Source organism: Bacillus cereus group sp. MG4 (assembly GCF_040460055.1).
Classification (GTDB): Bacteria; Bacillota; Bacilli; order Bacillales; family Bacillaceae_G; genus Bacillus_A; species Bacillus_A wiedmannii.
The window spans coordinates 1,381,836-1,439,506 of record NZ_JARVGZ010000001.1 but is presented as its reverse complement, the minus strand read 5'-3'; the positions used below and the strand labels follow the sequence as shown (position 1 = coordinate 1,439,506).

Sequence of the window (57,671 nt, the reverse complement as noted above, 5' to 3'; positions counted from 1 at the left end):
TATTCCTGCTGAAGAAGGAGATGTACTTGCACACGCAGACGGAATGGTTAAATTTATTGATGAACATACGATGTTTATTAGTGATTTTTTAGGGGATCATGAATTTAGATATCATGTTCAAGAGATTATTCAAGGTCAAATGCCAGAAGCTAAATTTATAGTTGTTCCATCGTCATATACAGAAAAGGGACAATATGATCAAGAAATAGCATCGGCAAAAGGTTTGTATATAAATATGTTAGAAACATGTGAAACGATTTACGTTCCTAAGTTTGGATTAGCTAAGGATAGGGAAGTTTTACGATATATTCAACAACATACGGAGAAACAAGCTATTCAAATTCATGTAGGAGAAATATCAACAATGGGAGGCGCAATAAATTGTTTAACGTGGTACTGTCCTCATCATTTGCTACCTTCAAAAATAAAGAGCTTGAAAAATCAGAATGGAGATTTTTCAGTAAGGAAGATTTTTGATTGGTTTTAAAATAAGCGTATAAGAAAATGTATTCAAGGGGTAAGTATATGTATACAATTACTGAGTTTTCACGGATTTGTAAAATGAGTACACGGATGTTAAGACATTATGATAAAGAGGAAATATTGAAACCGGCATATGTAAATCCAGTGAATGGATATAGGTATTATGAGCAAGGGCAGCTAGAGATAGCCTTGAAAATAAAAAAGCTGAGGGAGTACAAGTTTCCTTTGCCGAAAATTAAAGTAATTCTGCAGTCATCAGATCAAGATTCATTTATTCACTATATGCAAGCACAAATTATCGAGTTGTCTCATGAGGTGAAACAAAATTTACAGGTTATTTCTGAAATCAATGAAATGGTCAACATGAATCATGCTTTAAATATTGCTCGCCATAGAAATTACGATATATTAAATGGAACGAGAAATGAAATAACCGTAATTGCTCAAAGGTTACCAATAGATATAGATCATATGGATGATTATTTTTATGATTTATATGAAGAAGTACAAAAAAATAGTTTGCAAATAGTAGGTTCTCCTTATACCGTTTTTTATGATGAAGAATTTATGCCGGATCACAGCGATATTGAATTAAGAATTCCGATTATGGATGAGGACGGTACAGATGGATTACAAGGATGCGAGATAAAAAAGATACATCAACATCAAATTGTTACTACTATACATTATGGTAGCTATGACTATATAGGTTATGCTTATATGGCATTAGAAGAGTGGGTGGACAAGAACGGTTATATAATAGATGGTCATCCATATGAAGTTTATATAAAGGGACCTGAATGTGATTCTTTAATAGAAGAGTATGTGACACAAATTTGTTTTGTAGTTGTGAGAATAGAATGAGGATAAAGTAATTCAAATGATAAAAGCATGCAGAGTATATACTCTGCATGCTTTTTATAATGCTGAAAACTCTTCAACAAGTGAGCTGAAACGATTTAGTGCACTTTCAATCGGTTCTGGCGTAGTTAAATCAACACCAGCTTTTTTCAGTAGATTTAATGGATAGTCAGAACTTCCACCTTTAAGGAATTCAATATAATGTTTTTGAGTATTTGGATCGCCACTCAATAACTTATCGGCAATTTGGATTGCAGAAGCGAATCCAGTTGCATATTTGTACACATAAAATGGACGATAGAAATGCGGTATTCTAGCCCAGCCGTATTTTACTTCTTCGTCAAATACGAGGGAGTCGCCATTATACTCTCTAAACAAGTTTTCATAAACTTCGCTAAAGACTTGAGCATTTAATGGTTTACCTTGCTGAGCCATTTCATGAGTGATTTTTTCAAACTCAGCGAACATAATTTGTGTAAAGAAAGTGCCTTTAAATTTGTCGATGAAATGGTTTACTAAATGGTTACGTACATTAGCATCTTTTGCTTCTTTTAATAAATGATGAATTAGTAGCACTTCATTTACTGTAGAAGCGACTTCTGCAACAAAAATAGTATAGTGTGCAGAAATTCTTGGTTGGTATCCGTGTGAGTAGTGCGTATGCATACCGTGTCCACATTCATGAGTAAGAGTGAAAAGGCTATTTAAATCATCGTGATGATTTAAAAGAATGAAAGGATGAACACCGTATACACCAAAGTTATAAGCGCCGGAACGTTTTCCTGGCGTTTCTCTCACGTCGATATAACGTTTATCTTTAAAGCTTTTTAATGTTTCAATATATTCTTCACCTAATGGAGCTAGTGATTCGATCATGATGTCAAACGCTTTGTCATATGGAATGTCTTGTTTTACACCCGCTACTAAGTCAACGCCCAAGTCGTATTGACGTAGTTCATCTACATTTAATTTTTCTTTTCGAAGTTCATTATAAGTATGTAGTGATTGAATATTTTTTTTCGTCGTCTCAATTAAATTTTCATAAACTTCTTTCGGAACCATGTCGCCAAATAATGACTTTTCTAAAGCTGATGGATAGTTTCTTAGCTTTGAAACAGTAACATTATTTTTAATAGCAGCAGATAAAGTAGACGCAATAGAATTTTTTAATTGTACGTATGGTTTGTAATAAGCTTTATAGGCTTCCTTACGTTTTTCGCGATCCTCATCTTCTATTAACTTTGCATACATGCCGCGCGTTAAAGTAACTTTTTCTCCATCATCAGTCTTCACTTCACCAAATAGTATATCTGCATTATTTAACATGCCATATGTATGTTGCGGGGAGGAAAGTGCTTCACCCATTTGTGATAAAATCTCTTCTTGGTCTTTATTTAATACGTGTTTTTTATAACGGTATAATTCAAATAAGTCTTCTTTATAATATTGTAAGCCTTCTGCTTCTTCTATGTAAGAATGTAATGTGTTTTCATCTACGCTAAGTAAGAATGGAGAAAAGAAAGATTTAGCCGCACTTACTTTTACGTGTAATTGTGACACTTTATCGACAAGAGATTGGGCATCAGTATCACGCGTATCAAGATCAGATTGTAATCGTGCATAAGCGAACATTAAAGATATTATGCTAGAAATTTCTTCACTCTTTGTTAAATAGGCTAATAAGCTATTGCCATCGTAAATATTTCCATTAAACTCGTGTAATTCTTTCGTTAATACTTCAATTTTATGAAAATCACTTTCCCAATCTTCAATGCTATGGTATATATCCGTTAAATCCCATTTCTCCTTATCATCTACTTGTAGTCGATCTTTAAGTTCTGTCATAATCATTTCCTTTCTAAATATGTAGTTATATTCCTATATAACTATGAAATACAACAAATTGCAAAAAATCCCTGCTGAAAATTGAAAAGCCTTGCTAAAATAGTAATGCTTAAAAAATTATAATGTATTTCCGAATTTTGAATGTAAAAGATTTTTATATTGTACATCTGTAACATTTTCTTTCGTTTTTTTATCGTTTTTCGCTATTGTCAGACTATCCTTTGTTAAAGATGCATGCCCATCTTCAGTTAGTTTTACAATAAGAGGTACTTTGTTAAATGGTGAGCCTTCATGTTCAACGATAATTTTTTGTGCTGCATTTGCTTTTTCTTCATTCACTTCTTCTATATAAAATGCATAGCCTAACGTCCAATCATCAGCAGAAGATTGGTCCAAAAACTCATTATTTTTACGCATCTCTAACATGTAGTTTCCCTTTTCGGTCATTTCTTTACGAATACGATAATCTCCTGTAGCGGAGTGAATGATTTCACCTGAGAAAGGGACAGGTGAAAGAGGTAAGTATGATCCGAATCCTACTTCAATTAAATAAAGTTCATTATGGTGTGTTAAAACGGTTGCGATATGGCCAGAATCAACAGCCCATATAGAATTTGCAGCATTGTACACTGTTCCTGAAACGAGATGAACATCAAATCCAGCGTCTTTAAGGAAGTAGTACATAGTAGGATTAAGTTCATAACAAAGACCGCCACGGTTGTTTATTAAAATTTTTTCTTTTAGATTTTCTTTTGATATTTTTGTAAAGTTGTTTTCGAGAATATTTAAGTTTTCAAAAGGGACAGTTTGTGCCATTGCGTACATAATGTTAGGTAAATCTTCAAATGAAACTTTGTGTTGTTCTTCTATATGTAATCTTGAAAAAAATTGTTTTTGAAAGTCGGTCATAGAAATCCCTCCGTTATGCTTTTATAGATAAATTGTAAACAATCTTGAATAAGATGTGAAATGAAAACTACGTGGAAGTATTTGTTGAATATTTGAAGTTAGACTAAAAAATAATGTGGGAGAATGAGAGATTGCTACTTTACTAATCTTAGAACGAATATTATAATAATTCCGATAAACTATGCAAACGTTTTCTTGGGAGGGATGTTGTAAATATGTTAAAAAAAATAACAGTAGTCGGCTTGTCGGTTGTTTTGTTTTTACCTAGTGTATATGAGGGGAGTAAAGCGTATGCAGAGACGGTTAACAATGGAACATTAATGCAGTATTTTGAGTGGTATGCTCCGAATGATGGGAATCTTTGGAACCGCTTGCATTCGGATGCTGGAAATTTAGCTCAAAAAGGAATTACATCTGTTTGGATACCGCCTGCATATAAAGGAACTACGCAAAATGACGTAGGATATGGAGCGTATGATCTATATGATTTAGGGGAATTCAATCAAAAAGGAACGGTGCGGACAAAATATGGGACGAAAGTACAATTGAAATCTGCAATTGAAGCTTTACATAAGCAAAACATCGATGTATACGGCGATGTAGTTATGAACCATAAAGGTGGAGCGGATTATACTGAAAATGTAACAGCTGTTGAGGTGGACCGTAACAATCGAAATATTGAGGTATCAGGTGATTATGAAATTAATGCATGGACAGGATTTAACTTTCCTGGGCGCGGAGATACTTATTCTAATTTTAAATGGAAATGGTATCATTTTGACGGAACGGATTGGGATGAAGGGAGGAAATTAAATCGAATTTATAAATTTAGGGGGATAGGTAAAGCATGGGACTGGGAAGTGTCTAGCGAGAATGGAAATTATGATTATTTGATGTATGCAGATCTTGATTTTGATCATCCAGATGTTGCGAATGAGATGAAAAATTGGGGGACGTGGTATGCGAATGAATTAAATTTAGATGGATTTCGTTTAGATGCTGTTAAACATATTGATCATGAATATTTACGCGATTGGGTAAATCATGTCAGACAGCAAACAGGGAAAGAAATGTTTACGGTGGCTGAATATTGGCAAAATGATATCCAAACTTTAAATAATTATTTAGCAAAAGTCAATTATAATCAATCTGTATTTGATGCACCACTGCATTACAATTTTCATTATGCTTCAAAAGGAAATGGGAATTATGATATGAGAAATATTTTAAATGGAACAGTAATGCAAAATCACCCTGCACTTGCAGTTACTCTCGTTGAGAATCATGATTCTCAGCCTGGACAGTCATTGGAATCTGTAGTAAGTCCGTGGTTTAAACCGTTGGCATATGCATTTATTTTAACTCGTGCAGAGGGTTATCCTTCAGTTTTCTATGGTGATTACTATGGGACAAACGGAAATAGTAGTTATGAAATTCCAGCGTTGAAAGATAAAATTGATCCGATTTTGAAGGCACGAAAAAACTTTGCATATGGTAAGCAGCGTGATTATTTAGACCATCCAGATGTAATTGGCTGGACAAGAGAAGGTGATGGTATACATGCGGATTCTGGTCTAGCGACATTAATCTCAGATGGGCCAGGAGGATCAAAGTGGATGGAAGTTGGAAAGGATAACGCAGGGGAAGTATGGTATGATATGACGGGTAATCAAAAAAATACTGTAACAATTAATAAGGACGGATGGGGGCAGTTCCATGTAAGTGGAGGATCAGTTTCCATATATGTTCAGCAGTGAATTGGTGATAAAAAGAAGAGGAAGACTGAAATATAAGTCTTCCTCTTCTTTTTATATTGTTATCATTCTTAAATTTTTATTTTCATAAATGAACTAGTCGACTTTTAAAACAACGAGAGATGCGTTGGAATAAATAATGTCACCCGTGGCTTCTCTTATTCGTACTCGAAGAACATCCCCTTGGTTTAAAGGGAATAAATCAGTTCTGGCGGATGTAGCTCTTACCCCAGAACCACCACCAACTCGTGTTTCAATTGCGAATTGAATAGAATCGTTTATTGTAAGATTTAATATATTAGATGAGATAGCTTGTATCGCAAATACGATTGAAAAGGATACAGCGTATACACCAGTGGTATTAATTGTAATGGAGTTGTCTACTGGGTTTAGAGTAGTTCCACTAACAGGTCCTGGAACGGTAAAATTAACATTTGTATTAACTACTGCTGAAAAACCGATACCTATTTCAGAAGTTATTGTTCCAAATACGGGGAGAATCCCTAAACCGGTTGCACCAGTAGGGCCAGTTATTCCAATTCCGGTAGGCCCTGTAACTCCAGTAGGGCCAGTTATTCCAATTCCGGTAGGCCCTGTAACTCCAGTAGGACCAGTTATTCCAATTCCGGTAGGCCCTGTAACTCCAGTAGGACCAGTTATTCCAATTCCGGTAGGTCCTGTCATTCCAGTAGGTCCGGTCGGAAATGTAAATGGTGGAATTGGTGGTAGTGTGGGGCCAATTAAATTTGGTTCAAGAGCAGGCCCATGTAAAATGATGTATTGTTCGCTCATATAGTAACCTCCTATGATTGCTTGTCATAATTATTAAATGTATTAGGGAAAGTAAATGACATTCGCAATAGCGGAGGCGCTTATTTAATTTTTTCGCAGCGAAATTAAAGTTATTACTTTAAAGTTCGATACAATAAAAAACTGTATTGTGATTGCTATAGAACTAAATATTAGTATGTTTTTAACGTGATTTAAATAGATATTATATTTGCTTTACACTATAAGTGTAAAGCGATAATAAATGGGTATTTTTACACTTGTGGTTATGAGAAGAAATTCTTTATATAAATCGTAATTTAAAATCCATAAGGACATTTCTATATAGGCAGTAGTAGCAAAAGGAGAGGCAATATGAAAAGAATAATAATGAAATATAGCATAATGTTTAGTTTATTACTATTAACATCATGTGATATATCGGATAAAGAAATTGAACAAAAAGCACAAAGTTATACAAAATCGGAGCATGGTATTTCTGTAAAACTAGATCGAATTGAAATAGCCGACCAAGGTAAGGATTTTTTAGGTCCAAACACACGAACAGCTTATGTACAGCAAGTAGATGAACCATATTTACAATTTCAAATAGGGTTCGATGGACGAACCTCTCCAAAGGTAGAGAACGATAACTATAAAATAAAAAGAGGAGCGAACGATTTAAGAGAAAGGTTCAATACATATTATGAAGAAAAAGGGACTAATACTATACTTACTTTCGAGAAAATGCAAACAGGGGACGCTGTTTTCGGTAAGAATGAAGAGAAAAAAGTAGCGAAGCAACATCCGAAGCATTATGTTACTGCAGTTTTCAAAAGTAATATCTTTTTAGATGTAAACAACCGTGCACATATGGAGACATTAGCGGAGGTTGCGAGAAGTATTCAGGAATTTAATAAAACGATTGAAGATAGTAAAAGTAGTGTGGATGATATAACAATTCAGTTGCCAAATGATAATAAGGATGTATTACTACATATTGCGATAGATTATATAGTAACGGCTGAAGATGCAAAAAAGGCCCTTGAGAAAAAGGTTGATTATATGAAAGCTTTACAATCTGCAGGGGAATAGTCTGACACCTTTACTTCTCACAAAACATATAGTATGATGATTTCAGTAAATTAGATTTCAATGACTAAAATATAAATTAATGAGAGGTGCTTTTTGTGAGTGCGGTAGGTACTAAATAGGAAAAATTTAATGAAATAAATCGGATAAGACCAGGGGATTTTTATGTATATCATACCCCTAATTTTGTCATGGATTTATTTCGAAACCTATGAAGATACCTACAATACTTTATAAAGCGTGTAATAAGGGGATTGCCATCCGTTTTTATGGCTTATTTCCTCATATGTTATTACACATGCCTTGTAAATGTAAAAGCTGCGGTATCCCCGCAGCTTTTTTGTATATGTTTTTTAATGTATAAAAATGGTAATTGAATAATGTAGAACTCATTGGAATCTAATGAGTAGGTATCTTCATTTATGATATAAATCAATCATAGTGAGGAGAAACAAAATGAATACGATGACTTTTGAAAAGTTACAATATAACGAATTAATGGAGATAGTGAAATCTTATTGTGTAAGTGGGTTAGGTAAGGAGTTATTAAATAAATTAGAACCGAGTACGAGTATAAAAGTAGTGAGGAATCGCTTGAATGAAACGACGGAAGCACGAGCTATAGTAGATGCAGAAGGGCATGTTCCTTTCTTCGGTATTTCAAATATTGCTAGTACAATTCAAAAATTAGAAAAAGGGATGATTTTAGATCCTGAAGAGTTAGTAAGTGTTTCAGACTTTTTACGCGGCTGTAGAAAGATTAAAAAGTTTATGCTAGATAAAGAATTTTTTGCGCCAGTATTAGCTTCTTATGCAAATTCAATGACTGAATTTAAAAGTATTGAAGAGGAAATTAACTTTTCGAGGGTGTTGCAAAACTCATAAATATTCAAAAATAAATGCATAAAAAAATCCGTTTTCCTGGAAGAATGATAGTACCCTAAACTATCTCCAGAAAGGACGGATTTACTAGTATGATAACCAATTTTGATCACAATCAATCCATTTTACACATTTTATTTGCCTACGTAGACAGTTTAACCATTGGAGGCGTTCCGCCTATTACAGGCCGCCCACCTATCTGTAGAAAAGCTTTACTCAAATGTTTTTTTGTGAAAACGGTATTCCAAATCAATTCATTACGTAAGTTAACTCGCTTTTTGCATCAATATCCTTCATTTCGTGTATCTTGTGGTCTTTCCTTTGTTCCTCATATATCCACTTTCTCACGTGTAGGAACTTGGTTTCGCAATGAAGGTATTCCGTTGATTCATAAACAAACTCTTGAAGAAATGAATTTAGGATTAATTCCGTGTGTTTTAATTGATAGCACTGCCTTACGGAGTAGTTTATATGATTCCCAAGCAAAATGGGGGAAATCTACTCGTTATGGTTGGTATAAGGGATATAAAGCTCATGTCTGTTCTACACCAGAAGGTGTTGTATTGTCGTATGCATTTACAACAGCGAACGTACATGATAGCAAAATGGCTCCTGTATTGCTTCAAGATATACAAAATCAAAATGTGTTATTTTCCATTGCAGATGCTGCTTATGATAGTCAGCGCATTTATGAAATTGCAAAAACATGTGATATTTTTGCGGTGAATCCAATTAACCCACGTAATGGCGAACAAAGCAAAAGTACACATCGCCGTGTATTATCTCATTTTGCACAAACCATCTTTGGCAAACAGTTGATGAAAGAGCGTGGGAAAATTGAACAACAGTTTGGTCATCTCAAAGATAAAGGGCTGGAACAGCCACGTTGGTATGGTCAAAATCGCTATTTATTACATGTTCAGCTAGTTTTTCTGATTCATAACATTGCATATTTATTTTAGTTTTGCAACACCCTCTAACTTTTCGATTAAAGGAAATAGCATTGATGCAGCGGCTAGTAAAGAGTTAAAACGAATTCGAAATAACATCGATTCTGTAGATGGAAAAATAAAAGAACGTTTAACGAAGTTTTTAAATAGTAGTGCAAATAAGAAGTATATTCAGGAATTCTTTATTAGTAAAAAAGATGATCGCTATACGATCCCAATTAAATCTTCCTATAAAAATCAAGTTGCGGGAAGTATAGTTGAAGCGTCCGCTAAAGGCTCTACTGTATTTATAGAACCACATACAGTTACAAAGTTAAATGCGGAACTCGCAAGTTTGAAAGCTGAAGAAGCGATGGAAGTGTATCAAATTTTAGCGACTTTATCAGGAATAGTATTAGAAAATATTTATCATATAAAAATTAATATGGAGCTGATTAGTCAATATGATATGGTATTTGCGAAAGCGAAGTTTAGTAAATCAATCGATGGAATAGAGCCGAAGTTAAATGATCACGGCTACATTCATTTAGTAAATTGTAAGCATCCGCTTTTAAGTGGGAAAGCAGTACCGTTACACTTTGAAATCGGTCAAAACTACCGTAGTTTAATTATTACCGGACCGAATGCGGGCGGGAAAACAATTGTATTAAAAACAATTGGACTACTAACATTAGCGACAATGTCAGGCCTGCATATTGCAGGAGATAAAGATACAGAAATCGCTATTTTTGAAAATGTATTTGTAGATATTGGTGATAATCAAAGTATCGAAAATGCACTAAGTACATTTTCATCTCATATGAAAAACCTTTCTGAGATTATGAGGATGTCAAATAATAATACGTTGCTATTATTTGATGAAATAGGAAGTGGGACTGAACCGAATGAAGGGGCAGCACTTGCAATTTCTATTTTAGAGGAGTTCTACCTTGCGGGATGTATTACAGTTGCAAGTACGCATTATGGTGAAATTAAACGCTTCTCAGAAATGCACGATGATTTTATGAATGCAGCAATGCAATTTAATAGTGAAACGTTAGAACCACTTTATAAATTAGTAATCGGTAAATCAGGTGAAAGTAATGCACTTTGGATTGCGAATAAAATGAACGTAAGAGAACATGTACTGAAAAGAGCGAAAGAGTATATGGGGAATAAAGAGTACGCCCTAGAAAAAGTGAATGAAAGTAAAATTAGAAAACCGAAATTCGTGCAAGAAAAAAGAGAAAAACATCACGAGTACAAAATCGGCGATCGTGTAAATGTATTAGATTATGATGATTTTGGTATTATCTATAAGGAAATAGATAATTTTTATAACGTCGTTGTATATTATAACGGTGAATTTGTTGAAGTAAATGTAAAACGTATTACGTTAGAAGTAGCAGCAAAAGAATTATACCCAGAGGGATACGATTTAAATACACTATTTGTCGATTATAAAGAAAGAAAAATGCAGCATGATATTGAGCGCGGGTCGAAAAAAGCGCTTCGTAAAATCCAAAAAGAAATAAAAAAGAATAGAGGATAAGTTACGATGGTAACGATTAGACAAGAGCAAAAAAATGATTATAGAAAAACAGAAGAAGTTGTACAACAAGCATTTTTACATGAAGAATTTAGTGATAAAAAGGAACATGAACTTGTTAGTCGCATTAGAAAATGTGACGCGTTTATTCCTGAGCTATCAATCGTCGCAGTAGATGAGGAAATAGTCGGTCACATTCTGTTATCTAAAATTACGATAGAACAAGATGGAACTTCTATAGAATCATTAGCACTTGCACCGGTTTCAGTTGCTAGGGGCCATCAGAAAAAAGGAATTGGTGCAAAGCTTATTGTAGCTGCGTTAGAAAAAGCGAAGGAACTTGGATACGGGTCAGTTGTAGTATTAGGACATCCAGAGTACTATCCGAAATTCGGATTTAAAAAAGCAAGTGAGTGGAATATAAAAGCACCATTTGAAGTGCCTGAAGAAGTGTTTATGGTAATGGAATTAACAGAAAATGCTCTTGAAGGTGTAGAAGGAATTGTACAATATTCGAGTGCTTTTGCTGAGTAGGAATATCAGTTAAGAAATGTAATCATAAAAGATGCTATCTTTTTGTAGAGATACACAGAAAGATAGCTTTTTTTATTAAGCGAATTCACTTACGTATATTTTGCTCAATGAATAATTAAGGTGGTAAAATTGATATAGAAATGTAAAGGGAGAGAATATGATGAAGAATCGAGAAACAGATAGCAATGAGAATGTAGTTACGTTATATGTTACAAGACATGGAAAAACAATATTAAATACGAACCATCGCGCGCAAGGTTGGGCAGACTCTCCGTTAGTAGAAAAAGGTGTGGAAGTTGCCTCTAATTTAGGAACGGGATTAAAAGATGTTCATTTTATGAGTGCATATAGTAGTGATAGCGGCCGAGCGATTGAAACTGCTAATTTAGTATTAAAATATAGTGAGCAATCAAAGTTAAAACTTGAGAAAAGAAAAAAATTACGAGAATTAAATTTTGGTATTTTTGAAGGTGAAAAACTTGAAAATATGTGGGATGTGGTTGGAAAAGCTGCAGGCGTTGCATCACCAGAAGAACTTATGAAGTTTTCTATTCAAGAAGTGATTAATCTTATTAGAGCAGCAGACCCTACGAAACAGGCGGAAGATTGGGAATTATTTTCTACGCGTATAAAAGAAGAGATTGATAAAATTAGTGAAGAATCTGCTGCAAATGGTGGCGGTAATGTTTTAGTTGTCGTTCATGGGCTCTTGATTACTACCTTAATCGAAATGTTAGACAGTAGCAAAACAAAACTTGGAGTAGAAAATGCTAGTGTGACGAAGATTGTATATCAAGATGGAACATATACAGTCGGGTCGGTTGGAGATATGAGCTATGTTGCAAAAGGGAAAGAAAGTGTGGAAATATAACAAATAGAAAAGGAAGGTAGAGAAATCTAGCTTCCTTTTCTATTTGTGAATTACGGGATTAATAAAATCTTCCCTGTACTTTTTCTGCTCTCTAATAATTTATGTGCAAGAGCACCATCTTGTAAGGTGAATGTAGTAGGACTCGCAATGTTTAATTTACCAGTAGCGATCCAATCAAATAATTGAGTAGATCGCTTTTTACGTTCTTCATACGTAGTAAGCACATTCCAAAGATCTCCGCCAGTTAAAGTTTTTGAAGTATCCATAAGCATACGCGGATCAACGGGCGCAGGATTACCGCCAGCCATTCCGTAAAATACGACAGTACCGCCAGTTTTAGTAGCGTTAAAACTTTCCTCTAACGTAGAACCTACTGATTCATATACAACATTTACTCCATCACCGTTTGTCATTTCAATTACTTTCGTATGCCATGCTTCCGTATATAAAAATACGTGATCAGCCCCAGCTAACGTGGCTATCTTTGCTTTTTCTTTTGATGACGTTAGGCCGATTACTTTTCCGCCTAGTAGTTTAATTATTTGAATAAGTATTTGCCCAACACCACCAGCTGCAGCGTGTACTAAAGCTATATCACCTTGTTTTATTTGATAGCTATCTTTCGTTAAATAATGTGCCGTTAGACCTTGCAATAAGACAGAAGCGGCTGTTTCAAAAGAGATAGAATCTGGAAGGTTAATTGCTTTCTCCGATGGAACGGCAACTAGCTCTGCATTTGCAAATGGAACGTCAGCAAATGCAATACGGTCTCCAGGATTAATATTCGTAACGTCAGCTCCTATTTTTTCAACAATACCAGCGCCTTCATAACCTAATATATAAGGCGGGTTGCCAGCGAGATGATAATCACCGCGGCGTCTATAAATATCAGCAAAGTTTAATCCGATTGCTTTCGTACGGACAAGAATTTCATTTGGATTTATGATTGGATCATGTATTTCTTTATATTGTAGTACATCCGGACTTCCAAACTGTTCGAAATAAAGTACTTTCATATGGAATACCTCCATTTTTATTGTTTGTCGATGCTCTTTATCATATAATACAAATATCAATAGACAAAGAGGGTTATTTCGATGGAATCGATCGGAAATATCGATTGAAAAGAGGGACGATAAATGGAGATAAAACAATTAATTACATTTAAAATAGCGGCAGATACTTTGAATTTTACACAAACTGCGAAGAAATTAAACTTTGCTCAATCGAGTGTGACAGCGCAAATTAAAACGTTAGAGGCTGAGCTAGGTACGCCGTTATTTGAAAGATTAGGAAAACGTCTTTTCTTAACTGAAGCAGGTAGAAAGTTTCAACTATATGCTGACAAGATGATTGCGCTCAGCAACGAAGCGAAAATGGCTGTGAAAGATGATGAAGAAATAGCAGGTACGTTAATAATCGGTGCGCAAGAAAGCCAATGTACATATAGACTTCCTTCTATATTAAAGAGGTTTAAAGCGCAATTTCCACAAATTAAGCTTATATTTAAACCAGCACATTCCAATAAAGATGCGAAGGAACAATTGATGGAGGGAAAAGTCGATCTTGCCTTTATTTTGGACGAATGTAAAACAGAAGATGCTTTACATGTGGAGCCGCTTATGAAAGAAGAATTAAAAGTAGTAGCTGCTTCAGGGCATTATTTACTTGAACAACCTTCGATTACTACAAAAGATTTAGAGAGTGAGACACTTTTACTAACGGAGCTTGGTTGCTCGTATCGAACTTTATTTGAAGAGCTATTTCGTACGGAAGATGTGTATCCAGCAAATAAGATTGAGTTTGTTAGTGTCGAGGCAATTAAACAATGTGTTATTGCGGATTTAGGAATAGCCGTGTTACCAGCAATAGTAGTAGAAAAAGATATACGAGAAGGGAAGATAAAAGAGTTACATTTAGAAAATGCAATTTCACCGATTTATACACAAATTGCTTGGCATAAAGATAAATGGATGACAGTACCGTTACAGCAATTTATTGATGTAACGAGGGAGTTTTTTACAACGGATTAAGTGGAGAAATATTTATTTTATATAAAAGAAAAAATGGCACTTTTGTATAAAGAACCGATGCTTGCATGTAACAAGTATCGGTTCTTTTATGTTTTAAATAAAGAATGCTATAAAGTGAAACTTTAATCAGTGGTGGGGGTCTTCATCCCCTACTGATTATTAATTGAACCAATCGGACTTTTATGGGCAGTTGATCCCCACCTAAATTCTTTGCTTTCGCTGAATTTTGAGGTGGGGGTCTTACTGCCCATTAAAGCGGGATAAAATGTGTATTTCTCAACTTTTTTTCTTAGACGGATAAGTAAATTTCTTCGTATATTCCAATAATCATAAGGAAATTTACAATGTTTATTCGTTTCTGTAAGATGCCTCTAGGAAGCATGAAAGGAGGGTTTTACATAGGGGATAGATTGTCTTTATTAAACGTACTTATTTTGAGGGAGGAGATTGAAAATGTTTAAAAAGTTAATGAAAGTATGTGTGTTAAGTGTAGCGAGTGTAGGTGTATTATTTAGTTTTCAAGGAAGCACATTTGCAGCTACTGATTTAAGTAGTTACTATGACGGAAAAAATCCGGCTACAACGAAAGTATACGGAGGCAGTACAACGTGTGATGCAGATGGATTTAATGCAAAGTCTACAGCAGTTTATGAAGGTAGTAAAAAAGTAGGGACAGTGTATTTACGTTACAGTAATAAATGTCATGCAGCATGGTCTAAGCTTGTTTTAGATCAACCAGCACCTTCCGTTTCTGGAGGGATATATGCTTACGCTGTTATTAATAAATATAAAAACGGTGTATTTCAAAAATCAGTAGACTCTAATAGTGGTAATGGAGCAATTAAAACAGGTCAAACGAGCACTTATACAGGAATGGTATTTGATTTAACTGCTGATTTCGGATACACAGCGGATGCAGAAGCAGTTACGTTTAATAATGGTTATGGAAAAACAGGACGCTATTAAAAAGGAGCGGAGTGCTATGAAACTTTTAATAAAGGTAAGTACATGTTTATTGCTATCTTTACTCGTTGTAACTAGTATGTTTAGCACGACTAATAGCGATAAATCATATGCAGAAGACCATTCATATGATGGGAAAAGTCCATATTACAATAGCTGCGATCAATTAGCAGTAACGAAAGAAAAGAAGTGGATTGATTCCAATTCTTATGTGGAATTAAAATTTAGCACAACGTGTAAGACAGCGTGGGCAAAAGTTACAGTAACTCGTGCAGCAGTATATAATAACGAAGCTGATGCAAGAATCGTAAGAAAAACAGATGGAAAGGCATATACTTGCGGAAGTGCGGGAGGAAATGGTGTTGTAAATAAAGGGCAAACATCATGCTATACGCCAATGGTATATGATTTAGATCCAAGAAAGGCGCAAGCGCAGGGGAAACATGCCATTCCGAATAGTGATGCATATAATTATGCGGAGACAATTTGGTATTAATATAATACAGGAGTTAAGAGTTGTTATTTGATATAAAAATGAAAGAGCCTTACTGCATTTTATTGTGGTAAGGTTCTTTCAAGTTGTTAATAGTTTAAGAACAGTTATTTACAATGACATATCTTTATAATCACTTTTAAGTATCGCCATAATAATTTCATCTGAGAATGTATTGTTATAAAATAAAGATTGACGTAAGGTTCCTTCTTTTACAAACCCAACCTTTTCATAAGCTCTAATTCCGCGTAAATTATGGCTAAATACTTCTAACTGTAACCGATTTAAATATAGTTGTTCAAAAACAAATTTTAAAACAATTGTAATAACTTCAGTTCCATATCCTTGTCCTGTTAATGCTATTGAAAGCATTGATATTCTGAATCCTGCTCTTTTGTTCTCCTCATCGATATCTAAAATCGACAACTCTCCAATCATTTCGTCAGTACTTTTTAAACAAATAGCGAAATCATAGCGACTTGAATCATTATTTATATGATCTATATGTGTCTTAAGTTGCTCCAATGAAAAAGTAGACTTGGTTCCAGTCATATATCTTATTTCATCATTCATTGTACTTTCTAATATAATAGGCGCATCTAGCTGACAAAGAGGTCTTAAATAAATTCTTTCACTCTCTAATCTCATTATTATTTTCTCCTTAAGGTTAGTGATAGAGTATACAAATGTTTTTGATCTACATGGAAGAAGAGTTTTGTTTTTTGTATTGTTTGAAAAGTATGTGTGTTACTTTAATGTTACATGAACTTTATAATGGCATGGTATACCTAAAACAAATGATAAAAGTTTTATACACAACAAAATATATCAACAAGTTTTTTTATAATCGAATTAACTAAGGTCTGCATCAGGAGGAGTGAATCCAAGGTGACGAGCCATAGATACAATTTGACCTTTATGATGAAATTCATGTGTTTCCGCATGAGTTAAAAGCCATAGTGGAGTTGTGCTCCAATGTTCTTTTTGCCATTTCACTTCATTTGCTATATTTTCGAGCCAACGGTCATTGTATTCATCTAAAAAGCGTTGTACAACTTCATCTACTAACTTAAACCTAGCACGGATTTTCTCGACATCTGCATGCTCAATTTCATCATCACTAGCGAATGAAAAATCTGCCCGTTTTTGCTTGAATGCGAATGATCCAAGCCAGTACCGATAGCAATCGGCTACATGAATATGTGTCTTTATAATGCTACCGCTACCGAAATTCGGAACAGTACTATGTAATTTTTCTAGTGGGATTTCTTCCAAAAACGAAAATAGGGTTTCTCTTGTAGAGCTAATAAGATGATATTGTTGTTTTAAAACATGTAACATGTAATTGACACTCCTCTATTATTTACTAAACTAACTTTGTAGTAAGTAATTCTATATTTATTAGGGGTGAACCTTTTAAATATTTTGACTAAGCATATTAGATGTTTTTCTTAATCGTTTCTGATAGATTAAACAAGGTAAAACTTTAATGTGTTGAACATTCTTAGTTCATAATAAATGGTACATGAAGAAGGGGAACGATCAAATGAATAGACTAGTTGGCTTAAAACAATTTGAAATAACGCGTGGGGAATTGCTTAAATTTATGGATACGCTAGACGATAAAACTGTGGATACGCAGCCAGAAGGTTTTAATAATACAATTCGCTGGCATATCGGTCATGTGTTAACGGCAGCAGAAGTTTTCATGTTTGGAAAAGAATTCAAACAATTACCAACTGAATATCCAGGTATGTTTGGGTATGGATCAAGACCGTCTAAATGGAAAACAGAAGGACCATCGTTAGAAGTGTTAACGGCTCAATTAAAAGAACAAGCAAAACGTATTAACGAAATTCCAGCAGAAGCATTTGAAAATAAACTGCCAGAGCCATTCCTAGGATTGGAAACAGTAGGGGAGCTTTACGGTATGATGCTTTATCATGAAGCTGATCATATTGGACAAATGAAGGCGATGGAACGTATTATTAAGGCTCTTTAGTTGTAATTGCATATAAAAAACGAAATTATATTGTGAAATATTATAATGACAAAAAGGATAGATAATTTATTATCTATCCTTTTTGTCGTTGAGCTTAAAGAATTATGAACGCTTGCAATCGTGATACTGATAAAGTAGGTATAGTTATTATATTTGTTTTACATAATAGAAAAATATTGAAGAAAATACAGAATTAAGGTTGCAAAAGCCATATGAAATATAAGTATAATAATAGAGAAGAAATAGAAGTAGGAGTGAAAACTATGATTACATTAGAACAAAAGCTGGAGCAATATACACATACATATGCACAGTTAAAGGGAGAACTAAAATGGAAAACGAGTGATTCTCGAACAGGAATGATGATTGCTGCTATGTATGCAGGTAGTGATAAATTGTTTGATCTCGGACGTTTTTTAGAAATTAGTAGTTATATTAAGAATCAGGTAGGGATGTTTTCATACTTGAAGTCTTATCATCGCTTTGTGGTGGCCGCAACTTTAGATATTCACTTTACAGATTATAAGGAAGCTTTCCGGGAGTTTTTAGATTTATATGAACAATTGGTCGCTGGTGGTTTTAGCCGAAGTATATTTACTTATCTCGCAGCATCTGTGCTTTTAACAGAAGAAAATGAACAGCATGGCACGCACATTCAGCGTTCGATGCAAGTATATAAACGTATGAAAGAGGATCATCTTTTTCTTACAGGTACAAATGATTATCCGCTCGCGGTTTTACTAGCAGGACAATCAGAGAATGTAGAAACACTTATGGACCGAGTGGAACGTCTGTATCAGAGACTAGCGAAAGCTGGTTTACGTAAAGGGAATGATCTTCAGTTTTTAAGTCATATCCTCTCATTAAAGAAGGATGTTCGTGAAGAAATGTTAGTTGCAACATGTACAAACATATGGAAGTTGTTAAAACAAGAAAAGGTAAAAGTGAAACAGATGCATTACCCAGCCATAGGGCTACTAGCGTTACTTGAGGATGGAGAAAAAGAGATTCATTCTATTAAAGCGTTGATTGAAAAATTGCAGGGGGAGAAATTGTTCCGTTGGCATACAGATACGAATATTCTTATTGCTATTCAACTGTTCGTAAGTCAGAAAGGTGAGGAAAGTAAAGCTACCAACACAGGTTTACAAACTATGATAGAAGTCCTTATACAAGCACAACAGGCAGCTATGATGGCAACGATTGCCGCTTCATCTGCAGCAACCTCTTCTGTTAGTAGTAGCTCATAATGTGTAACTCCTTTAATAAGGAAGGTAAAAAAGCCCATCACTTTCTAATGAGTGATGGGCTAACTGTTTTTACATAATCAGCGTTATCTTTTCGATTCCTTCAAATATTTGAGTTGTGTAACAATCATAATGCTAATAACAACGAGTAAAAACCACGAGCTAATTTTGCTTAAGTGAACGAGATTCCACGCTTCCCGTTGATTTGGATATTGCCATGCTCCGAAAAATGTTGCGATGTTCTCTGCAATCCAAATAAAGAAACCAATAAGGAAAAAGGAGAGAACGAGTGGCATTTTATATGTAACGCCTCGTAATGAAAATTCTACAAATGTCCGATAGAAAACGATGAATAATAGTAAAGTTAATACCCATCTAAAGTCATATAGAAAATGATGTGTAAAAAAATTAAAGTAAATCATTGCTCCTAGAGGTATTGCAAAAATAGCTTTTGGCCAATGATGCATTTGCAAATGCAATCTTCTCCACGCCTGGCATATGTAACTTGCAACACTTGCATACATAAAGCCACTGTAAAGTGGAACTCCAAAAACCTTTGAATATGCCTCTTCCGGATAACTCCATGAACCGAAATGTACTTTATATATTTCTAGTAGAAGACCGATGAGGTGGAAGACAGTAATTACTTTTAATTCGTCTTTCGTCTCAAGTCCAGTCTTGTACATAATCCACTGCATAAAAAGACATACGATGAGTATGAAATCATATCGGTATAATCCTGGGATAAAAACGATTTTTGAAAGGGCTAGTGTTAAGAAAATAACGACTGGGAATAAACAGGATAATGCTTGTTCATAAGTAAAATAGAGTAGTTGTTTTACATAAAACATGTTTTCACCTTCTAGGATTTCTTATTTTGATTGAATAATCTGAAGAATAATTAAGTATACTATAGTTCTAAATGATAGAGAACTATAATTAGTTTGTTTGAAAAAACAAAAAAATGTAAAATGAAGTTAATTCAATGTAGAGGAGATGTGCCAATGTCAGCGCTTATTGTAAGTATCCCGTGTATAAAGCAGTTTATAGAATAAGGGGATAAATAGGCTAATAATTATCCCTGTTATTAAAAAAGGGGGAGTTTGAAATGACAATGAATCTTTTTCAAAATAAAACGATTAAATTATCAGCTATTAGAGAAGCAGATGCTGTAGTAATGGCTATGTGGCAAGAAGATAGTGAGTATTTAAGGAATGTAGATACAGATGTAGCATTCCCGCAATCGATACAAGAAATAGCGAGTGATGGGCTATTAAAGGGGCGTAGATCGAATAGTGTTTCTTTCATGTTAAGGACAGTTCAAGAGGATCGCTTAATTGGTTTTGTTGCAATTCATGGCATAGAGTGGAATAACAGAACGGGTTTATTAGCAATAGGAATAGGAGATACAAATGATAGAGGGAAGGGATATGGAAGAGAAACGATCCATCTTATCTTAAAATATGCTTTCTATGAATTGAATTTGCACCGCGTCGGTCTGGATGTTATTTCTTATAATAAAGCTGCTATTGAGTTATATAAAAAGATGGGTTTTCAAATAGAAGGTTGTATGAGAGAAGCGGTTCAAAGAGATGGGAAGTGTTTTGATCGTATCATTATGGGGATATTGCGGGGTGAATGGATGGAGATGCAAAAATAAAAGTGATGATACCAATTCAATTATTCATACTATGAATAATTAAATAGAAAGGAAAACTAGATAGGTACTAGTTTTCCTTTTTTATTTTTGTTACTAATGATATGTTTTTATAAATAGTTTGTATCCTGTGAATAAAAGGGTGCAGCCTAAAGCCAATGTTAACATTACCCCAGTTGAAAGATTAATAGAAGGATTAAAAACTAAAGTCGCTGTTTCGCCAGTTAGAACACTGTGAATATTCACGTAAGTAAATGGATTGTAAGGAGAAGAGAAACTCTTCATTCCAATAAAAGCTATAATACCTACAAAAGACGTTGTAATACTTAAGCTTTTTAGTAAAAGTGATGATATGTAGTAAAAAGAATATAGAAAAAATGTGAGTACAGCAGTTAGTAATAATACTTGTCCGAAGTAATTTTTCAAAGTGATAAAGTGAAATTGATCTTTAATGGGATTTAAACTATTATACTCACTGCCAAATGGATTAGGCTCTGATCCTTCATACACAAGAACTGGATAATCAAAATTTCCGATTCCTTTCGTGAAATAGCTACATAACAAAGGAATGAGTAGCATTAGTAAAACGAAAACAAGTGTAGAAAGGAATCCACTAAAATACTTTGTTATAAATAATGATTTTCGTTTAATAGGCAAAGTATAGTAAAAGTGCAAACCACGCTTCTTATTATTCATTTCAGAAGAAATATTATTTCCAAAAATAAAGCATCCCAATAAAATAAGTAATGGTATATAGTAGTACTGGATTATTTGATATAAAAATAAAGATCCAGTTGTGCCATAACGCATAGTATCCTTTTCCCAATATTCTAAGGCGCTCCCTGTAAATTGATCGTAAATTGTAAATAGGAAGGGGGGATAAATGGTATTTTGAATGAATGGTTCAGCTTTATTTTTTTTCAGTAATAATAATTCTTCCAACGTTGCCCGTGCTGTAAATAAGGAAATATATTGTTTCTCAATTGCGTAATTGAATGTGTTAGTGCCTTTTGAGCTCTTAAACATAAATTGTAAATGATTTATATTCTCTTCATATATGTCTTGCCAATTACCTTGAGCATAGTTCTCGATCCATTTGTTCCTCTTTGATATAGATTGCTGTGAATCTTGAATAGCTAATTTATAATCTGTAATTTTTTCAACATCGTCATTCTTTTCAGCTTCAATTTTTTGTAATTCTAGTTCTTTTAAAACTTGTTGCGAAATGTTAATGCTATTTTTTGCAAATGATAAATTTCCACGTTGGATGTCTTCTGCGACAGAATAATTCAAGAAATATAAGCTGCTAATGAAAAAAATAGAGGTTAGTACTGCAATCCATGTTGTTTTTTTCTTGAAATATTTTTTGAATTCAAATTGGAAGAGTTGTTTCATATTACACACCCCGCTTTCGATTCATGCATATGGCACATAGTAAGAGCAAAAATGTACTTCCAATTAACACCACTGCACCTAATGGATAATATCCATTATTATCTAAAATGACGCGATCTATTTGTTGATAAGAAGGGGAGATAGAAACGGATTAAAGCCGATTTTTGATAAAATGAAACCACTGCTCAAAATAAAAGTGAGAATTAAATAGGTAACAAGAGTATTTCTTATCCAAAATCCAATGAGCACTAATAAGGAAATAGCTACAGTGGAATAACATAGACTGTAAGCGAGAGCTGTTTTTAAGTATGTACCTGAACTAATAATAGTTTCTGTTTTTGTGAAAAGCGGGTAATTAAAAATATTACCGGTAAATTTTCCGAATATTGTCGGTAATATATAAGATAGTGAAAATACTAGTAAAATCCATAGGAGACTAACAACCAGTAAACTGAAAAATTTTATTAAGATATAGTGACTACGAGAAATAGGTAAAGTATAGGCTAGCTTAATCGTATGGTCTTCAAATTCTTTCGTAATCACTGTACCTAGTAAGAGTAGTAAAATAAGAAATCCTGGGGCATTGAGTAGTAGTGAAATTACTTTTTTCATAAATAGAGACGGTTGAATGGAGAGGTCAAGGTATTCTTTTGGCAAACCTTGTTGTAATAAGTTTTCATTTAGTTGAATTGCTTTTTTTATATCTTTTTCGCTAGCTGAGAAAACCCCTTCTACTTGTTCAAAGCGCATAGCTAAGTCGTAAACTTTCATTTCAGTCTGTAATTCATTTTTCCACTTGTTTTCTTTTACTTCTTGTATAAGTTGATTTAAATGTTTTAATAGCGGAAGTCCGATTTCTAATCGAGATTCGATTTTTGCGTTAGGTCCTTTTTTTAAGTCCTCTTGATCTCTTATAACTTGATTAGAAACTTCTGTTTCATATTTAGAAAATAATTCGATTTTTTTCATTTGGACTATTTCTTGTTTAAGCGCATTATGAAGAAATAACCCGCAGATGATTAGCATAGTAGCAATGATTAAAGTAAAGAGAATATTAGAGTAGAGCATTTTTTTTAGTTCGAATAGAAATATTTTCATGTCTTATCACCACATACATTAAATATTTCTTCATATCTATTTTCAGAACCGATAACTTCTTTTTGAATATCAATAATATTAATGTTATGAGAATGAAATAGATTAATAAGGTCTTGGATGGTGTGGTGTTCTAATTGGATTCGAAGGCTTTTCTTAGTTAACACTGCTTGTACGTTTTCTTGTAATAAAACGAGTTGTGCGTGTTTTAAATCTGAAAATAAGAAGTGATAATAAATTTTTTCGTACTTTGTCATATCCTCTTCTATTAATTTGCCGTCTTTTAAAAAAAGAATCTTCTTTGTAACACGGTCAATTTCTGATAAGTTATGAGAAGAAAGAATGATTGTTGTACCTTCATCTACTAAGCGTAATAAAATTTTCCTCATCAGTATAGCACTAGTTGGATCCAAACCATTCAGAGGTTCATCAAGGAACATAAGCTTTGGTTTGTTTAAGATTGCCATCGCTAAGAGAAGATGTTGCTTCATCCCTAAGGAATAATCTTTGATTTTCATCTTTACATAACTTTCCATTCCTACATATTTTGCAACTTCATTCATGCGTCCTTTAGAAATTTTTTGTACATCACAAATGAATGTAAGATGGTCGTAGCCATTTAAATAGTCATATAGTACAGAATTGTCCTGTAAAAAAGAAACGTCTTTAAACACAGAAACATCTTTGTTAGATTTTCCCATGAGTTCAATATTTCCGGATGTAGCGGGCAAAAGGTTGGTAACTACATTTAAAAAAGTAGTTTTACCAACACCGTTAGGACCTACTAAAGCCCAGATTCCTGGGGAGTTGATTGTGAGGTTAATTCCATCTAGTATTTTTTTATGTTTGTAACTTTTGGATAAATTATTGATAGATAGAATAGTCAACTAGAATTCCTCCTTTTTAATTAATTGGTATAAAATGTAATAACTCTATTAATTATAACTGAAAATTCTGATTTATAAATAGGTATAGTTACAAATTTAAGTTTTTTCTAAAATTAATTCTTAAACTTATTATATGAATAATTTAGAAATGAGGCTGTGAAGAAAGGAAAAAGAGCACTTGTTGGAGAATTTTTACAATGTGTCGATTAGAGAAAAAGGAGCTATGCAAAATGAATTTAGAAAAAGCAAAACCAGTAAATGAAGAGGTCGCTGAATTAAAGGAATTAATTAAAGAATTACACGGAAGTGTACATCAACTTCAAAGTGAAGTGCAGCAACTAAGGCATGAAAGACCAGTTGTTGAAGTGAGGAAAGGTGTTCAATTATCGCCAGCAATCATCGGACAAATTGGTGGTATGATTTTAGGTGGATTAGCAATTATTGGTATATTTTGGTGATGAAAAAAAGGTATGCGATTTAGAGCTGCATACCTTTTTCGTTGTCGTTATTTGTCGGTAAGTCGATATTCTCTGTCGAATCGTCGATATACTTAGAAAATCGTTGATATATCCGAAGAAACGATCGATATATTTTAAAAATCGTCGATATAATTTCACACAATACAACTTTTACATTAAATAACGTAAATATATGTAAGCATGTGATAACAATAACGCAATAATTGTTAACGGTAAACCAATTTTTAAGAAGTCCATGTACGAGAAAGCATGTCCTTCACGTTTTGCAATACCAGCTACCACTACGTTTGCGGATGCGCCGATTAATGTTCCGTTTCCTCCTAAGCAAGCTCCAAGTGATAACGCCCACCATAGTACTTCGATTTGCGGAGAGTCTACAGATAGTCCGAGCCCGGTAGCTAAATCTTGAATAAGCGGGATCATCGTTGCGACAAAGGGGATATTGTCAATTGTCGCAGATGCAATGCCTGATACCCATAAAATAAGTATAGCAGCGAAACCGATATCACCGTTCGTTACGTCAAGTACTTCTTTTGCAAGTGAAGAAATAAGTCCGATATCAATTAACCCGCCAACGAGAATGAATAGTCCGGCGAAGAAGAAAATGGTTACCCATTCAACGTGGGCGAATACATCTTCAATATCATGTTCTTTCACGCCGATTAACATAAGAAGTGTAGCACCTGTCATCGCAATAACGGCAGCGTCTACATGAATAATCGAATGAAGTACAAAGCCTAAAATAGTTAGTCCTAAAATTGAAATGGATTTTAAAAGTAGGCTGTGATCTTTAATATAATCTTTTTCGTTTAAGTCCATTAATATTTTAATTTGCTCAGGTGTTGTTTTTAGTTTGTTGCGATACATAAAGTAAATAATGCCAAGTGTAACGATAGAAATAATAATTACGATTGGAGCTAAGTTTAGTAAAAAGGCATTAAAATCTAAATGCTTATTTGCTGATCCGATCATAATGTTCGGTGGGTCACCGATTAATGTTGCAGTTCCGCCTATATTTGAAAATAGCACTTCTGAAATCAAATAAGGAACAGGATTTACTTTTAAAATACGTGTAATGGATAGTGTAACAGGCACGATTAATAAGACGGTTGTTACGTTGTCCAAAAATGCTGATCCGACAGCAGTTAATAGGGATAGTAATAATAAAATGCGGATTGGTTTTCCGCCGGCTGCTTTTGCCGCTTTAATGGCCACAAATTCAAATACGCCCGATTGGCTCGTAATATGTACGAGAATCATCATCCCAATTAAAAGGGTGATTGTTTCCCATTGAATATGTGATGTGAAAGCAGTATGTAAGTCTACAATTCCAAAAATAATCATAATAGCAGCGCCGAATAGTGCGATTACAGCACGATTCAATTTCTCAGAAATAATAAAGCCGTACGTGACTAAAAATACGGCAATTGCAAAATAATATTGCCAATTTGCTACTTCATGTGCTGATTGTTCCAATCATGTCACCTTCTTTAAAGTATGTATTCAATTGTCGAAACGTATCTCGCTGTATGAATACGGGATAAAATATATTGTAGCAAATTCAAAAAAGAAAGAAAACTATTTAACAAAGTGAAGGAAAAAATATATTTTTTACATATCATATAAAAAATATAAAAAACACAGTGCAAATTATTAGGAAAAGTGGGCGTTGTCCTCTAATATAGAGATAGCAATTTACATTATTTTTGCGTAAAATGGTTTAAAGAGGTGAATTCCGATGGAAATAGTAAAAGATAGTTCTCTTATTCAAAATGAAATTGAACGTTTTGTAAATAAAGATGTATATATTCATTTAGAAACAACGAACGGAGCGTATGCGTCGCACTTTAACGAAAAGATGATGACAGTTGGAGCATTCATTCGAAATGCAATTATTCGCTTTGAACGCGGGAAGATTACTGGAACGAATCCATACCGAGTTGGTTTGAAAATGGATCATGGTTGGGTATATGCAGAAGGTATTACGCACTGGGAAGTAGACGATAAAGAGCGTTTATTACTTGCAGGGCATGATAATCAAGGTCGCTTAGCAGTTGCACTTGAGTTAAGCTTAACGCCATTTAAGTAAGAAGGAGGGAAACTTATGGAGAGACATGTACTTGTTGTATTTCCGCATCCAGATGATGAAGCATTTGCGGCGGGAGGAACAATTCGCTTATTAACAGATCAAGGAGTACCTGTAACGTATGCATGTGGTACTTTAGGACAAATGGGACGTAACATGGGGAAAAATGTATTCGCTAACCGTGAAACGATTCCAAATATCCGTGAAAAAGAATTAAAAGATGCATGTGAAGCGATGGGAATTCAAGATTTAAGAATGCTTGGTTTCCATGATAAAACGTTAGAATTTGAAGATGTTGATTTCGTTGCAGATAAAATTGAAGCAATCATTCAAGAAGTAAATCCATCTCGAATTATTACATTTTATCCAGAGCACGGCGTACATCCAGATCATGATGCATTTGGCCGCGCTGTCGTTCGCGCTGTATCACGTATGCAAAAAGAAGAACGTCCAGTCATTCATGCAGTTGCGATTACGAAAAATCGTGAAGCAGTACTCGGTGAACCGGATGTTGTAAATAATATTAGTGAAGTATTTGAACATAAATTAGCAGCACTAGGTGCGCACCGTTCACAAACAGAAGCGATGCTAGAAGAAACACATGCAAAAATCAAAAATAAAGATGCAGCAACTTTAAAATGGCTGCAACTTGAACAATTTTGGACTTATAAATGGGAGTAGGCTAGAAGATATCTTCTGGCTGCTCTTACATAGAAAAAGCACTGTCACTTGTGACGGTGCTTTTTTTGTTGAAGACTATATATTTCTTAGAGATATGCTTTAAAGTTTTAAAATTAATGTGCAGTATAGCCTCCATCAACAAGAAGTGTTGTACCATTAACAAAACTAGCATCATGTAGTGGAATTAAATAAGTCGGTTGTTTTTAGATTGAATCAGAACTAAAAAACAGCAAAAATAAATCGTTTAATAATAATTATTTATTGAAAAACAATAAATGACGTGTTAATATCAAATTGGAAATTAGTAAGAGAGGTGTTTTTTATAAAATGTAAAACAAATGTTATGTACTAAAAAGAAATTGATAGAAATTAGGAAAGTTATATATTTTAATAGCAAAAGAAGCAAAGGGAGTTAGAGCATCATTAATAAAACAGTAAAGAAAGTGATCTTGATTGCAGGTGGTTTGTATATTACATATTTAGTAGGTGTAGTCATATTAGCGGAATCTATACCATATCCTACATCTCAACAACTTAAAGAAGCCGAAAAAGTAGTTGAACGCTATGTAGGTGAAAATAATGGAGTAGAAATGATAAATACATCTAGCAGCTTCACGGCTGAGATGTTCGATCGTACAATTCATATTGAAGGGAATTCAAAAGAGAATCCGGAACAAGTATTTCGAATGGACTTAGATCGAGTTTCTAATGAAAATGAAAGAATAACCGAAAAATCTATAAATAATATTTGTAAATCAAATGATGGAGGAAAGAATTTTACGTGTGCTGATGCTGAATAGCTAAAAGTAGGATGTGTAGCAGCATAGTAACGGTTGATAGCTACTATTCTAGTTAAATAGGAAAAAGCCTCGCAGGGGGGCGAGGCTTTAAACAGGGTATTAAAAATTATCGATGCATTAAGAATAACTTCTTTTGAATAAACTAATTTTAGCATGATAACTCATATATATGTGTTACGAATTTATGAACAAAAAATCAGTGATAAGAATATAGAAAAGATAATAATTTATTTGTAATCTGTTTCATTACATAAAGTTCGAGTAGAGAGTATACTTTTGTATGGTGTAATAAAGATATAGTCTGCCTACGGAAATAGGTAGGCTATTTTTTATAAAGAAAAGACAACTTGAGTTAAAGTCCTTGTTAAAAAATAGGGTAAGAACAAGACTTTTTAAGGAGAGATAGGGTCGTTCAACAGATAAAGATATTGTATTTGAAACACGTGATTATTCGTGGATTAAGTTCTATTTTTGATGAAAAATCCATAAAAGGCATTACAATCCCTAGAACTGATATTTAGTAATGATTTGCAAGAAACATATATTTTGAATTATTTAATAGAATAATATATATTTATATTGATTTAATGATTATAGTTTGTTAAAAATGGGGAAATCAATATGAAGGTTAAATTTGCCGTAATAAAAGATGAGAACTTTGATTGTAGTTTATTGGAAACAAAATTATTGAAAACTTTTAAAGAAGTAGATTGTGAAGCAGATATTGTAAAGGTTAAGGATGAAATTTTTGAAAACAATGATATACAAATGAATTTATCAGAAATAACCATTAATGTTACTGGGAAAAATATGGGATATAGGTTCGTTTCAGCTAGTATATTTATTGTTTTAGAGAGTTTATCAATACAGCTGTTTCGTATTAATATTAGTATACATTAAGCAGCTAAAAAGTAGACTCTTCATAAAATCATACTGACTATATTGAGTTGTAAATGTGAAAGTGTTGATTAAAACAATAGAAATTATCGTAGGTGCTCCCGGATGTTGGATTGCACCTTGTTTGTTGTTAAATAAACAAGGGGTTCCTTTTCCAATTTTAATTTATCTTAATTGCATATTATCTTAACGCTGATTTATATATAAGAAAGGAAACATGTGAGTAATTCAAGTAGATTGTACAAATAATTTGGCGCGCGGATATACGGCATGTATTCACGGGTAAGAGAGTTTTCTGGTAGTATGCATATTAGGATAAAAAGATGTTATGAATATACGGAAGATGTTTATGCTGAAATTGACAGTCTCAAGGCTGAGTAAAAAGAAATTATGAGAGACATTCGAAATTTAGAAACGCGTACCATTATTAATGAGAAAGACATAGCAACAATCAATAAGCAATTAGAAAAAATAAATGCAAACACAACTTGGATTTTGCGGATTATTATTAGTGCGATAGTAATGTCAGTTTTAGGATTGATATTAAAAGGGATTATTTAATCTTGTGAAATAGGACGATATAAAAGAAAGAGGGGAGCTCCCTCTTTCTTTTATGTAAATGAGAAGTTATACATTTTCTGTTTCATCTGCATATTTATCCTCTAAGGAAATTAATAGAGGAATTGATATAGTTACAAGAATGATTAAAGTGGTTATAAAAGATTTAGAAAGAGAAAAAGAACCTTCAATTAAATGTGATAAAAACTTGAATGAAAGTATACTTGTTATTAAGGAGATTACTAAAAAGCTAAAAAGTGATATATTTTTATTCTTTATAGATGTCTCTATAAAGTCTTTAATACAGGTTATTACGACAAATATAGTTAATATGATAAGAGAAATAAAATAATGCGTTACATTTGTCATACTAATAGTAGGATCATCTATTATGTAAGCAAGTAACTTAGAAACTAACATGCCTCCAAACAATAAAATAATAAAAACGAGTAATCCTTCAGATATATAAGTACTGAAATTATCTTTCTTGTTAAAGAGCTTATAGTTCAGAGTAGATTGGGTTATTTGAATTAGGAATAGGGTAATAATCCATACATAATATACAATTGGTAATTCTCCTGAGAATAGAGAGATTAGGAAGTTTATTACTGTCCTTAAAATTTCAATCATTACGAAAGGCCTCCTGTTTGTAAGCTTTAAGATATTAAGAATATGCTAGTCTGTCGTTTAATAATTAGAACTATCAATTCGAACTATTCCTAATTATTCCATAAAAAGATGGTAGCATCAAGTTATCTTTTTAACAAATACTCTAGGGCCAAACACTAGAAAAAGAAACGAAATATGTAATATAATTGAAAAAGTATATATTAAAATCAATGTTAATATTACCCTCCTATAAGTATTAACATACGTAATTGAGGTGTTTTCTTTGTTGTTTTATGATCGAATTTCTATAATGGCCCCTCCTGTTCCGTAGCTTAGGAAAGTCTTTTTATTTCTGAGATTTTCAAAGTTATAGGAGGGTATGAAAAATGAAAAAAGTCTCAGTACCATCAATTTTGTTAATGATTATTCTTGTGGCATTTCCGCAAATTAGTGAAACGATTTACACACCGTCTTTACCTGACATTTCAAAGGCGTTACACGTAAGTAATAATGAGGTACAGTTAACACTTAGTGTGTATTTTGCTGGATTTGCTTTAGGTGTATTTTTTATTGGATGGTTGTCAGATATAATTGGTCGTCGCCCGGCAATGTTATTTGGAATTGTCATATATGGCGTTGGGAGTTTCTTATGCTTTATTGCAAATTCCATTGAAGTTTTATTGCTAAGTCGTTTTATTCAAGCGTTTGGAGCAAGTGCTGGTTCAGTTGTGACACAAACGATTTTACGTGAAAGTGTAGAAGGGCATAAGAGGCATGTTATGTTTGCTCAAATCTCGGCAGTCATTGCTTTTACACCAGCGATAGGACCGTTAATTGGTGGCTTTCTTGATCAAATGTTTGGATTTAAAATCGTATTTTTAAGTTTAGTAGTTATGAGTATCGGGATTTTTCTGTATACGTTTGTTTCTCTTCCGGAAACAAAGACGGACTCAGTAACGAATAAAATAAATGTATTCTTAGTCTTGAAGAGGTTAATTACAAATCCGAAAGTAGTAACATATGGGTTATTAATTGGAGGAGCGAATGGTGTTTTATTTAGCTATTATGCAGAAGCGCCGTTTATCTTTATTGAATACTTTCAGTTATCGCCTAGTATGTATGGACTTCTAGGAATTGTTGTTGCTTCCGCTTCTATTATTGGAGCGAAAGTTTCGAAACGATTGCTTGCCACGTATAAACCAGAGAAGATTATATATATCGGTTGTCTCGTAATGACAGGAGGAGCTATCCTTTTATCTGTTATTACGTTTGTTGGATCAAATCCGAATGTAATATATATGATTGGATTTTTACTAGCGATGTTTATATTGCTATTAGGAATTGGAGTAGCGTTGCCTAACTGTTTAAGTTTAGCATTAGTAGATTTTCAAGATGTTATTGGTACAGCAGGAGCATTGTTTAGCTTAGGCTATTATGTAATTGTAACGATGACAGTTTGGGGAATGAGTCAACTCCATACGGGCTCGTTGATGGTGATGCCACTTTATTTTCTGGCTATTGTAGTTATTATGATGGTGTTTACTAAAGTGTTTATTTTAGGTAAAGAAACTTCAAAAATGATTTAAATATGAAATGGTAAAGAGTCTCATTTTTTAATGAGACTCTTTTATATTTTATGAAAATGATTAGTGGATATACGAACAAAAATTAAAGGTATTGTTGATTGTTTTAAGTGTAGTTATATTTTTCCTAAAGTAGGAGATGGAAAAATAATTTTTAGCTTTGATAATTAAGAGGTGTAGAGGCTAGTGACTTTGTAGTTCTACTAATATATTAAATTTCTACGTGATATGTTAGTCGCATGTGTAATCAATTACAGTACAAACTAAATTAGTGAAGTATATACAGTATGAAACCGAGGAAGATATACGTTCCTCGGTTATTTATATTGTAATAATATTCATGCCGGAATCATATTGAATAGATGTATTTTATTGTTAATTTAGTTAAAAATTAATCAGACTATGTATAATGATTTATCGAAAAAATAATTGAACTTTTCAGATAAATGAATTAATATAAGGTAAGTAATTTTAAGATTTATAGAATATTGGAAGATGAAAGGTTTTGGGAATTTTGTAAGAGGCAAAAAACGATTTTAGGATAGCTTTAAAGCTAGTGTAAAATGACGTTTGCTTCATCATTTTCAGGGCCGAAAGGAATTAGGGGAAAGCATCTTGTTTTAAAATGCGGTTATGAATCATCTAAGAGGGGGAAGTGAAGTGGCAAACAAGGAATTGAAAAGGGGCTTAGAAGCACGTCATATTCAAATGATCGCTTTAGGCGGAACGATTGGTGTTGGCTTGTTTATGGGGTCAGCCAGCACAATTAAATGGACAGGTCCGTCAGTAATGCTTGCGTATGCAATTGCAGGTATTTTTATTTTCTTCATTATGCGTGCGATGGGTGAAATGTTGTATATGGAGCCGAGTACAGGTTCATTTGCGACGTTCGGTCATAAGTATATTCATCCGCTAGCTGGCTATATGACAGCGTGGAGTAACTGGTTCCAGTGGGTTATCGTTGGGATGTCAGAAATTATTGCGGTTGGAGCATATATGAAATATTGGTTCCCGGAATTACCAGCTTGGATACCAGGCGTAATCGCAATGGTTATTCTTGGTGCAGCTAACTTAATTTCTGTTAAGTCATTTGGTGAATTTGAATTTTGGTTTGCGATGATTAAAATCGTTACGATTCTATTAATGATTATTGCGGGATTTGGACTTATTTTCTTTGGAATTGGTAACGGCGGAGAAGCGATTGGAATATCGAATCTTTGGTCAAATGGCGGTTTCTTTACAGGTGGTTTTTCAGGATTCTTCTTTGCGTTATCACTTGTAGTTGGAGCATATCAAGGTGTGGAATTAATCGGGATTACTGCTGGTGAAGCGAAGGATCCGAAGAAGACACTTACAAGAGCGATTCAAAGTACAATTTGGCGTATTTTAATTTTCTACATCGGTGCGATTTTCGTTATTGTAACTGTGTACCCGTGGGATCAATTAAGTACAATTGGTAGTCCGTTTGTAGCAACTTTTGCGAAAGTTGGTATTACGGCAGCAGCTGGACTGATTAACTTCGTTGTTATTACAGCGGCAATGTCTGGTTGTAATAGTGGTATTTATAGTGCGGGTCGTATGCTTTATACGTTAGGTGTAAATGGACAAGCACCGAAATATTTCACGAAACTTTCTGGAAATGGTGTACCTTTATTCGGTACAGTTGGCGTAATTATCGGTTTAGCGGTTGGTGTTGTTTTAAGTTATATCGCACCGAAAAACTTATTCGTATATGTATATAGTGCGAGTGTACTTCCTGGTATGGTACCATGGTTCGTCATTTTAATTAGTCAAATTAATTTTAGAAAAGCAAAAGGAGCAGAGATGAAAGATCATCCGTTCAAAATGCCATTTGCTCCTGTTACAAACTATTTAACAATTGCCTTTTTAATAATGGTATTAATCGGAATGTGGTTTAATGATGATACGCGTATTTCATTAGTTGTAGGTATTATTTTCTTAGCTATCGTAACAATTAGTTTCTATGCTTTCGGAATAGGAAAACGACCTCCGTTAGACGTTCAAAATGATCAAGAGATTTCAAGTAAATAAAGATAATAAAAAGTCCGATTTCTTATTTAGAAATCGGACTTTTTATTATTAAAATTTCTCTAAAACGATTTTTCCAATTGTACTTCCGCTTTCAAGTAGTGCATGTACTTTCTTTACGTTTTCAGCATTAATTGGTGTGAATGTTTCATTTAAAGTAGTCTTTAAAATACCTTCATCTAATAGTTCGCTTACTTTATTTAATAGTTCGTGCTGCGTAATCATATCGCCAGTTTCATACATCGCTTTTGTGAACATAAACTCCCAAACAAGTGTAGCACTTTTACTTTTTAAAATACCCATCTCAAGGGGGGGTTCATTTTCTACGATAGAGCAAATTTTTCCTTGTGGTTTAATGAGGTCACATATTGCTTGCCAATGTTGATCTGTATTGTTTAAGCAGAAAATATAATCAACATCTTTTATCCCGACTTCTAATATTTGATCTTGTAAAGGTTGGTGATGGTTAATGATATAATCGGCACCGAATTTTTCAACCCAGTGTATCGTTTCATTGCGGGATGCAGTTGTAATTACATTCAGTCCAGCCCATTTTGCAAGTTGAATGGCAATCGAGCCAACACCGCCAGCTCCGCCAATAATTAAAATGTTTTTGAAGGTATTCTCATCTTTCTTATTATAATCAATGCCCAAACGTTCAAATAAACCTTCCCAAGCTGTAATAGCTGTTAAAGGAAGTGCTGCAGATTCTACATCACTTAACGTTTTGGGTTTTTTACCAACGATTCTTTCATCAACTAAATGATATTCACTATATGTACCTTGTCTCGTAATACTTCCAGCATAAAACACTTCGTCGCCTTCTTTAAATAATGTACAACCTTCGCCAGTTTGTACGACTATACCACTAGCATCCCAGCCAAGTATTTTTGCTACATCTTCTTTTTTATCTTTCGGAGAGCGAACTTTTGTATCAACGGGGTTAACGGAAATAGCGTTAATTTTAACGAGTATATCTCTTCCTGTAGCAACAGGTCTTTCAACTTCAATATCAATTAAACTGTTTTCTTCTTCAATAGGTAAGTATTCATGTAAACCAATTGCTTTCATTTGTATTCCCTCCATTAAAGTAAGAGTTATTCTCCTTTATTATAGTAGGTAAAGTGTCATTATGTAAAAAAGTTGAGTTCTTTCAATTTTGTAAAAGACCTGTTTCAGCTTTATTTTGAACTTTGCAACTGGAGAGGACCATCCACCGTTTTGATTTTATAAGCGTCGGATGAAAGGTATACTTATTTTTCCAGTGTACCTTGCATTGAACAATACTAACTGTTATATTATACTTGTAGTTACTTATTATAAAACAGTACTGAACAATAAACAGTAGTGGATGTCAATTAGAATAGGGTGAATGAATATTGAATGTACAATTTAAAAAAGGAGTTTTAGAACTTTGTGTTCTTGTCTTACTTGAGAAGCAAGACCGTTATGGGTATGATTTAGTGCGAAGTATTTCCAATCAAATTGAAATATCAGAAGGGTCTGTTTATCCGTTACTTCGTAGATTAACTAAAGAAGAATACTTTACAACTTATTTACAGGAGTCTTCAGAAGGGCCTTCAAGAAAGTATTATACACTGACGGATAAAGGTAGAACGTATTTGTACCAACTTTTGGAGGAATGGAATGAGTTCTCACAAGGTGTCAATCAATTAATTAAAGAAGGTGTACGTAATGACGAAAGATAAATTTTTACAACAATTAAATGTATCTCTAAAAAGGTTATCTGATAAAGAGCGTGAAGATATTTTAAAAGATTATGAAGAACATTTTACTTTTGGATTAGAGGAAGGGAAAAGCGAAGAAGAAATTGCAGCCTCATTAGGTTCTCCATCTCAAATCGCCAAAGAATTATTAGCAGATTATCATATTGAGAAAGTAACAACAAGTGCGACAACAGGAAATGTTTTCCGGGCAATTTGGGCAGTAATTGGATTAGGCTTTTTCAATTTGTTAATCGTGCTTGGACCTGCAATTACATTAGCGGCATTGATTTTTTCAGGATGGGTTCTAGGTATCTCATTTTTAGGCACACCATTACTTGTTTTAGTTGATACTATTATACATCCAAATACATTCTTGTTATTTAATCTTTTCGTTTCTTTAGCACTTTGTGGACTTGGATATTTCATTGTTATTGCTATGTTATTTTTAACGAAGCTAGCAAAGAATGGATTTGTTCGTTATTTAAAGTTCAATATAGCATTAGTAAAAGGTGGTTTGAAGCATGATAAATAAAAAGAGTCTTTCAATCATTGCAGGTATTATTTTTATTATTGGTATTATCGGAAGTTTATTCACTTATCGTTCAATTGCTGCAGTACCAATTTCAGAAGAAAAGGTCATTAACAATAATAATGTGTCAAGCATCATTATCGATACGAATAACGTTCGTGTTAACATCAATCCTACGACAGATAGTAACGTGAAAGTGAAATTAGATGGCGAGATTAATCCTAACGTAAAAAGAACATTAGCAACGGATGAGAAAGATTCAACGCTGCTCATTTCTTACAAGGAAAAGCAACCGAGCTGGTTCAACTTTAATATTTCTGAAGTATTGGCGCCATTAACATTAAATGTGTATTTACCCGAAAAACAGTATGATTCATTAAAAGTTTCCAATAATAATGGCTACGTTGCTGCTAAAAAACTAAACGCAACCCATTTTAATATCAATACAAGCAATGGACGTGTTGAATTAAGAGAAATCAATTCGCCAAAAATTATCGCAGAAACAAACAATGGAATTATGGATTTCCAAGATATATTGGCACAAAATATTCATGTGAAATCGAACAACGGACGAATAATGCTAGACCATGTTGAAGGTGAAATAGAGGGGCAAACTAAAAATGGAAGTCTTACTCTGAAAACGAATGAACTGGATCGAAATCTCAATTTTACGACTCACAATGGAAAAATTAATATTGAAACCGAAAAAGAACCAACTAATGTTCAATTTAATGTTTCTGTCGACAACGGCAGCGCGAATATCCTGAATAAATATAACGGGAATACGGTTATTGGAAAGGGAGAAAATATAATTAAATTAAACACACATAACGGAAATATTACAGTGAAAAACCAATAGCATATTACCTTTTATAATCGCAGCTCGTCGCACATAAAAGAGCAATAATAAATATAAAAGAACCGACTACTTTTTTCAACATATAGGTAGTCGGTTCTTTTATATGTAACATTCGTTTAAGTGTGTATCCTTTTCGTATTACAAAATACAAACAGTTGATTTATTACACTGGATTCTTAGAAAAATAACGAATAGTAATTAATAGTGTAAGGAGAATTTGTGAATGACTCAAAAATAATAGCTGAAACAATGAAAAGTGAGAAGGAGTTTATTTCTAGCGAGAGGAATTCTTTACTGTATTGTTTTATTCAAAACTAAATGTAAAGGTGGATACATAATGACAGTAAAGAAGCTTTATTTCGTCCCAGCAGGTCGTTGTATGTTAGATCATTCTTCAGTTAATAGTAGGCTCACGCCGGGGAACTTATTGAACTTACCTGTATGGTGTTATCTTTTGGAGACGGAAGAGGGGCTTATTTTAGTAGATACAGGTATGCCAGAAAGTGCGGTTAATAATGAAAATTTATTTGATGGTACATTTGTTGAAGGGCAGATTTTACCGAAAATGACTGAAGAAGATAGAATCGTGAATATTTTAAAACGCGTTGGTTATGAGCCGGAAGACCTTCTTTATATTATTAGTTCTCACTTGCATTTTGATCATGCAGGAGGAAATGGTGCTTTTACAAATACACCGATTATTGTGCAGCGTGCTGAATATGAGGCGGCGCAGCATAGCGAAGAATATATGAAAGAATGTATATTGCCGAATTTAAACTACAAAATCATTGAAGGCGATTATGAAGTCGTACCAGGAGTTCAATTATTGCATACACCAGGCCATACTCCAGGGCATCAATCACTATTCATTGGGACAGAGAACTCTGGCCCAGTGTTATTAACAATCGATGCATCGTATACGAAAGAAAATTTTGAAGATGAAGTGCCGTTCGCGGGGGTGGATTCGGAATTAGCCTTATCTTCAATTAAACGTTTAAAAGAAGTTGCGATAAAAGAGAACCCAATTATTTTCTTTGGACATGATATAGAGCAGGAAAAGAGCTGTAAAGTGTTCCCTGAATATATATAAAAGAGAAAGTCATGAGCTAATGTGCCCATGACTTTCTTTTTTATATAATTTTTTTAAATAAGTTATATACTTTTTTTGAATCGCCTTCATTTAATTGATAGTACGTAAGGCTTACATCATCAGGAGTATCTTGCTGAGCGATCATTACTTCGTTATTGTGATGGTCAACTACCCATATGAAATATTTTTTATAAGTTCCATCTTCGAAAGTAATCCACATATCACAATCTATTAAATCTGATCCTTCTTCATCTAATGTTAATTTTCCTTTCTTTGCTGAATCCATACTGTTAATGAATGTTTTTAATTCATCTGTTTTTGTGAGAAAGATATCCTTTTTTGTTTTAATTGACTCGACATGTATATCTTTTATTTCCTGTTTTCCTAAAAAGACAGGGGGCTCATTTGGATCTCGCGAGCTTGAAATGATAGTAGCTTTCTTCTTTGGTTTATTTGCTGTATAGAGATCTTGAATAGATTTTCCAGAGTTTACGAACCATATGATTCCACAAATAATCAATGTGCTACCAAGCAATAAAATGATTTTTTTAATAGCATATTCTCCTCTCTATCACTTCGTATGAAGAACTTTTCTATTAATATATGATAGGGAAGCATAAAGTATTATAGTTGAACTTGGTTATGCTTCACAGTTTTTATCGGACGATCCACGAGTAAATTGTAAGTGAGCCCAATTAGTACGAGAATGCCACCAATAACTTTGCCCATTGAGAGTTCGTGTGACAAGATGAAATCAATGATAGTCCCCGCAAATAATTGTCCGATAAAGATGAGTAACGTTAAATAAAATGCTGAGATTTTAGGCGTAATATAGTTCGATAACGAGATGACGATAACGCCTACTAATCCGCCTAAGTAAACAGCGATAGGAATAGACTGCAACGTATGTACAGGAATGTACATTGAATCTGAGCTGAAAATTAAAAATACCATAGAGAAAAATAATCCAGTAATATAATTAAAAAATGTGCCTTCCCAATTACCAATTTTCGCTGCTAAATTCGCGTTAATAATTCTAGCAACAACGATAGAAACACCAGCTAAAATAGCGATAGTAATATATAACATTTTTCTGCCCCCATTAATAAATTGTCATGATTATAATGCCGGAAGAGATGAAACATAATCCAATTAGTTTTTTCTTTTCAAACTTTGCAACTTTCATTCCTAATAAGCCGAAATGGTCAATAATGATGGAAGCGATAGATTGACCGAGTAAACTTAATGCGATCGTAATAGAGGCACCAAGGACGGAGAAACTTATATTGTTAAAAAGAACAGTGAATACCCCAATCGCTCCAGCGCTATATAAAAAAAGTGGAATACTTTTATCAAAATGAATTTTATTTTTGTTTATGATTAAAATGAAGATAACTGCAATTAAACCGACAAGGTGAATAACAACGCTCGCCGTATACTTGCCAATTAACTCAGATAAAATCCCATTCAATGGAAGCATAACGGCGATGAGCACACCAATAAAGACAGAAAGAAAGTTATACAATGTAATATCCCCTTTAATTTTCATATTTGTAATGACTGTATCATGCTGAAATTGTGTATTACTATGACATATGTCATAGTGGAAGAAGAAAATTTTAATTACAATGGGGAGTAGTTGTAAAGGCGGGGGAACTATGAAGAAAATATGTAATTCTATTAAATTAGCAGCGTATATGAAACAAAATAATATTGACTCCTTTTTTAGTAATGATATGAAACCGTATATGGAACTCATATTTTTTAAAAAGAATGAGTTTATTTGTAGAGAAAATGAAGAGATAGATTATTTATTTTTCTTCGTTGAAGGAAAAGCGAAAGCGTTTAATACATTAAGTAACGGAAAATCTGTATTATTATGTTTTTATGATAGTTTGCAGTTACTTGGAGATGTGGAGTTAATTCATTCCCAAAGGATCACATCAAACGTACAAGTAATGGCAGATTCATATTGTGTTGGTTTACCTTTAGGAAAAGTGAGAAATCAATTATTTCATGATGCAAAATTTTTACGATGTATTTGCGGATCGTTGGCACATAAATTAAATCGACTTTCAAAAAATAGTACCATTAATTTACTATATCCACTGGAAAATAGACTTGCGAGTTACATGTTAGCAGCAGGGGAACGAGCGGTGCAGCACGGAAATAGAATTGTATTTAGTGGGAATTTAACGGAAACAGCTGAATTGTTAGGAACGAGTTATCGACATCTATTACGTACATTGAATATTTTTTGTGATAAAGAGATTATAAAAAGGAACAATGGTTGCTTTGAAGTAGTAAATGTGGATGTTTTGAGAGAATTGGCGGCAGATGTTTATAAATAGGAGGAGATAATAAATGATTACACCCATATTTAGAATTTTTGATGTTGAAAAAGCAAAGTTATTTTACATAGATTTTTTAGGGTTTAAAATGGATTGGGAACATAGGTATGAGGAACATATGCCATTATATATGCAAATTTCGTTACATGGTGCTGAAATACATTTATCAGAACACCATGGGGATGCTTCGCCAGGCGGTGCGATTCGCGTGAAAATAGAGGGGTTAAAAAGTTATTATGCTATTTTATCAAGTAAGGATTATGCTTTTTCAAAACCTGATATAGAGAGCACGCCGTGGGATACAATGGAATTAACTGTGAATGATCCGTTTTCAAATAGAATTATATTTTATGAGGAAAAATTGTAGAAATGGAAGGGATTTATATACAAGTTTCCCTAAATTGAGTAGTGTAATTACGTGTTGAATGAATGGAATGAAGAGTAGTTCATAAAGTAGTGAACTGCTCTTTTTCATTTTGTTAAACAGATTGAATTATTGAAAAATAAATCGTATGATAAAACATATGAACGAATGAGCATGTATTCATACGTTATGAGAAGGAGGAAAAAGATGCTAGATGTAATTATTATTGGAGCTGGTCAAGCTGGATTAACAATGGGATATTACTTGAAGCAAGAAGGTTATAATTTTTTATTACTTGAGGCAGGAAACCGAATTGGGGATTCATGGAGAAACAGATATGATTCTTTGCAACTCTTCACACCGAGGGAATATAGTAGTTTACCAGGTATGATAGTAAAAGGAGAAGGAAATGGATTTCCACATAAAGATGAAATGGCAACTTATTTAGGAGAATATGCAAGGTACTTTACATTACCGGTCCAATTGCAAACCGAAGTTTTAAAAATAAAGAAAGAAAAAGAGATATTCAAATTACATACTCCTACAGAAATTTTACAAGCAAAAAAGGTTGTTATCGCAACAGGTGGTTTTCAGCAACCATACAGCCCCTCATTTTCACAACATCTTTCATCGCATGTTTTTCAAATACATTCATCACAATATAAATCACCATCACAAATTCCTAAGGGGAATGTACTAGTAGTAGGTGGCGGGAATTCAGGAATGCAAATTGCAGTAGAACTTGCAAAAACTCATGAAGTTACAATATCTATCAGTCATCCTTTAACATTTTTACCGTTACGTCTTTTTAGAAAAAGCATTTTTTATTGGTTAGAAAAATTGGGTTTATTGTACGCCGAAGTAAATACTAAGAGGGGAAAATGGTTTCAGAAGAGAAAGGATCCTATTTTTGGTTTTGAAGGCAAAGAACTTATTCGTAATGGAGCAATTAAACTAGAGGAAAAAGTGGTTAGTGCATCAGAAAATAATATTATGTTTCAAAATGGTGGTACGTATAGTGCAGAAAGCATTATATGGTCAACTGGTTTTGTTTCAGAGTATAACTGGATTGAAATAGAAAAGGCAGTAAATAAGAATGGATTTCCTAATCATATAAAGGGAATTAGTTCAGTAAGTGGATTATATTATATCGGTTTGCCGTGGCAATCTCAAAGAGGTTCTGCACTTATTTGTGGTGTAGGAAGAGATGCAGTGTATTTACTTTCTGAAATCAAAAAAATAGATCAGTAGCAACAACTACTGATCATCCATATGTACATGAATTAGGAGAGGTCAAACATTTATTAACTTTATTATAATAGATTTTCATAAGAATAAAAACTGAAAATTCTAATTTTATGTTGAGAAAGTTTTTTGTATTGAAATATATAAAAGAATAGGGATTTTTATTAAAAGAAAAAATAATATTTATATTTTAGTAGATTATGGTATAGTCTACATGAGATGCATTTCCATAAATATAATTATTCAAATGATAATTGCATTTATGTGAGGGAAGGAGAAGGCATTATGAAGTTTGATGATCAACGCCTATTAGGAGTACGATTAGGATCGGTAATTGTAACAGAGGAAAATCAATATTTAGTAATTAAGAAAAAAGATCATTATGCATTATTAAATATACATGATTTAGAATGCACACATGTTGAAGTGCAGTTAGAACATATTGAAGAATTGTTGCGGGAAGATTTCCAAGAAAGTATAACGGAGATTATCGCGCCGGAACATATAAAAATTGTTGCGAAAAATGTTATATAGAGAAAGGAGCTGGAAGAACAGCTTCTTTCTTTTCATTATAAGGATAACGTTTTTAACACGTCACCAATAATCCCTTCCATTTGATGAACACCTAAGTCAGTGTTCGTCATTATAACAGCACCATTACCTTGGTATGGATAGCATACCATTATACATTGAAATCCCACGCCCCATCCAAGTGAATAAATTTGTAAGTCCTCATCCGAATCATCTAGAAAAACACCTAATCCAGTCCATTTTGAGCAACCTTGAGGAGAAATCATGTCTTGTACTAATTTTTGAGAAAGTTTTAGTTTGCCCTTTCCTTGTAAGGAATGAATGATTTCAATTACTAAAGTTGATAAGTCTGTTGGTGTTGTCCAAATACCTGAAGAAGCTGCGAATGGATAAAATGGATACTTCTCATTTGTAACAGTACCATCTTTATTATGCCCACAAGCAAAGGTCTCCATTTTATTTATATCTTCAGGAGGGAATAGCATACTATTTTTTAGTTGCAGTGGCTGAAAGATATATTCTTCAAGTAAAAGATTGAATGGTTTCCCAGTTATATCTTCAAGTAGTAGTTCAATAATACAAAAGTTTGCATCAGAGTAGTGAAATTCGCTTTCTGGTTTATAAGTTATTTCTATCGGTACTGGACAATATGATGTTTTACCGGCAAGGAGTTCAGACATGTTTGGTCGCCCTTGTGCAAGTGTATAATGCTCAAAACTATTAGGAGGGTCAATAATTCCAGATTGGTGACTTAATAAATTTCGCAACGTGACTTTGTTCTGTGAGGTAAATAGATTGGTAGGTATGTTCCAAGATGTGAGTCTATCATTTACGTCTTCATCTAAATGCACGATTTCCTGATCTGATAGCGTTAGTACGAGCATTGCAGTGATGAACTTGCTAATAGAACAAGAATTGAATATGGAATTCGTAGTGACAGTTCTAGTTGTTCCAGATTCAAGTGTTCCGAAAGCAATCGTTTCGTCTAGTTTGCCATCACGTATAACGGCAAGGCTTAAATCTGCAACGGTATATTGGGTCATTTTCTCGTATATAGTGTTACTTTTTAAGTTCATAGTGACTCCTTTCTTATGAAAGACAGAATGTTAGTTCTATTATACAGTAGTTAATTAATAGTGAGAATGAGAGAAAAAGAAAAAACTTCATCTTTTATTGAAGTGAACCCGAATAGTGGTACATGAAAAAAACACCTCCTGAATTCGCATACTAAGTATGCAAATTCAATGGAGGTGTTTTTTCGTATGACGACAAGAGTTCATTACCCAGAAGAAACAAAGTGGAAAGTAATTGAAATGAAGAAAGATGGTTATTCAAATCGTACAATTATGGAGAAACTCGGAATTAAAAATGTTTCCCAAATTAAGACATGGATGAAATGGTATCGTACAGATCAAACGTATCGTTTTCAACAACCTATAGGAAAACAATATTCTTATGGAAAAGGACCAAAAGAGCTCAGTGAATTAGAACAACTACGTTTAGAAAATAAGCATCTAAAAACAAAATTACTTGTATGGGGAAAGTATCTGGAAATCGAAAGGGGCTGAAACCAGAAACTGTAGTTACTTTATGGAAAAATGTAAAAACAAAAATAACGATAAAAGAATTGTGTAACGTATTAGAATTACCCCGTTCCACATTTTATCGCTGGTTACAACGAACGGAAGATCGGAAAGATGATATAGAAGAGAAAGTAAAGGACGTCTGTCTTAGGCATAAATTTCGGTATGGATATCGAAGAGTGACGGCTACTCTTCAAAAAATGGGACTGTGTGTTAATCATAAAAAAGTATTACGAATCATGAGACAAAATCACATTCTTTCAAAAGTACGTCGAAAGAAAAAGAAATATATCAATGGTGCGGAACCAATGGTAGCCCCTCATCGATTGGAGCGTGAATTCGATGCATCCAGACCAAATGACAAGTGGTTTACAGATGTGACGTATCTCTTATTTGGAGAGCGTACCTTGTATTTATCAACGATCATGGATGCCTTTAATCGTGAAATTATTAGTTGTGTCATCAGCGAATCACAAACACTGGCATTAGCGATGAAGACATTGAAACAAGCAATGAGAGGGCGAAGAGTAAAAGATGTCCTTCTTCACTCGGATCAAGGAAGTATTTATACAGCAAAAGAATTTCAAGCGTATGCCAAAGAAAACGGCATTATCACCAGCATGTCCCGGAGAGGAAATTGCCATGATAATGCCGTCATGGAAAGCTTCTTTGGTCATTTGAAAAGTGAAGCTTTCTATTCACAAGAGATAACAAAAGTATCCAACACAACTGTGCGAAAGATTGTGCTAGAATACATTCATTACTACAATTGTGTGCGAATTCAAGAAAAATTAAACCACCTATCCCCTAAAGAATTTAGGGAACAAGTGGTTTAGGTGTTTTGATTGGTGTCCCGTTTTCGGGGTTCACTTCATATCGATGAAGTTCTTTTAGTTAATTCGAAGTGAATGTTTTAAAAAATTTGTCTCGGTACATGTACATTAGCCATGAGGTTGTTAGTAAAGAAATAATGATTTGTTTGTTTTGAATTGGCGCATTGAAAACAAGCCAGCCAACGATATCAAATAATAAATGTAGTGCCATTGAAAGAACTACAAATTGTAGTAACGTCTTAAAAAATCTTTTCATAAAGTGTCCCCCTAAAATAAAAGGTTTTATCAACGGTGTTGTATATTACTATTATACATTAAATGTGTCCTGTGGTAAAATTTACATAAGTTAGTGAAATAAAACAAATGAAAGCTAATGAGGAGGAATAGTCATGGAATTTTGGATGATCATACCGATAGCGGTCTTTGGATTTATTTATATTGCTGAAAAAATAAATAAAATCGAAAAGAAAACGGATGCCCGTTTAAAGAGAATGGAAGATAGATTACAGCTAATTTCGAAAGAAATGGGAATTGTAGATAGAGAACCTGAAATTAATAAACAGTTGCGTCAGCTTATGGAAGAAGGAAAAACAGTTACAGCAATTAAGAGAGTAAGAGAGGCTTTTGGGTTTTCGATACTAGAAGCAAAGCAATATGTCGATAAATTATAAAAAAGATCATCCGATTGGATGGTCTTTTTTCATTGCACCATGCGTGTATTTACATAAGCAGCGATTATAACGTGGCCAATTATAATGATAGGAAATAAGATTTTGACATTAGGAGTAGTGAAGACACTACCAATTGTGGCGATAACACCGGCAGTTAAATTATAAAGACCAACTATTTTTGATAACTTACCTTTATTTGGCACACGGCGTTCGTTGAATCCTGATAAGAGCCAAGTGTATTGTTTAACTCCGATGAAATAGGCTAGTGCAAATGAAATAATTGCTAGTATGAATAATGATGGGGAAGCGAAGAGAGTCATTGAAAACACCTCCGTTAAAGGGATATCAATAAATTATAGTATGAATGTTATAATTTAACAAAATAGATTTTAAGTGTAATAGAAAAATGGAGTATTTATCATGAAGGGAGATTAAGTATGAATATTGTGGAATTCCAGAGATATGTATCAAATTTCAGTAAAGAAAAAGGATTTCAAGATACAACAATTGAAGAGCGTACGATGTATGCGATGGCGGAATTAGGTGAATTAGCGGAAGTTATATTAAAGCGTGATAAAATACAAGATTCGAAAAGAGAGATTGGTTTAGAAATGTTTGATGTCATTTGGAATGTATGTGACTTAGCAAATAAGTTAGAAATTGATTTAGAGAAGGCATTTGAAGAGAAAATGAGGATTAATAAAAAACGTGAATGGTAAGTGGAATATTAATGTGTAAAGATGGGGGATACGAATGAAAAAGAAGCTTATTATAGGAGGAGTCTTTACCTTAATTAGTGTAATGAGTGTTTTCGCTTATTTAGTCTTTCAAGGCATATTTATTCCGAATCAAATAAGTGCGGATAAGTATGAAATAAAAGGTGTAGATGTTGCGAAAGAGTTGTTGGTCATGGTTGAAATGTTAGAAAAACATTACAGCAAGAAAGTAATATTGTATGCAACTCAAGAGGCATATGATCTGTATATAAAGGATGCGTATCCCCAATGTGATATATGGATTCGTAGTGTCTTTACAAAACCAAGTTTATCAGATGAGAGAAAATGGACGTTTTGGCAATACACGAATCGCGGGAGATTAAATGGTTATAATGGAAAAGAAAAGTATATTGATTTGAATGTATTTTATGGGAATGAGGAAGAGTTTGAGAATTATGGAATAAAAGGTTAAGTTTTAAAGCGCACAAAATTTTGTGCGCTTTTTATTAATGGTATGAAAAATATGTAAAAAAAAGATGGAACAAACATTTGAGATGAATTGTCTAATATAGGTAATAGCTATTTCGTTTGAAAGAAAGGGTGGAGAAAATGAAAAAGGATACATTATTAAAATTAGGGGTATGTGTTAGTTTGCTAGGAACAACTCAATTTGTTAGTACAGTTTCTTCTGTGAAAGCGGAACAAAAGCTAGAGCAAAAAGTAATAAAAAATGAGACAGGAACTATTTCAATTTCTCAGTTAAACAAAAATGTATGGGTTCATACGGAGTTAGGTTATTTTAACGGAGAAGCAGTTCCTTCGAACGGTCTAGTTCTTACTACTTCAAAAGGCTTAGTACTTGTCGATTCTTCTTGGGATGATAAGTTAACGAAGGAATTAATAGAGATGGTAGAAAAGAAATTTAAGCAGCGCGTAACGGATGTCATTATTACACATGCGCATGCTGATCGAATTGGCGGAATAAAAACGTTGAAAGAAAGAGGCATTAAAGCGCATAGTACGGCATTAACTGCGGAATTAGCAAAGAAAAATGGATATGAAGAGCCACTTGGAGATTTACAAACAATTACGAAATTAAAGTTTGAAAATATGAAAGTAGAAACGTTTTATCCAGGGAAAGGACATACAGAAGATAATATCGTTGTATGGTTACCGCAATATAACATTTTAGCTGGAGGTTGTTTAGTGAAATCTGCGGAAGCTAAAAATTTAGGGAATGTCGCTGATGCCTATGTAAATGAATGGTCTACATCGATTGAAAATGTGCTGAAGCGATATGGGAACATAAATGCAGTAGTGCCTGGTCATGGAGAAGTAGGGGACAGAGGGTTACTTTTACATACATTGGATTTGTTGAAATAAGAAATTATGGGAATATAAAAGCGAGGAGAAACAATTTTCTCCTCGCTTTCTTCTAGCTATATTTAAATGCGAAGCTATCAATTATGCCTGCATACGTTACTGAGATTTTAATTCCAAGTATACAAATACCAGTACCGTCATAATTGCTATAACAACGTAAGTAATATCGAGCATTATAAGTGTTTTTAAAGTTTCAGTCATCCTAATTCACCCCTGGTATGAAAATATAACATAATCTCTTATCAATCAGATCAGAGATTATAAAGATAACAATGTACATGAAATTTCTTAAGTAGATTCTATATAAATATATCATATAAAAAATGTAAACATTGTAAAGATAGTGTAAATATATTGTAAAAAAAGTGATTTTTCATAAAATCCTTAATCAAAAAATTGGTAGTTCTTCAAAATGAAAAAACGCTATTCTTTCTGTTGAATGATAAAAAGAAAGAATAGCGTTTTTGTATGTCTATTTCTGTTTTCTTAAGAGATTCAGCAATAGTCTAGATATTTGAAAACTTGAACAACAGGATTATGTAATAGTTTTTTTGGTACCAATAAAAATATTATGTAAACAATATAAATTGTCACAAATTTATACATATTATTGTGATTGATATCACATCACTTTTTTTCAATGGGTATTATGCTTAAGGTGTAATGAATGATTGGGAGAGGGTGGGATGATAATGTTTTGTTATCAATGTGAACAAACACCAACAGGTGGATGTAAAGTGATAGGTGTTTGCGGTAAAAATGAAACAATTGCAAGTTTACAAGATACGATTGTGTTTGGGCTAAAAGGAATTGCAGCTTATCGTACGCATGCTGCTCAGCTAGGGTATACTGATGCATTTGTAGATGCTACAACGCAAGAAGCACTGTATATGACATTAACAAATTCTAACTTTAATGAACAAGAACATATTGATATGGCTATGAAAGTAGGGAAATCGGCTTTACGAGTAATGGAGTTGTTAGATGAGGCGCATACGAATCACTTTGGTGTTCCAGAGCCTGTTCAAATTACACAAAACCACGTAGAAGGTAAGGCAATTGTAGTTACGGGCCATAATTTATTTGCATTAGAAGAACTATTAAAGCAGACAGAAGGAAAAGACATTAATATTTATACACATTCTGAAATGTTACCAGCACACGGTTATCCGCAGCTGAAAAAATATAAGCATTTAAAAGGAAACATCGGTAAGGCATGGTATGATCAACGACGTCTTTTCGAAAAATTTACAGGTGCCATATTAGCGACAACGAATTGTGTTATGCCAATTAAAGGATCATACTCTGATCGATTCTTTTCATATGATATTGCAGGTTTACAGGGTGTACAAAAAATTGAAAATGATGATTTTGCACCATTGATTCAAAAAGCGCTAGAACTCCCAGAAGTACATATGGAGTCAGATGAACAGTTAGTAACAGGTTTCCATCATAATACAGTATTATCATTAGCTCCGGAAATTATTGAGGCAGTAAAAGAAGGGAAGATTAAGCGTTTCTTTGTCATCGCAGGTTGTGATGCACCAGGGAAAGGCGGAGAATATTATCGTGAATTAGCAACGTCACTTCCGCCAGAAACGGTTATTTTAACGACTTCTTGCGGGAAATTCCGCTTTAATGATGTAGATTATGGTGTTGTGCCTGGTACGGAGATTCCTCGATACATCGACTTAGGGCAATGCAATAATTCCATTTCTACAGTGAAAATAGCAGCTGCTTTAGCTGATGCTTTCCAATGTGAAGTGAATGAATTGCCAGTAAGTATTGTCCTATCATGGTTTGAACAAAAAGCGGTTGCTATTTTACTTGGGCTATTTAGTCTTGGAATTCAAGATATTCGCATCGGTCCAAAGGCGCCTGAATTTATTTCACCTGGTGTGCTTGATGTATTACAAGAAACATTCGGTTTAAAACTAATTACAACTGCAGCAGAAGATATGGATATGATGTTATCGTAACGAAAAAATGTTTTTATTTAATTATGGCTGTATAAATCATTTGTATGTGCGTGAGTAAATGTACATACAAATGATTTATCTTATTAATAAAAGGAAGCTGCTATATCTATAAAATTTATGATTTTATAAGGCTTTTAAAGGGTCCCACCACATGCCCATCAACTTAAGATTTGTAAGTATCCACAAAATGAAATTTCCACATGAATATATATAATTTCACCTCTTTTTCATTTGAATTGAAAATATTGAACAAAGCCCAACTCATTTTGATTACACTTTTCAACATGTAGGGCTTTTTTTACTGTAACTAAAAGTTGGGGTACAGGCGCATACCCACCAACCTTTTATTATAAAGTAATCTCTGAACGTATTATATTATTGTTTTTTCTTGACAGACATAAAAATGATTTATTTACCTTGTTGATAATTAGTAAACGATATTATAAAATGTTTATATATACGTAAACTTAATTTATTTACGTTTGGTTTTATTGGGTGTGCAGGAAATGTTAATGACAATAAAATGATGGGTATATCACCTGCAAAAAGAGTGGAACTAATACGGAAAGGATGCGTTTGTTAAAAAATTAAAAAAGTAAGCATTGTTAGCTCTTGAAGAAAAATGAATAAAAAAGTTACAAGCATATGGAGAATAGGTGTATATAAAAAATTCCTAAAGGGGGACGGAATTATGAAACAAAGAAAGTATTTGGTAACACCTCAAGATCGAATGAATTATTTATTAGGTCTTTATTCTGCAGATCAACAAATTAATGCAGTTCTTTATTTTCCTATAGGTATATCAAAGGAAATACTTGAAGAATCAGTAAGGATAACGTTGCAATTGCAGCCAGTTTTGAACAGCCGGTTTGTAGAAAATGATATTCCTTACTGGGAGGAACATTCATCTGGCACTAAATCACCCATTTTCTTTTTTGCAGAAGGAAATAATCAAGAACTTGAAATAATGGCAATGGATTTTATTAAGAAACCTGGTGATCGTATTCATGGACCTATGGTTCAAACAAAATTATTACGAGGCACTACAATAGATATGTTAGTTGTGAAATTATCTCATCTATGTTCAGATGGTACAGGAGTCAAGGAATATATTAATTTACTTGGAACAATTTATACTCAACTTTCCTTGGGACGATCTAAGAATCAAATTATAAAGGAATTTGGTGAGGAAAATGAGAGTTTTCGAGATCAATCACATGTATTCAAATATGCTGGAATATCGGACATAAAAAGTGCGTATCGTCCTAACCAAGAACAACAGGCATCGTTATGGTCTTTTCCATCTAAACCTAATAAAAATAAATTCCCCCAAATGTCGGTACGACGGTTGAGCCATGAGCAAACTCTACGTCTAACCCAATGGGCAAAAGGACAACAGGCTACCTTGAATGATGTAATCATGGCTGCATACTTCCGAGCTTTATCACATTTCACTGTGTATGCAGAACCTCGCACCGCAGAAAAAATGATTGGTTTGACAATTGATTTACGTCGATATCTGCCTAATAATACAACTGGTGCTATTTGTAACTTATCCGGTATGGAAATGCCAGTGATTAAATTGGAAGAAGATGAAACATTTAATCAGACTCTTGTTCGAGTTAAACAATCAATGGATAAAATAAAGTCTCAAAATCCAGGTCTTTCTTCAGCAGCAGGAATGGAGCTACTGGCAGAAATGAAGCTATCTACAGTGAAAGAAATGTATAATCAGCAATACGAACAGGCTGTACAGATGGGGATGGCGTTGCCATTACTGACAAATTTGGGAGTAATCGCTGATGAAGCTATTCAGTTTGGTCAAATTCAAGCTGAAGACGGGTATATGACATCGCCTATTATGTATGCACCATTCTTTTCAATGGGAGCAAGCTCTTATAATGGAATACTTACATTTACGATTGGTTATCATGCGCCGGATACATCAAAAGAAAAGGTAGAAGAATTTTTAGATAGTGTTGTGAATCAACTATCAGAAATAAAATAAAAGAGAATATAGAGAAAAAATTTCTAGCAGAGTTGTATTTTAGGGGCTCGTATCATGTACGGCTAATCTCTGGAAATTTTCTCTGATCACACTTGTCTTTATGCTTTATATACAAGGGGAATCGTAGTGAGAAACAATTTGTATCGTGAAAAAACAAGATATATCGGTATAAAAACAATAAAACAGAGCAGATTTAAATTACCCTTTGAATCAGCTCTGTTTTGCTAGTTTGATGGCCCTTACAACAAAAAATGTATATGTTTTTGTTGTAGAGCATTCTTTAACTTACTAGTTATATGGATAGTTCAACATAAAAAAGTAGCCTGTATCCGATTGGGATATAGCGGATTTTAAATTTTTTTGAAAATAAAGTTGACATTCTCTCTACTCAGTCATACAATGTAGTTGTAATAAGTAATACTGAATAGCGTGATTTTAATCAAAAGCTATTCAGTAAAAATTCGCCTTAGTACTCTGTGATACTGAATATAAGTCAGACAGAATAGGGGGTAAAGGAGGATCAGGACATGGAAAATTTAACTGAAATGCTGAAAGGTTCACTGGAAGGGTGTGTACTGGAAATCATTAGCCGCCGTGAAACATACGGCTATGAGATTACCCGCCACCTGAATGATCTTGGGTTTACCGAAGTTGTGGAAGGGACGGTTTATACTATCCTCGTAAGATTAGAAAAGAAAAAGCTTGTGAATATTGAAAAGAAGCCATCAGATATGGGGCCGCCTCGTAAGTTTTATTCATTAAATGAGGATGGCCGTCAGGAGCTTGAACTGTTTTGGAAAAAATGGGATTTTGTATCTTCAAAAATTAACGTCTTGAAGTCAAACTAGCCTCATAATATAAAATGTTCCGGCTCATATTTGGAGAGTTTCTTGTTCTGCTTTATAAAAAAGGAGGAAAATAAGATGTTGGAAATGTTTAAAAAATTAATTGGTGATAAAAAAGAGTACAAAATGATGATGGCACGTGTTGAAGCACTGCCAGAGGATTATCAGTTTGTGTTTAAGAAAATTCAAAACTACATGTGGAATTTCTCAGCGGGTAATGGGATGGATATGCTGCACATACAGTATGAATTAATCGATTTGTTTGAAGCTGGTGCAGCGGAAGGCAGACAAGTGCTTGACATTACTGGGGAGGACGTAGCATCCTTTGCTGATGAACTAGTGGCAAACGCTAAAACGTATGTCTCCAAGTATCGTGAAGATTTGAATGAAAGTATCATGAAGAAATTGAGAAAAAAATAAATGTAATACGTAATACCGACTGATTAGCTGGTTACAAATGTGCACTGCCGCCATCGCTATTCAGTTATATTTTTAAACCAGTACTAAGTAATACAGATTATCAGTGATACTAAATAGAGGGTGTATGTAATCTAATTTTATAAGGGGGAAAAAGTATGAGTAATGCAGCGATTTCTGTAAAAGGGTTAAAAAAATCTTTTAAAGATAAAGAAGTCTTAAAGGGAGTGAATTTTGATGTGCAGCGTGGCGAAATTTTCGCGCTGCTAGGATCAAATGGAGCGGGAAAGACAACAACGGTCAATATCCTTTCGACACTAATGAAACAAGATGGTGGTGAAGCAAGTATTTGCGGATTTGATATTCAGCGTCAACCAGATCATGTTCGGCAAAAAATCAGTTTGACAGGACAGTTCGCAGCTTTAGACGGTATGCTCACTGGGAGGGAAAACTTGATAATGATCGCCAAGTTACGTGGTGTTTCCAATCCTGCCCAAGTCGCTGACAGTCTACTTGCAAGATTTAGTCTAACTGATGCGGCAAACCAAAGGGCAGATCAGTATTCAGGCGGGATGAAGCGCCGGCTTGATATCGCGATGAGTTTAATTGGGGCGCCAGCAGTTATTTTTCTTGACGAACCAACGACTGGACTTGATCCGGAAGCGCGGATCGAAGTGTGGGATACAGTGAAGGAACTTGCCGGCAGCGGTACAACTATCTTGCTCACAACTCAGTACTTGGAGGAAGCAGAACAACTGGCTGACCGTATCGCTATTTTACATGGTGGAAAAATTATTACGACAGGTACTCTTACTGAACTGAAAGAGATGTTCCCGCCAACAAAAGTGGAGTATATCGAGAAGCAGCCAACATTGGAAGAAATTTTCCTTGCGATTATCGGTAAAAAGGGGGAGATGTAAATGAAAAGCAAAACAGGGGTATTACTAGGGCGCTTAATGCGCAATATTATGCGTAGTCCAGATACAATTATTACTGTAGCGATTACACCGATTATGATGATGCTATTGTTTGTTTACGTATTTGGCGGGGCTATAAAGACAGGAACGGATAACTACGTCAATTATTTATTGCCGGGAATTTTGCTAATGGCTATCGCATCCGGTGTGGCTTACACTTCTGTGCGATTATTTACGGATGTAAAGAGTGGGCTGATGGCACGTTTCATTACAATGCCTATTAAGCGCTCATCAATATTGTGGGCTCACGTTTTAACTTCTCTTGTTGCTAATGTACTTACTATCGTGGTGGTTATTCTTGTTGCGCTCTTAATGGGCTTTCGTTCTAGTGCTAATATGCTAGATTGGCTTGCAGTTGCTGGAATACTGGGGATGTTTACGTTAGCGCTAACATGGCTAGCTATCATTCCAGGGCTGAAAGCGAAGTCTATGGAAGGGGCGACAGCATACTCATACCCACTAGTTTTTCTTCCATTTATTAGTTCAGCCTTCGTACCTACTGAAACGATGCCTAAAATTGTCCGTATGTTTGCTGAGAATCAGCCTGTAACTTCAATCGTGAATGCGATTCGTGCCCTATTATATGAAGGGACTGTTGGCAATGATATTTGGACTGCACTCGCTTGGTGCGTGGGTATCATGATCATCTCTTACTTTTTCGCAAGTAAAGCATTTAAACGTCAGTTAGGGTAAGTGAATTAAGTCATCCGAAATTATATATATATTTGAAAAAGCACGGGAGGTTTTCCGTGCTTTAATAATACATTCATACTTCGCTTAATTGTAGTAGTTTTAAAGTAAATAGGAGAATAATAAATCAAATACACATACCTTAAAGTATAGTATGTTAGCATTTAACTAAAATAACTCGGAAATAAACAGAATATTCTATATGAAAATAGAGAGTAAAGATATTATATGCTATATTTATACTTATAAGGTATAAAATGTATGAAAAAATCATTTAGGGGATGGAAAAGGGAGAGATTCAAATGAAATGGTATTTATATGCTCTCAAAAACTATGCGAAATTTAGTGGGAGAGCTACGAGAAAAGAGTACTGGATTTTTACTTTATTTAATAAGGTTACGTTTTGGTCATTAATATATTTGGCCTCTTATTCTTCGTCTGCCTTTTACTTAAGAGCCAATATTACTTTGCTATTTATTGCAATTTTTATTGTTCCTACTCTGGCAGTGGGAGCTCGTCGATTACATGATAGTGGAAAAACGGGATGGTGGCAGCTATTAAATTTGGTGCCATTTGGAGGAGCGGTTCTACTTGTGTTTTGTATCATTGAAAGTGATGAAGATGAGAATAAGTATGGACCAAATCCACATTCAAATCTTAAACAAGCAATTTAATGTGTTTATAGTAAACTCTAATATAAAAAGGTGTGAACTAAAAGCTAGTTCACACCTTTTTTATTGTATTATTCCTAGAAGCTTCATTCAGCGGTGATAGCAAATACAATGTTTTCCCTAGGTATTAGAAAAATATAGACAACTGGTAATGAATTAAACTCAATATTTTGGGGTTACACAAATCAATGCTTATGGGGAGTATAAACATAATCGCTCTTGTAATCCTTTTAATATTTCTTCAGGTATTTCCCTGATTGTAATATCCTTCCCTAGGAAAAGCACCCAATTTGTTACTTCCGTCACTTCATCGGAATTGTTAACATCAATAAATGTTTTTAAAATGGCTGTGGATTGGTAAGGATTTGTATAAGAAATAGAAACTTTGAAAGGGTGGTATTTTTTGAACTGGGCAATCGCTTTCGGACCAAGTTCAAGTACAAGATTAATTATTTCGTCCTTCCTACTTAGTTTTTCTAAAATCTTTTTCTTATTTAATCTCTTTTTCGTCATGTACGGTTCAATATTGATGAGGTCATCGACAGGAAATATCATCTTCTTTTCTTCATTTAAGTCAAATCCTTCAATAATCCAATGGCTTTTTTCTTGATAAAGGTGTAATAGATAAATTGGATAAGACTTGATTTCCTCTTCTTCTTTGACGGTAATCAATATATGTCTATCCAATAGAAGGATTTGGATGAGTTTTTCTAACATAGGGTGGGGGAGGTCAGAAAGCTCAAGTAAATCGGGGTTATGAGGATTAGTTCCTTCAAAAAGCAAGAGTTGATTTAAAAGAACAAGGTCATCTTGTTGAGTTTCTGAGATGAGTCCTAGTAGTTTTTCGGCTAAAGATTGGCGACTTTTTAAATAGGGAAGTTGTTGATTTCTTGTAGCCATAAATGCAATAAAAAGAGCTTTCACTTCGTTATCAGTAAAGCGAACAACGGACAGGATAGAGTTATGCATGACAAAATATCCCCCAGTCCTCCCGACTTCAGCGACAAGTGGCATGCCCATAGCTTCAATTTCTCTAATGTCTCTAATTGCTGTTGATCGTGATATATTAAATTCTCGTATGATTTCAGTAATCGTAAAGTGGGAGCGATTGTTGATATACCGCATAATTGTATTAATCCGTTCAACTTTTTTCATGGGAGTCTCCTAAACAGTATCATTTTTTGACATGATTTAAAGATATTATAAACTTATCAGATGAAAAGATAAATCATTTGATTCATTTTAAAAAAAGGAAGGTATTGAATATGAAAAATTATACGATTGAAGAAAAAGATAGCTTTATTGTGTTAGGTATTGGAACTGAAATTAAGAGTGACTATACAGACTTTGCTGGAATAAATAAAGAAAAGGAAGACTTTTGGTCGGCTGTTAAAGAAGATGGAAGGCTAGATACTTTAAAAGCTTTAGCTACAAACGAATACATTTTTGCTGTGAGCGAAGCGGTGAATAATAAGATGATGTATTATGCTGGTGTCATGACAGAAGCGCAAATAGAAGAAGCATCTAGAGTGATTCAGTTTCCGAAGGGAGAATACTTAGTAGTGAAAGGGGAAGACAAAACAGCTGAAGAGTTAAGTAATAAGCTTACTGGCATCGCCTTCGGTCAGGCCTTACGAGAAGCAACAGATTTTGCTTATGTCGGTGGGCCAAATACAACGGTTGAGATGGGGGAAAGAAACGGTTTAGTATTTGGTGAAATGTGGATTCCGGTTGTTAGGAAGTAAAAAGATAAATTATAACTATAATTGTTTATTGATTTCGATATATTTCCAGTCAAGTATAGCCATTTTAGTATGATTTATTTTTTTAGTAAAGGAAGAGTTAATATTGAAAATATTAAAGGGTATAATGTTATTAGCTTGTTGTTTATTAATTGTCAGTGGATGTTCTTCTAGAGAAGGAAAAGTTGTTGGTGGAAAAGTAAAAAGTTCTTCAAATAGAATATTAGGAGATTATAGAGAGTTTACTGGTTCCGCAAGTCGTGATATGGAAGTCAAAAAAGGAGAGAATTGGGTGTTTTCTTTTGATGAAACAACAAAGAAAGGAACTGTAGTTGCTTATATTGTGGATTCAAATGATAATACGATATTAGAATTTAATAATGGTAAAGATGATAAAAGCCTTAAAGTGCCTAAGGACGATAGATATAAAGTGAAAATTAAAACAGAAGAACATGGTGGGAAATTTTTA

63 protein-coding genes and 2 pseudogenes (2 of these 65 cut by a window edge) are annotated in these 57,671 nt (G+C 33.9%); 45 read left to right on the top strand and 20 right to left on the bottom strand.

Annotation, left to right across the window (positions count from 1 at the left end; all coding sequences use genetic code 11):
* Together QCI41_RS07640 and QCI41_RS07635 are read left to right on the top strand one after the other, a co-directional pair.
* Positions 1–487: the final stretch of an agmatine deiminase family protein gene (locus QCI41_RS07640; protein WP_353837731.1), read on the top strand. Its footprint begins 491 nt before the window's first position; 487 of the gene's 978 nt are visible here — the last part of the coding sequence; its start codon lies beyond the left edge, outside the window; its stop codon occupies positions 485–487.
* A gap of 38 nt (positions 488–525) precedes the next feature.
* A complete protein-coding gene (locus QCI41_RS07635) occupies positions 526–1,347 on the top strand; it encodes a MerR family transcriptional regulator (protein ID WP_353837732.1) in 822 nt (273 codons plus the stop codon).
* 54 nt (positions 1,348–1,401) lie between these two features.
* On the opposite strand, the gene pepF is transcribed toward QCI41_RS07635, so the two are convergent.
* On the bottom strand, positions 1,402–3,189 hold the full coding sequence (gene pepF / locus QCI41_RS07630; protein WP_353837734.1) for an oligoendopeptidase F: 1,788 nt from the start codon (positions 3,187–3,189) through the stop codon (positions 1,402–1,404).
* A 117-nt stretch (positions 3,190–3,306) separates the two neighbouring features.
* Positions 3,307–4,098 (bottom strand): arylamine N-acetyltransferase family protein, encoded by a 792-nt coding sequence (locus QCI41_RS07625; protein WP_353837735.1) that lies wholly within the window; start codon positions 4,096–4,098, stop codon positions 3,307–3,309.
* A gap of 215 nt (positions 4,099–4,313) precedes the next feature.
* Between QCI41_RS07625 and amyS the strand changes: the two genes are divergently transcribed.
* Positions 4,314–5,855, top strand: a complete 1,542-nt coding sequence (gene amyS, locus QCI41_RS07620) for an alpha-amylase (RefSeq protein WP_353837736.1) — start codon at positions 4,314–4,316, stop codon at positions 5,853–5,855.
* Positions 5,856–5,948: 93 nt separating this feature from the next.
* Here amyS and betA read toward each other — a convergent pair whose 3' ends face one another.
* Positions 5,949–6,644, bottom strand: a complete 696-nt coding sequence (gene betA / locus QCI41_RS07615) for a collagen-like exosporium glycoprotein BetA (protein ID WP_353837737.1) — start codon at positions 6,642–6,644, stop codon at positions 5,949–5,951.
* A 351-nt stretch (positions 6,645–6,995) separates the two neighbouring features.
* Here betA and QCI41_RS07610 point away from each other — a divergent pair, with 351 nt between their 5' ends.
* The 6 genes and pseudogenes from QCI41_RS07610 (at position 6,996) to QCI41_RS07585 (ending at position 12,477) form a co-directional block, all read left to right on the top strand.
* Positions 6,996–7,715, top strand: a complete 720-nt coding sequence (locus QCI41_RS07610) for a hypothetical protein (protein ID WP_353837738.1) — start codon at positions 6,996–6,998, stop codon at positions 7,713–7,715.
* Positions 7,716–8,168: 453 nt separating this feature from the next.
* Positions 8,169–8,576 (top strand): annotated as a pseudogene (locus QCI41_RS07605) (endonuclease MutS2); the annotation flags it as partial.
* A gap of 110 nt (positions 8,577–8,686) precedes the next feature.
* A complete protein-coding gene (locus tag QCI41_RS07600) occupies positions 8,687–9,556 on the top strand; it encodes a transposase (RefSeq protein WP_353836336.1) in 870 nt (289 codons plus the stop codon).
* 13 nt (positions 9,557–9,569) lie between these two features.
* A pseudogene (locus QCI41_RS07595) lies at positions 9,570–11,075 on the top strand (endonuclease MutS2); the annotation flags it as partial.
* A 6-nt stretch (positions 11,076–11,081) separates the two neighbouring features.
* Positions 11,082–11,606: a GNAT family N-acetyltransferase gene (locus QCI41_RS07590; RefSeq protein WP_353837739.1), complete on the top strand. Its 525-nt coding sequence runs from the start codon at positions 11,082–11,084 to the stop codon at positions 11,604–11,606.
* 160 nt (positions 11,607–11,766) lie between these two features.
* On the top strand, positions 11,767–12,477 hold the full coding sequence (locus tag QCI41_RS07585) for a histidine phosphatase family protein (RefSeq protein WP_353837741.1): 711 nt from the start codon (positions 11,767–11,769) through the stop codon (positions 12,475–12,477).
* A 50-nt stretch (positions 12,478–12,527) separates the two neighbouring features.
* On the opposite strand, the gene QCI41_RS07580 is transcribed toward QCI41_RS07585, so the two are convergent.
* Positions 12,528–13,493 (bottom strand): quinone oxidoreductase family protein, encoded by a 966-nt coding sequence (locus QCI41_RS07580; protein ID WP_353837742.1) that lies wholly within the window; start codon positions 13,491–13,493, stop codon positions 12,528–12,530.
* A gap of 123 nt (positions 13,494–13,616) precedes the next feature.
* Here QCI41_RS07580 and QCI41_RS07575 point away from each other — a divergent pair, with 123 nt between their 5' ends.
* The 3 genes from QCI41_RS07575 to QCI41_RS07565 all read left to right on the top strand — a co-directional run bounded on the left by QCI41_RS07575 (position 13,617) and on the right by QCI41_RS07565 (position 15,969).
* Positions 13,617–14,510, top strand: coding sequence for a LysR family transcriptional regulator (locus tag QCI41_RS07575; protein WP_353837743.1), 894 nt, complete (start codon positions 13,617–13,619; stop codon positions 14,508–14,510).
* Between the two features lie 453 nt (positions 14,511–14,963).
* A complete protein-coding gene (locus QCI41_RS07570; protein ID WP_000473755.1) occupies positions 14,964–15,476 on the top strand; it encodes a DUF2690 domain-containing protein in 513 nt (170 codons plus the stop codon).
* A 16-nt stretch (positions 15,477–15,492) separates the two neighbouring features.
* A complete protein-coding gene (locus QCI41_RS07565; protein WP_353837744.1) occupies positions 15,493–15,969 on the top strand; it encodes a DUF2690 domain-containing protein in 477 nt (158 codons plus the stop codon).
* Between the two features lie 108 nt (positions 15,970–16,077).
* Here QCI41_RS07565 and QCI41_RS07560 read toward each other — a convergent pair whose 3' ends face one another.
* On the bottom strand, positions 16,078–16,614 hold the full coding sequence (locus tag QCI41_RS07560; protein WP_353837746.1) for a GNAT family N-acetyltransferase: 537 nt from the start codon (positions 16,612–16,614) through the stop codon (positions 16,078–16,080).
* Between the two features lie 204 nt (positions 16,615–16,818).
* Positions 16,819–17,307: a DinB family protein gene (locus QCI41_RS07555; protein WP_353837748.1), complete on the bottom strand. Its 489-nt coding sequence runs from the start codon at positions 17,305–17,307 to the stop codon at positions 16,819–16,821.
* 184 nt (positions 17,308–17,491) lie between these two features.
* Here QCI41_RS07555 and QCI41_RS07550 point away from each other — a divergent pair, with 184 nt between their 5' ends.
* Positions 17,492–17,968, top strand: a complete 477-nt coding sequence (locus QCI41_RS07550) for a DinB family protein (RefSeq protein ID WP_152665111.1) — start codon at positions 17,492–17,494, stop codon at positions 17,966–17,968.
* A 212-nt stretch (positions 17,969–18,180) separates the two neighbouring features.
* Positions 18,181–19,218, top strand: coding sequence for a DUF4003 domain-containing protein (locus QCI41_RS07545; RefSeq protein WP_353837750.1), 1,038 nt, complete (start codon positions 18,181–18,183; stop codon positions 19,216–19,218).
* 83 nt (positions 19,219–19,301) lie between these two features.
* Here QCI41_RS07545 and QCI41_RS07540 read toward each other — a convergent pair whose 3' ends face one another.
* Positions 19,302–20,066, bottom strand: a complete 765-nt coding sequence (locus tag QCI41_RS07540; protein ID WP_353837751.1) for a DUF817 domain-containing protein — start codon at positions 20,064–20,066, stop codon at positions 19,302–19,304.
* 257 nt (positions 20,067–20,323) lie between these two features.
* On the opposite strand from QCI41_RS07540, the gene QCI41_RS07535 reads away from it, so the two are divergent.
* A complete protein-coding gene (locus QCI41_RS07535; RefSeq protein ID WP_353837753.1) occupies positions 20,324–20,875 on the top strand; it encodes a GNAT family N-acetyltransferase in 552 nt (183 codons plus the stop codon).
* Between the two features lie 93 nt (positions 20,876–20,968).
* On the opposite strand, the gene QCI41_RS07530 is transcribed toward QCI41_RS07535, so the two are convergent.
* The 3 genes from QCI41_RS07530 to QCI41_RS07520 all read right to left on the bottom strand — a co-directional run bounded on the left by QCI41_RS07530 (position 20,969) and on the right by QCI41_RS07520 (position 24,249).
* Positions 20,969–22,267 (bottom strand): ABC transporter permease, encoded by a 1,299-nt coding sequence (locus tag QCI41_RS07530; protein ID WP_353837754.1) that lies wholly within the window; start codon positions 22,265–22,267, stop codon positions 20,969–20,971.
* 117 nt (positions 22,268–22,384) lie between these two features.
* A complete protein-coding gene (locus tag QCI41_RS07525) occupies positions 22,385–23,236 on the bottom strand; it encodes an ABC transporter permease (RefSeq protein ID WP_353837755.1) in 852 nt (283 codons plus the stop codon).
* 125 nt (positions 23,237–23,361) lie between these two features.
* Positions 23,362–24,249, bottom strand: coding sequence for an ABC transporter ATP-binding protein (locus QCI41_RS07520; RefSeq protein ID WP_353837756.1), 888 nt, complete (start codon positions 24,247–24,249; stop codon positions 23,362–23,364).
* A gap of 230 nt (positions 24,250–24,479) precedes the next feature.
* Here QCI41_RS07520 and QCI41_RS07515 point away from each other — a divergent pair, with 230 nt between their 5' ends.
* Positions 24,480–24,707 carry a coiled-coil domain-containing protein gene (locus tag QCI41_RS07515; RefSeq protein WP_001047301.1) on the top strand — a complete coding sequence of 76 codons (228 nt, stop codon included), beginning with the start codon at positions 24,480–24,482 and terminating at the stop codon, positions 24,705–24,707.
* Between the two features lie 171 nt (positions 24,708–24,878).
* Here the strand turns inward: QCI41_RS07515 and QCI41_RS07510 are convergent, their stop codons facing one another.
* A complete protein-coding gene (locus QCI41_RS07510; protein WP_353837757.1) occupies positions 24,879–26,204 on the bottom strand; it encodes an ArsB/NhaD family transporter in 1,326 nt (441 codons plus the stop codon).
* Between the two features lie 262 nt (positions 26,205–26,466).
* Here QCI41_RS07510 and QCI41_RS07505 point away from each other — a divergent pair, with 262 nt between their 5' ends.
* The 5 genes from QCI41_RS07505 to QCI41_RS07485 all read left to right on the top strand — a co-directional run bounded on the left by QCI41_RS07505 (position 26,467) and on the right by QCI41_RS07485 (position 29,753).
* On the top strand, positions 26,467–26,817 hold the full coding sequence (locus tag QCI41_RS07505) for a YojF family protein (RefSeq protein WP_000407039.1): 351 nt from the start codon (positions 26,467–26,469) through the stop codon (positions 26,815–26,817).
* Positions 26,818–26,832: 15 nt separating this feature from the next.
* On the top strand, positions 26,833–27,495 hold the full coding sequence (gene bshB2 / locus QCI41_RS07500) for a bacillithiol biosynthesis deacetylase BshB2 (protein WP_098387652.1): 663 nt from the start codon (positions 26,833–26,835) through the stop codon (positions 27,493–27,495).
* Positions 27,496–27,914: 419 nt separating this feature from the next.
* On the top strand, positions 27,915–28,295 hold the full coding sequence (locus tag QCI41_RS07495) for a hypothetical protein (protein ID WP_000608947.1): 381 nt from the start codon (positions 27,915–27,917) through the stop codon (positions 28,293–28,295).
* A gap of 621 nt (positions 28,296–28,916) precedes the next feature.
* Positions 28,917–29,195, top strand: a complete 279-nt coding sequence (locus QCI41_RS07490; RefSeq protein ID WP_353837759.1) for a hypothetical protein — start codon at positions 28,917–28,919, stop codon at positions 29,193–29,195.
* A 387-nt stretch (positions 29,196–29,582) separates the two neighbouring features.
* The gene (locus QCI41_RS07485) at positions 29,583–29,753 is read left to right on the top strand and encodes a hypothetical protein (RefSeq protein WP_353837760.1); all 171 of its coding nucleotides are present in this window, start codon (positions 29,583–29,585) and stop codon (positions 29,751–29,753) included.
* Between the two features lie 66 nt (positions 29,754–29,819).
* Here QCI41_RS07485 and QCI41_RS07480 read toward each other — a convergent pair whose 3' ends face one another.
* Entirely contained in the window at positions 29,820–30,380 is a 561-nt protein-coding gene (locus QCI41_RS07480) for a DUF5823 family protein (RefSeq protein WP_353837761.1), read from the bottom strand.
* A gap of 365 nt (positions 30,381–30,745) precedes the next feature.
* Between QCI41_RS07480 and QCI41_RS07475 the strand changes: the two genes are divergently transcribed.
* Positions 30,746–31,945 carry a multidrug effflux MFS transporter gene (locus tag QCI41_RS07475; protein WP_353837762.1) on the top strand — a complete coding sequence of 400 codons (1,200 nt, stop codon included), beginning with the start codon at positions 30,746–30,748 and terminating at the stop codon, positions 31,943–31,945.
* 657 nt (positions 31,946–32,602) lie between these two features.
* Complete coding sequence (locus QCI41_RS07470; protein WP_353837763.1) at positions 32,603–33,994, top strand: amino acid permease; 1,392 nt, start codon at positions 32,603–32,605, stop codon at positions 33,992–33,994.
* Positions 33,995–34,042: 48 nt separating this feature from the next.
* Here the strand turns inward: QCI41_RS07470 and QCI41_RS07465 are convergent, their stop codons facing one another.
* Complete coding sequence (locus QCI41_RS07465; protein ID WP_353837764.1) at positions 34,043–35,062, bottom strand: zinc-binding alcohol dehydrogenase family protein; 1,020 nt, start codon at positions 35,060–35,062, stop codon at positions 34,043–34,045.
* A 308-nt stretch (positions 35,063–35,370) separates the two neighbouring features.
* Here QCI41_RS07465 and QCI41_RS07460 point away from each other — a divergent pair, with 308 nt between their 5' ends.
* From QCI41_RS07460 to aiiA, 4 genes are all read left to right on the top strand, one after another.
* Positions 35,371–35,700 (top strand): PadR family transcriptional regulator, encoded by a 330-nt coding sequence (locus tag QCI41_RS07460; protein WP_048560091.1) that lies wholly within the window; start codon positions 35,371–35,373, stop codon positions 35,698–35,700.
* Positions 35,687–36,250 carry an HAAS signaling domain-containing protein gene (locus tag QCI41_RS07455; protein ID WP_087981378.1) on the top strand — a complete coding sequence of 188 codons (564 nt, stop codon included), beginning with the start codon at positions 35,687–35,689 and terminating at the stop codon, positions 36,248–36,250. The genes QCI41_RS07460 and QCI41_RS07455 overlap by 14 nt, the downstream gene beginning before the upstream one ends.
* Positions 36,240–37,106, top strand: a complete 867-nt coding sequence (locus tag QCI41_RS07450; protein WP_353837765.1) for a DUF4097 family beta strand repeat-containing protein — start codon at positions 36,240–36,242, stop codon at positions 37,104–37,106. The genes QCI41_RS07455 and QCI41_RS07450 overlap by 11 nt, the downstream gene beginning before the upstream one ends.
* 337 nt (positions 37,107–37,443) lie before the next feature.
* Entirely contained in the window at positions 37,444–38,196 is a 753-nt protein-coding gene (gene aiiA / locus QCI41_RS07445) for a quorum-quenching N-acyl homoserine lactonase AiiA (RefSeq protein WP_353837766.1), read from the top strand.
* A gap of 40 nt (positions 38,197–38,236) precedes the next feature.
* On the opposite strand, the gene QCI41_RS07440 is transcribed toward aiiA, so the two are convergent.
* The 3 genes from QCI41_RS07440 to QCI41_RS07430 all read right to left on the bottom strand — a co-directional run bounded on the left by QCI41_RS07440 (position 38,237) and on the right by QCI41_RS07430 (position 39,745).
* Positions 38,237–38,731, bottom strand: a complete 495-nt coding sequence (locus QCI41_RS07440) for a hypothetical protein (RefSeq protein ID WP_353837768.1) — start codon at positions 38,729–38,731, stop codon at positions 38,237–38,239.
* 89 nt (positions 38,732–38,820) lie between these two features.
* The gene (locus QCI41_RS07435) at positions 38,821–39,285 is read right to left on the bottom strand and encodes a DMT family transporter (protein ID WP_353837769.1); all 465 of its coding nucleotides are present in this window, start codon (positions 39,283–39,285) and stop codon (positions 38,821–38,823) included.
* Between the two features lie 13 nt (positions 39,286–39,298).
* Positions 39,299–39,745, bottom strand: coding sequence for a DMT family transporter (locus tag QCI41_RS07430; RefSeq protein ID WP_353837770.1), 447 nt, complete (start codon positions 39,743–39,745; stop codon positions 39,299–39,301).
* Positions 39,746–39,854: 109 nt separating this feature from the next.
* Here QCI41_RS07430 and QCI41_RS07425 point away from each other — a divergent pair, with 109 nt between their 5' ends.
* The 4 genes from QCI41_RS07425 to QCI41_RS07410 all read left to right on the top strand — a co-directional run bounded on the left by QCI41_RS07425 (position 39,855) and on the right by QCI41_RS07410 (position 42,690).
* Positions 39,855–40,547, top strand: a complete 693-nt coding sequence (locus QCI41_RS07425; RefSeq protein WP_353837771.1) for a cyclic nucleotide-binding domain-containing protein — start codon at positions 39,855–39,857, stop codon at positions 40,545–40,547.
* 13 nt (positions 40,548–40,560) lie between these two features.
* The gene (locus tag QCI41_RS07420) at positions 40,561–40,914 is read left to right on the top strand and encodes a glyoxalase superfamily protein (RefSeq protein WP_353837772.1); all 354 of its coding nucleotides are present in this window, start codon (positions 40,561–40,563) and stop codon (positions 40,912–40,914) included.
* 204 nt (positions 40,915–41,118) lie between these two features.
* Complete coding sequence (locus tag QCI41_RS07415) at positions 41,119–42,162, top strand: flavin-containing monooxygenase (protein WP_353837773.1); 1,044 nt, start codon at positions 41,119–41,121, stop codon at positions 42,160–42,162.
* A gap of 279 nt (positions 42,163–42,441) precedes the next feature.
* Positions 42,442–42,690 carry a hypothetical protein gene (locus QCI41_RS07410; protein WP_060487813.1) on the top strand — a complete coding sequence of 83 codons (249 nt, stop codon included), beginning with the start codon at positions 42,442–42,444 and terminating at the stop codon, positions 42,688–42,690.
* Positions 42,691–42,725: 35 nt separating this feature from the next.
* Here QCI41_RS07410 and QCI41_RS07405 read toward each other — a convergent pair whose 3' ends face one another.
* Positions 42,726–43,763 carry a serine hydrolase domain-containing protein gene (locus tag QCI41_RS07405; RefSeq protein WP_353837774.1) on the bottom strand — a complete coding sequence of 346 codons (1,038 nt, stop codon included), beginning with the start codon at positions 43,761–43,763 and terminating at the stop codon, positions 42,726–42,728.
* Positions 43,764–43,949: 186 nt separating this feature from the next.
* Here QCI41_RS07405 and QCI41_RS07400 point away from each other — a divergent pair.
* Positions 43,950–45,106 (top strand): IS3 family transposase gene (locus QCI41_RS07400; RefSeq protein WP_353836606.1). Its coding sequence is split into 2 segments (ribosomal slippage): positions 43,950–44,202 and positions 44,202–45,106, totalling 1,158 coding nucleotides; the frame shifts between segments, so codons are not numbered across the junction.
* Positions 45,107–45,164: 58 nt separating this feature from the next.
* Here the strand turns inward: QCI41_RS07400 and QCI41_RS07395 are convergent.
* Positions 45,165–45,359 (bottom strand): hypothetical protein, encoded by a 195-nt coding sequence (locus tag QCI41_RS07395; protein WP_088122734.1) that lies wholly within the window; start codon positions 45,357–45,359, stop codon positions 45,165–45,167.
* A gap of 133 nt (positions 45,360–45,492) precedes the next feature.
* Here QCI41_RS07395 and QCI41_RS07390 point away from each other — a divergent pair, with 133 nt between their 5' ends.
* A complete protein-coding gene (locus QCI41_RS07390) occupies positions 45,493–45,774 on the top strand; it encodes a hypothetical protein (RefSeq protein WP_088122733.1) in 282 nt (93 codons plus the stop codon).
* Positions 45,775–45,803: 29 nt separating this feature from the next.
* Here the strand turns inward: QCI41_RS07390 and QCI41_RS07385 are convergent, their stop codons facing one another.
* Positions 45,804–46,094: a DUF3784 domain-containing protein gene (locus QCI41_RS07385; protein WP_353837776.1), complete on the bottom strand. Its 291-nt coding sequence runs from the start codon at positions 46,092–46,094 to the stop codon at positions 45,804–45,806.
* Between the two features lie 117 nt (positions 46,095–46,211).
* Between QCI41_RS07385 and QCI41_RS07380 the strand changes: the two genes are divergently transcribed.
* From QCI41_RS07380 to QCI41_RS07335, 10 genes are all read left to right on the top strand, one after another.
* Positions 46,212–46,493: a MazG nucleotide pyrophosphohydrolase domain-containing protein gene (locus QCI41_RS07380; RefSeq protein ID WP_048543793.1), complete on the top strand. Its 282-nt coding sequence runs from the start codon at positions 46,212–46,214 to the stop codon at positions 46,491–46,493.
* A 34-nt stretch (positions 46,494–46,527) separates the two neighbouring features.
* Entirely contained in the window at positions 46,528–46,962 is a 435-nt protein-coding gene (locus tag QCI41_RS07375) for a GH25 family lysozyme (protein ID WP_353837777.1), read from the top strand.
* A gap of 137 nt (positions 46,963–47,099) precedes the next feature.
* Entirely contained in the window at positions 47,100–47,873 is a 774-nt protein-coding gene (bla2, locus tag QCI41_RS07370; RefSeq protein ID WP_088122730.1) for a BcII family subclass B1 metallo-beta-lactamase, read from the top strand.
* 692 nt (positions 47,874–48,565) lie between these two features.
* Positions 48,566–49,852, top strand: a complete 1,287-nt coding sequence (gene hcp / locus QCI41_RS07365) for a hydroxylamine reductase (RefSeq protein ID WP_060487806.1) — start codon at positions 48,566–48,568, stop codon at positions 49,850–49,852.
* Positions 49,853–50,543: 691 nt separating this feature from the next.
* Positions 50,544–51,860: a condensation domain-containing protein gene (locus QCI41_RS07360; RefSeq protein ID WP_353837778.1), complete on the top strand. Its 1,317-nt coding sequence runs from the start codon at positions 50,544–50,546 to the stop codon at positions 51,858–51,860.
* A gap of 527 nt (positions 51,861–52,387) precedes the next feature.
* Complete coding sequence (locus tag QCI41_RS07355; protein ID WP_000429486.1) at positions 52,388–52,708, top strand: PadR family transcriptional regulator; 321 nt, start codon at positions 52,388–52,390, stop codon at positions 52,706–52,708.
* A 75-nt stretch (positions 52,709–52,783) separates the two neighbouring features.
* Positions 52,784–53,125: a DUF1048 domain-containing protein gene (locus QCI41_RS07350; RefSeq protein WP_001969217.1), complete on the top strand. Its 342-nt coding sequence runs from the start codon at positions 52,784–52,786 to the stop codon at positions 53,123–53,125.
* A gap of 155 nt (positions 53,126–53,280) precedes the next feature.
* Complete coding sequence (locus QCI41_RS07345; protein WP_353837779.1) at positions 53,281–54,042, top strand: ABC transporter ATP-binding protein; 762 nt, start codon at positions 53,281–53,283, stop codon at positions 54,040–54,042.
* Positions 54,043–54,792, top strand: coding sequence for an ABC transporter permease (locus QCI41_RS07340; RefSeq protein ID WP_353837780.1), 750 nt, complete (start codon positions 54,043–54,045; stop codon positions 54,790–54,792).
* 299 nt (positions 54,793–55,091) lie between these two features.
* A complete protein-coding gene (locus QCI41_RS07335) occupies positions 55,092–55,463 on the top strand; it encodes a DUF805 domain-containing protein (protein WP_353837781.1) in 372 nt (123 codons plus the stop codon).
* A 189-nt stretch (positions 55,464–55,652) separates the two neighbouring features.
* Here the strand turns inward: QCI41_RS07335 and QCI41_RS07330 are convergent, their stop codons facing one another.
* On the bottom strand, positions 55,653–56,615 hold the full coding sequence (locus QCI41_RS07330; protein ID WP_353837782.1) for a helix-turn-helix transcriptional regulator: 963 nt from the start codon (positions 56,613–56,615) through the stop codon (positions 55,653–55,655).
* Between the two features lie 110 nt (positions 56,616–56,725).
* Here QCI41_RS07330 and QCI41_RS07325 point away from each other — a divergent pair, with 110 nt between their 5' ends.
* Both QCI41_RS07325 and QCI41_RS07320 read left to right on the top strand, forming a co-directional pair.
* Positions 56,726–57,205 (top strand): GyrI-like domain-containing protein, encoded by a 480-nt coding sequence (locus QCI41_RS07325; protein WP_353837783.1) that lies wholly within the window; start codon positions 56,726–56,728, stop codon positions 57,203–57,205.
* 100 nt (positions 57,206–57,305) lie between these two features.
* Positions 57,306–57,671 carry the 5' portion of a hypothetical protein gene (locus QCI41_RS07320; protein WP_041184859.1) on the top strand. 24 nt of this gene lie beyond the right edge of the window, so 366 of the gene's 390 nt are visible here — the first part of the coding sequence; its start codon is at positions 57,306–57,308; the stop codon falls past the right edge of the window.

Coding starts and splice junctions, on each gene's coding strand:
- QCI41_RS07465 (WP_353837764.1), bottom strand. CDS start 35,062: ATGAAAGCAATTGGTTTACATGAATACTTACCTATTGAAGAAGAAAAC.
- QCI41_RS07485 (WP_353837760.1), top strand. CDS start 29,583: ATGAGAGACATTCGAAATTTAGAAACGCGTACCATTATTAATGAGAAA.
- QCI41_RS07550 (WP_152665111.1), top strand. CDS start 17,492: ATGAAGAAGGGGAACGATCAAATGAATAGACTAGTTGGCTTAAAACAA.
- QCI41_RS07535 (WP_353837753.1), top strand. CDS start 20,324: ATGACAATGAATCTTTTTCAAAATAAAACGATTAAATTATCAGCTATT.
- QCI41_RS07390 (WP_088122733.1), top strand. CDS start 45,493: ATGGAATTTTGGATGATCATACCGATAGCGGTCTTTGGATTTATTTAT.
- QCI41_RS07330 (WP_353837782.1), bottom strand. CDS start 56,615: ATGAAAAAAGTTGAACGGATTAATACAATTATGCGGTATATCAACAAT.
- QCI41_RS07430 (WP_353837770.1), bottom strand. CDS start 39,745: ATGAAAATTAAAGGGGATATTACATTGTATAACTTTCTTTCTGTCTTT.
- bshB2 (WP_098387652.1), top strand. CDS start 26,833: ATGGAGAGACATGTACTTGTTGTATTTCCGCATCCAGATGATGAAGCA.
- QCI41_RS07345 (WP_353837779.1), top strand. CDS start 53,281: ATGAGTAATGCAGCGATTTCTGTAAAAGGGTTAAAAAAATCTTTTAAA.
- QCI41_RS07410 (WP_060487813.1), top strand. CDS start 42,442: ATGAAGTTTGATGATCAACGCCTATTAGGAGTACGATTAGGATCGGTA.
- QCI41_RS07565 (WP_353837744.1), top strand. CDS start 15,493: ATGAAACTTTTAATAAAGGTAAGTACATGTTTATTGCTATCTTTACTC.
- QCI41_RS07340 (WP_353837780.1), top strand. CDS start 54,043: ATGAAAAGCAAAACAGGGGTATTACTAGGGCGCTTAATGCGCAATATT.
- QCI41_RS07580 (WP_353837742.1), bottom strand. CDS start 13,493: ATGAAAGTACTTTATTTCGAACAGTTTGGAAGTCCGGATGTACTACAA.
- QCI41_RS07635 (WP_353837732.1), top strand. CDS start 526: ATGTATACAATTACTGAGTTTTCACGGATTTGTAAAATGAGTACACGG.
- QCI41_RS07395 (WP_088122734.1), bottom strand. CDS start 45,359: ATGAAAAGATTTTTTAAGACGTTACTACAATTTGTAGTTCTTTCAATG.
- QCI41_RS07505 (WP_000407039.1), top strand. CDS start 26,467: ATGGAAATAGTAAAAGATAGTTCTCTTATTCAAAATGAAATTGAACGT.
- QCI41_RS07360 (WP_353837778.1), top strand. CDS start 50,544: ATGAAACAAAGAAAGTATTTGGTAACACCTCAAGATCGAATGAATTAT.
- QCI41_RS07530 (WP_353837754.1), bottom strand. CDS start 22,267: ATGAAACAACTCTTCCAATTTGAATTCAAAAAATATTTCAAGAAAAAA.
- QCI41_RS07375 (WP_353837777.1), top strand. CDS start 46,528: ATGAAAAAGAAGCTTATTATAGGAGGAGTCTTTACCTTAATTAGTGTA.
- QCI41_RS07415 (WP_353837773.1), top strand. CDS start 41,119: ATGCTAGATGTAATTATTATTGGAGCTGGTCAAGCTGGATTAACAATG.
- QCI41_RS07425 (WP_353837771.1), top strand. CDS start 39,855: ATGAAGAAAATATGTAATTCTATTAAATTAGCAGCGTATATGAAACAA.
- QCI41_RS07475 (WP_353837762.1), top strand. CDS start 30,746: ATGAAAAAAGTCTCAGTACCATCAATTTTGTTAATGATTATTCTTGTG.
- QCI41_RS07555 (WP_353837748.1), bottom strand. CDS start 17,307: ATGTTACATGTTTTAAAACAACAATATCATCTTATTAGCTCTACAAGA.
- QCI41_RS07355 (WP_000429486.1), top strand. CDS start 52,388: ATGGAAAATTTAACTGAAATGCTGAAAGGTTCACTGGAAGGGTGTGTA.
- pepF (WP_353837734.1), bottom strand. CDS start 3,189: ATGACAGAACTTAAAGATCGACTACAAGTAGATGATAAGGAGAAATGG.
- QCI41_RS07480 (WP_353837761.1), bottom strand. CDS start 30,380: ATGATTGAAATTTTAAGGACAGTAATAAACTTCCTAATCTCTCTATTC.
- QCI41_RS07435 (WP_353837769.1), bottom strand. CDS start 39,285: ATGTTATATATTACTATCGCTATTTTAGCTGGTGTTTCTATCGTTGTT.
- QCI41_RS07335 (WP_353837781.1), top strand. CDS start 55,092: ATGAAATGGTATTTATATGCTCTCAAAAACTATGCGAAATTTAGTGGG.
- QCI41_RS07380 (WP_048543793.1), top strand. CDS start 46,212: ATGAATATTGTGGAATTCCAGAGATATGTATCAAATTTCAGTAAAGAA.
- QCI41_RS07490 (WP_353837759.1), top strand. CDS start 28,917: ATGAAGGTTAAATTTGCCGTAATAAAAGATGAGAACTTTGATTGTAGT.
- QCI41_RS07420 (WP_353837772.1), top strand. CDS start 40,561: ATGATTACACCCATATTTAGAATTTTTGATGTTGAAAAAGCAAAGTTA.
- QCI41_RS07625 (WP_353837735.1), bottom strand. CDS start 4,098: ATGACCGACTTTCAAAAACAATTTTTTTCAAGATTACATATAGAAGAA.
- QCI41_RS07585 (WP_353837741.1), top strand. CDS start 11,767: ATGAAGAATCGAGAAACAGATAGCAATGAGAATGTAGTTACGTTATAT.
- QCI41_RS07570 (WP_000473755.1), top strand. CDS start 14,964: ATGTTTAAAAAGTTAATGAAAGTATGTGTGTTAAGTGTAGCGAGTGTA.
- hcp (WP_060487806.1), top strand. CDS start 48,566: ATGTTTTGTTATCAATGTGAACAAACACCAACAGGTGGATGTAAAGTG.
- QCI41_RS07600 (WP_353836336.1), top strand. CDS start 8,687: ATGATAACCAATTTTGATCACAATCAATCCATTTTACACATTTTATTT.
- betA (WP_353837737.1), bottom strand. CDS start 6,644: ATGAGCGAACAATACATCATTTTACATGGGCCTGCTCTTGAACCAAAT.
- QCI41_RS07450 (WP_353837765.1), top strand. CDS start 36,240: ATGATAAATAAAAAGAGTCTTTCAATCATTGCAGGTATTATTTTTATT.
- QCI41_RS07515 (WP_001047301.1), top strand. CDS start 24,480: ATGAATTTAGAAAAAGCAAAACCAGTAAATGAAGAGGTCGCTGAATTA.
- bla2 (WP_088122730.1), top strand. CDS start 47,100: ATGAAAAAGGATACATTATTAAAATTAGGGGTATGTGTTAGTTTGCTA.
- QCI41_RS07575 (WP_353837743.1), top strand. CDS start 13,617: ATGGAGATAAAACAATTAATTACATTTAAAATAGCGGCAGATACTTTG.
- QCI41_RS07455 (WP_087981378.1), top strand. CDS start 35,687: ATGACGAAAGATAAATTTTTACAACAATTAAATGTATCTCTAAAAAGG.
- QCI41_RS07325 (WP_353837783.1), top strand. CDS start 56,726: ATGAAAAATTATACGATTGAAGAAAAAGATAGCTTTATTGTGTTAGGT.
- QCI41_RS07385 (WP_353837776.1), bottom strand. CDS start 46,094: ATGACTCTCTTCGCTTCCCCATCATTATTCATACTAGCAATTATTTCA.
- QCI41_RS07610 (WP_353837738.1), top strand. CDS start 6,996: ATGAAAAGAATAATAATGAAATATAGCATAATGTTTAGTTTATTACTA.
- QCI41_RS07545 (WP_353837750.1), top strand. CDS start 18,181: ATGAAATATAAGTATAATAATAGAGAAGAAATAGAAGTAGGAGTGAAA.
- QCI41_RS07540 (WP_353837751.1), bottom strand. CDS start 20,066: ATGTTTTATGTAAAACAACTACTCTATTTTACTTATGAACAAGCATTA.
- aiiA (WP_353837766.1), top strand. CDS start 37,444: ATGACAGTAAAGAAGCTTTATTTCGTCCCAGCAGGTCGTTGTATGTTA.
- QCI41_RS07560 (WP_353837746.1), bottom strand. CDS start 16,614: ATGAGATTAGAGAGTGAAAGAATTTATTTAAGACCTCTTTGTCAGCTA.
- QCI41_RS07350 (WP_001969217.1), top strand. CDS start 52,784: ATGTTGGAAATGTTTAAAAAATTAATTGGTGATAAAAAAGAGTACAAA.
- QCI41_RS07405 (WP_353837774.1), bottom strand. CDS start 43,763: ATGAACTTAAAAAGTAACACTATATACGAGAAAATGACCCAATATACC.
- QCI41_RS07590 (WP_353837739.1), top strand. CDS start 11,082: ATGGTAACGATTAGACAAGAGCAAAAAAATGATTATAGAAAAACAGAA.
- amyS (WP_353837736.1), top strand. CDS start 4,314: ATGTTAAAAAAAATAACAGTAGTCGGCTTGTCGGTTGTTTTGTTTTTA.
- QCI41_RS07525 (WP_353837755.1), bottom strand. CDS start 23,236: ATGAAAAAAATCGAATTATTTTCTAAATATGAAACAGAAGTTTCTAAT.